Annotated in this window: 51 protein-coding genes and 4 pseudogenes (1 of these 55 running past the window's edge); 22 read left to right on the top strand and 33 right to left on the bottom strand. The window is 69.3% G+C overall.

The features are described from left to right. A protein-coding gene (locus B277_RS03515) for an MFS transporter (protein WP_007925245.1) crosses the window boundary here: on the bottom strand, nt 1-632 show its 5' end (the start). It extends 715 nt beyond the left edge of the window; the window shows 632 of its 1,347 coding nt (coding positions 1-632); its start codon is at nt 630-632; its stop codon lies beyond the left edge, outside the window. 151 nt (nt 633-783) lie between these two features. Between B277_RS03515 and B277_RS03510 the strand changes: the two genes are divergently transcribed. After that, entirely contained in the window at nt 784-1,419 is a 636-nt protein-coding gene (locus B277_RS03510; RefSeq protein ID WP_128276865.1) for a DUF6318 family protein, read from the top strand. A gap of 290 nt (nt 1,420-1,709) precedes the next feature. Continuing rightward, nucleotides 1,710-2,345: a hypothetical protein gene (locus B277_RS03505; protein WP_128276866.1), complete on the top strand. Its 636-nt coding sequence runs from the start codon at nt 1,710-1,712 to the stop codon at nt 2,343-2,345. Between the two features lie 93 nt (nt 2,346-2,438). On the opposite strand, the gene fahA is transcribed toward B277_RS03505, so the two are convergent. From fahA to B277_RS03475, 6 genes are all read right to left on the bottom strand, one after another. Next, the gene (gene fahA / locus B277_RS03500) at nt 2,439-3,617 is read right to left on the bottom strand and encodes a fumarylacetoacetase (RefSeq protein WP_007925236.1); all 1,179 of its coding nucleotides are present in this window, start codon (nt 3,615-3,617) and stop codon (nt 2,439-2,441) included. 16 nt (nt 3,618-3,633) lie between these two features. Continuing rightward, complete coding sequence (locus B277_RS03495) at nt 3,634-4,470, bottom strand: hypothetical protein (RefSeq protein ID WP_128276868.1); 837 nt, start codon at nt 4,468-4,470, stop codon at nt 3,634-3,636. After that, nucleotides 4,467-5,678, bottom strand: a complete 1,212-nt coding sequence (locus tag B277_RS03490; RefSeq protein WP_007925233.1) for a homogentisate 1,2-dioxygenase — start codon at nt 5,676-5,678, stop codon at nt 4,467-4,469. Before B277_RS03490 ends, B277_RS03495 begins: the two co-directional genes overlap by 4 nt. Nucleotides 5,679-5,780: 102 nt before the next feature. Next, the gene (locus tag B277_RS03485) at nt 5,781-6,452 is read right to left on the bottom strand and encodes an IclR family transcriptional regulator (protein WP_007925232.1); all 672 of its coding nucleotides are present in this window, start codon (nt 6,450-6,452) and stop codon (nt 5,781-5,783) included. 40 nt (nt 6,453-6,492) lie between these two features. Continuing rightward, nucleotides 6,493-7,434, bottom strand: a complete 942-nt coding sequence (locus B277_RS03480; protein WP_007925231.1) for a MerR family transcriptional regulator — start codon at nt 7,432-7,434, stop codon at nt 6,493-6,495. A gap of 22 nt (nt 7,435-7,456) precedes the next feature. Beyond that, the gene (locus tag B277_RS03475) at nt 7,457-7,894 is read right to left on the bottom strand and encodes an SRPBCC family protein (protein WP_007925230.1); all 438 of its coding nucleotides are present in this window, start codon (nt 7,892-7,894) and stop codon (nt 7,457-7,459) included. A gap of 29 nt (nt 7,895-7,923) precedes the next feature. Between B277_RS03475 and B277_RS18750 the strand changes: the two are divergent. The 8 genes and pseudogenes from B277_RS18750 to B277_RS03440 form a co-directional block, all read left to right on the top strand. Then, nucleotides 7,924-8,259 (top strand): annotated as a pseudogene (locus B277_RS18750) (FAD-dependent oxidoreductase); the annotation flags it as partial. A gap of 163 nt (nt 8,260-8,422) precedes the next feature. Further along, the gene (locus B277_RS18745; RefSeq protein ID WP_238539363.1) at nt 8,423-9,325 is read left to right on the top strand and encodes an NAD(P)/FAD-dependent oxidoreductase; all 903 of its coding nucleotides are present in this window, start codon (nt 8,423-8,425) and stop codon (nt 9,323-9,325) included. Continuing rightward, a complete protein-coding gene (locus B277_RS03465; protein WP_238148040.1) occupies nt 9,322-10,086 on the top strand; it encodes a DUF1365 domain-containing protein in 765 nt (254 codons plus the stop codon). Before B277_RS18745 ends, B277_RS03465 begins: the two co-directional genes overlap by 4 nt. Next, complete coding sequence (locus tag B277_RS03460; RefSeq protein WP_007925227.1) at nt 10,083-11,342, top strand: SAM-dependent methyltransferase; 1,260 nt, start codon at nt 10,083-10,085, stop codon at nt 11,340-11,342. Before B277_RS03465 ends, B277_RS03460 begins: the two co-directional genes overlap by 4 nt. Then, complete coding sequence (locus B277_RS03455; RefSeq protein ID WP_007925226.1) at nt 11,339-12,091, top strand: SDR family NAD(P)-dependent oxidoreductase; 753 nt, start codon at nt 11,339-11,341, stop codon at nt 12,089-12,091. Before B277_RS03460 ends, B277_RS03455 begins: the two co-directional genes overlap by 4 nt. Continuing rightward, nucleotides 12,088-13,467, top strand: coding sequence for a cryptochrome/photolyase family protein (locus B277_RS03450; RefSeq protein WP_007925217.1), 1,380 nt, complete (start codon nt 12,088-12,090; stop codon nt 13,465-13,467). The genes B277_RS03455 and B277_RS03450 overlap by 4 nt, the downstream gene beginning before the upstream one ends. Next, complete coding sequence (locus B277_RS03445; RefSeq protein WP_007925215.1) at nt 13,464-14,186, top strand: CPBP family intramembrane glutamic endopeptidase; 723 nt, start codon at nt 13,464-13,466, stop codon at nt 14,184-14,186. The genes B277_RS03450 and B277_RS03445 overlap by 4 nt, the downstream gene beginning before the upstream one ends. 7 nt (nt 14,187-14,193) lie before the next feature. Beyond that, nucleotides 14,194-15,135, top strand: a complete 942-nt coding sequence (locus tag B277_RS03440) for an NAD(P)H-binding protein (RefSeq protein WP_007925213.1) — start codon at nt 14,194-14,196, stop codon at nt 15,133-15,135. 28 nt (nt 15,136-15,163) lie between these two features. Here B277_RS03440 and B277_RS03435 read toward each other — a convergent pair whose 3' ends face one another. The 3 genes from B277_RS03435 to B277_RS03425 form a co-directional block, all read right to left on the bottom strand. After that, nucleotides 15,164-15,658 (bottom strand): hypothetical protein, encoded by a 495-nt coding sequence (locus tag B277_RS03435; protein ID WP_156811724.1) that lies wholly within the window; start codon nt 15,656-15,658, stop codon nt 15,164-15,166. A gap of 463 nt (nt 15,659-16,121) precedes the next feature. Beyond that, on the bottom strand, nt 16,122-16,751 hold the full coding sequence (locus B277_RS18110; protein ID WP_007925210.1) for a DUF6318 family protein: 630 nt from the start codon (nt 16,749-16,751) through the stop codon (nt 16,122-16,124). 57 nt (nt 16,752-16,808) lie between these two features. Continuing rightward, a complete protein-coding gene (locus B277_RS03425) occupies nt 16,809-17,261 on the bottom strand; it encodes a hypothetical protein (protein WP_007925208.1) in 453 nt (150 codons plus the stop codon). A gap of 9 nt (nt 17,262-17,270) precedes the next feature. On the opposite strand from B277_RS03425, the gene B277_RS03420 reads away from it, so the two are divergent. Further along, on the top strand, nt 17,271-17,732 hold the full coding sequence (locus B277_RS03420) for a hypothetical protein (protein WP_007925205.1): 462 nt from the start codon (nt 17,271-17,273) through the stop codon (nt 17,730-17,732). Between the two features lie 4 nt (nt 17,733-17,736). Here the strand turns inward: B277_RS03420 and B277_RS03415 are convergent, their stop codons facing one another. Both B277_RS03415 and B277_RS19440 read right to left on the bottom strand, forming a co-directional pair. After that, nucleotides 17,737-18,306, bottom strand: a complete 570-nt coding sequence (locus B277_RS03415) for a DUF6318 family protein (RefSeq protein WP_128276871.1) — start codon at nt 18,304-18,306, stop codon at nt 17,737-17,739. Nucleotides 18,307-18,494: 188 nt separating this feature from the next. Next, on the bottom strand, nt 18,495-18,623 hold the full coding sequence (locus B277_RS19440; RefSeq protein ID WP_272948427.1) for a hypothetical protein: 129 nt from the start codon (nt 18,621-18,623) through the stop codon (nt 18,495-18,497). 115 nt (nt 18,624-18,738) lie between these two features. Here B277_RS19440 and B277_RS03410 point away from each other — a divergent pair, with 115 nt between their 5' ends. Then, nucleotides 18,739-19,332 (top strand): hypothetical protein, encoded by a 594-nt coding sequence (locus tag B277_RS03410; protein WP_128276872.1) that lies wholly within the window; start codon nt 18,739-18,741, stop codon nt 19,330-19,332. A 150-nt stretch (nt 19,333-19,482) separates the two neighbouring features. Here B277_RS03410 and B277_RS03405 read toward each other — a convergent pair whose 3' ends face one another. Then, on the bottom strand, nt 19,483-20,172 hold the full coding sequence (locus tag B277_RS03405) for an NUDIX hydrolase (protein ID WP_007925201.1): 690 nt from the start codon (nt 20,170-20,172) through the stop codon (nt 19,483-19,485). A gap of 79 nt (nt 20,173-20,251) precedes the next feature. Between B277_RS03405 and B277_RS03400 the strand changes: the two genes are divergently transcribed. Genes B277_RS03400 through B277_RS17285 form a run of 3 tightly spaced genes read left to right on the top strand, consistent with a single transcriptional unit; the run spans nt 20,252 to nt 22,615 of the window. Then, nucleotides 20,252-21,037 carry a T3SS (YopN, CesT) and YbjN peptide-binding chaperone 1 gene (locus tag B277_RS03400; protein WP_040880700.1) on the top strand — a complete coding sequence of 262 codons (786 nt, stop codon included), beginning with the start codon at nt 20,252-20,254 and terminating at the stop codon, nt 21,035-21,037. After that, complete coding sequence (locus tag B277_RS17290; protein WP_128276873.1) at nt 21,037-22,350, top strand: ADP-ribosylglycohydrolase family protein; 1,314 nt, start codon at nt 21,037-21,039, stop codon at nt 22,348-22,350. Before B277_RS03400 ends, B277_RS17290 begins: the two co-directional genes overlap by 1 nt. 46 nt (nt 22,351-22,396) lie before the next feature. Then, nucleotides 22,397-22,615, top strand: coding sequence for a protein-tyrosine phosphatase family protein (locus B277_RS17285; RefSeq protein ID WP_051987832.1), 219 nt, complete (start codon nt 22,397-22,399; stop codon nt 22,613-22,615). On the opposite strand, the gene B277_RS03390 is transcribed toward B277_RS17285, so the two are convergent. Continuing rightward, the gene (locus tag B277_RS03390) at nt 22,599-23,243 is read right to left on the bottom strand and encodes an NAD(P)-dependent oxidoreductase (protein ID WP_007925199.1); all 645 of its coding nucleotides are present in this window, start codon (nt 23,241-23,243) and stop codon (nt 22,599-22,601) included. The two genes, B277_RS17285 and B277_RS03390, sit on opposite strands and share 17 nt — an antisense overlap. 24 nt (nt 23,244-23,267) lie before the next feature. Beyond that, nucleotides 23,268-24,317 carry an LLM class flavin-dependent oxidoreductase gene (locus B277_RS03385; protein ID WP_007925198.1) on the bottom strand — a complete coding sequence of 350 codons (1,050 nt, stop codon included), beginning with the start codon at nt 24,315-24,317 and terminating at the stop codon, nt 23,268-23,270. A gap of 253 nt (nt 24,318-24,570) precedes the next feature. Here B277_RS03385 and B277_RS03380 point away from each other — a divergent pair. Continuing rightward, nucleotides 24,571-25,563, top strand: a pseudogene (locus tag B277_RS03380) (NADH:flavin oxidoreductase); the annotation flags it as partial. 135 nt (nt 25,564-25,698) lie between these two features. Further along, a complete protein-coding gene (locus B277_RS03375) occupies nt 25,699-26,151 on the top strand; it encodes an SRPBCC family protein (protein ID WP_007925195.1) in 453 nt (150 codons plus the stop codon). A 132-nt stretch (nt 26,152-26,283) separates the two neighbouring features. Here the strand turns inward: B277_RS03375 and B277_RS18740 are convergent, their stop codons facing one another. From B277_RS18740 to B277_RS03360, 4 genes and pseudogenes are all read right to left on the bottom strand, one after another. Continuing rightward, nucleotides 26,284-26,835 (bottom strand): molybdopterin cofactor-binding domain-containing protein, encoded by a 552-nt coding sequence (locus B277_RS18740; RefSeq protein WP_238539365.1) that lies wholly within the window; start codon nt 26,833-26,835, stop codon nt 26,284-26,286. Nucleotides 26,836-26,878: 43 nt separating this feature from the next. Next, nucleotides 26,879-28,360: pseudogene (locus B277_RS03370) on the bottom strand (xanthine dehydrogenase family protein molybdopterin-binding subunit); the annotation flags it as partial. Nucleotides 28,361-28,383: 23 nt separating this feature from the next. Next, entirely contained in the window at nt 28,384-29,373 is a 990-nt protein-coding gene (locus B277_RS03365; protein ID WP_007925193.1) for an FAD binding domain-containing protein, read from the bottom strand. Next, nucleotides 29,370-29,870 carry a 2Fe-2S iron-sulfur cluster-binding protein gene (locus tag B277_RS03360; RefSeq protein WP_007925188.1) on the bottom strand — a complete coding sequence of 167 codons (501 nt, stop codon included), beginning with the start codon at nt 29,868-29,870 and terminating at the stop codon, nt 29,370-29,372. Before B277_RS03360 ends, B277_RS03365 begins: the two co-directional genes overlap by 4 nt. A gap of 151 nt (nt 29,871-30,021) precedes the next feature. Here B277_RS03360 and B277_RS03355 point away from each other — a divergent pair, with 151 nt between their 5' ends. Then, the gene (locus B277_RS03355; protein ID WP_157986899.1) at nt 30,022-30,435 is read left to right on the top strand and encodes an RDD family protein; all 414 of its coding nucleotides are present in this window, start codon (nt 30,022-30,024) and stop codon (nt 30,433-30,435) included. A 31-nt stretch (nt 30,436-30,466) separates the two neighbouring features. On the opposite strand, the gene B277_RS03350 is transcribed toward B277_RS03355, so the two are convergent. From B277_RS03350 to B277_RS03340, 3 genes are all read right to left on the bottom strand, one after another. Further along, nucleotides 30,467-31,702: an MFS transporter gene (locus B277_RS03350; protein WP_007925170.1), complete on the bottom strand. Its 1,236-nt coding sequence runs from the start codon at nt 31,700-31,702 to the stop codon at nt 30,467-30,469. Nucleotides 31,703-31,777: 75 nt separating this feature from the next. Beyond that, the gene (locus B277_RS03345) at nt 31,778-32,341 is read right to left on the bottom strand and encodes a hypothetical protein (RefSeq protein ID WP_007925168.1); all 564 of its coding nucleotides are present in this window, start codon (nt 32,339-32,341) and stop codon (nt 31,778-31,780) included. Between the two features lie 25 nt (nt 32,342-32,366). Then, a complete protein-coding gene (locus tag B277_RS03340; RefSeq protein WP_007925166.1) occupies nt 32,367-33,248 on the bottom strand; it encodes a DnaB-like helicase C-terminal domain-containing protein in 882 nt (293 codons plus the stop codon). A gap of 202 nt (nt 33,249-33,450) precedes the next feature. Between B277_RS03340 and B277_RS03335 the strand changes: the two genes are divergently transcribed. Then, nucleotides 33,451-34,299, top strand: coding sequence for a hypothetical protein (locus tag B277_RS03335; protein ID WP_128276877.1), 849 nt, complete (start codon nt 33,451-33,453; stop codon nt 34,297-34,299). A 202-nt stretch (nt 34,300-34,501) separates the two neighbouring features. Here the strand turns inward: B277_RS03335 and B277_RS03330 are convergent, their stop codons facing one another. Next, nucleotides 34,502-36,529: an SIR2 family protein gene (locus tag B277_RS03330; protein WP_007925163.1), complete on the bottom strand. Its 2,028-nt coding sequence runs from the start codon at nt 36,527-36,529 to the stop codon at nt 34,502-34,504. A 127-nt stretch (nt 36,530-36,656) separates the two neighbouring features. Here B277_RS03330 and B277_RS03325 point away from each other — a divergent pair, with 127 nt between their 5' ends. Further along, nucleotides 36,657-39,170 (top strand): DUF4268 domain-containing protein, encoded by a 2,514-nt coding sequence (locus tag B277_RS03325; RefSeq protein ID WP_007925161.1) that lies wholly within the window; start codon nt 36,657-36,659, stop codon nt 39,168-39,170. Nucleotides 39,171-39,277: 107 nt separating this feature from the next. Here the strand turns inward: B277_RS03325 and B277_RS18280 are convergent, their stop codons facing one another. From B277_RS18280 to B277_RS15715, 7 genes are all read right to left on the bottom strand, one after another. Then, nucleotides 39,278-39,517 carry a phospholipase D-like domain-containing protein gene (locus tag B277_RS18280; RefSeq protein WP_051987830.1) on the bottom strand — a complete coding sequence of 80 codons (240 nt, stop codon included), beginning with the start codon at nt 39,515-39,517 and terminating at the stop codon, nt 39,278-39,280. Then, nucleotides 39,499-40,014, bottom strand: a complete 516-nt coding sequence (locus tag B277_RS03320; RefSeq protein ID WP_051987828.1) for a phospholipase D-like domain-containing protein — start codon at nt 40,012-40,014, stop codon at nt 39,499-39,501. Before B277_RS03320 ends, B277_RS18280 begins: the two co-directional genes overlap by 19 nt. Beyond that, nucleotides 40,004-42,061 (bottom strand): DUF1998 domain-containing protein, encoded by a 2,058-nt coding sequence (gene drmB / locus B277_RS03315; protein ID WP_007925159.1) that lies wholly within the window; start codon nt 42,059-42,061, stop codon nt 40,004-40,006. Before drmB ends, B277_RS03320 begins: the two co-directional genes overlap by 11 nt. Then, nucleotides 42,058-45,816 carry a DISARM system helicase DrmA gene (gene drmA, locus B277_RS03310; protein WP_128276878.1) on the bottom strand — a complete coding sequence of 1,253 codons (3,759 nt, stop codon included), beginning with the start codon at nt 45,814-45,816 and terminating at the stop codon, nt 42,058-42,060. Before drmA ends, drmB begins: the two co-directional genes overlap by 4 nt. Next, nucleotides 45,813-49,832, bottom strand: coding sequence for an Eco57I restriction-modification methylase domain-containing protein (locus tag B277_RS03305; RefSeq protein ID WP_040880720.1), 4,020 nt, complete (start codon nt 49,830-49,832; stop codon nt 45,813-45,815). Before B277_RS03305 ends, drmA begins: the two co-directional genes overlap by 4 nt. Next, nucleotides 49,832-53,059, bottom strand: a complete 3,228-nt coding sequence (gene drmD / locus B277_RS03300; protein WP_274517169.1) for a DISARM system SNF2-like helicase DrmD — start codon at nt 53,057-53,059, stop codon at nt 49,832-49,834. The genes B277_RS03305 and drmD overlap by 1 nt, the downstream gene beginning before the upstream one ends. 463 nt (nt 53,060-53,522) lie before the next feature. Further along, nucleotides 53,523-53,774: a hypothetical protein gene (locus B277_RS15715; protein WP_051987826.1), complete on the bottom strand. Its 252-nt coding sequence runs from the start codon at nt 53,772-53,774 to the stop codon at nt 53,523-53,525. Between B277_RS15715 and B277_RS15710 the strand changes: the two genes are divergently transcribed. Together B277_RS15710 and B277_RS03290 are read left to right on the top strand one after the other, a co-directional pair. Next, the gene (locus B277_RS15710) at nt 53,681-54,250 is read left to right on the top strand and encodes an ImmA/IrrE family metallo-endopeptidase (protein ID WP_083853618.1); all 570 of its coding nucleotides are present in this window, start codon (nt 53,681-53,683) and stop codon (nt 54,248-54,250) included. The genes B277_RS15715 and B277_RS15710 overlap by 94 nt on opposite strands. Nucleotides 54,251-54,253: 3 nt before the next feature. After that, complete coding sequence (locus B277_RS03290) at nt 54,254-54,787, top strand: hypothetical protein (RefSeq protein ID WP_040880697.1); 534 nt, start codon at nt 54,254-54,256, stop codon at nt 54,785-54,787. A 21-nt stretch (nt 54,788-54,808) separates the two neighbouring features. Here B277_RS03290 and B277_RS03285 read toward each other — a convergent pair whose 3' ends face one another. The 3 genes and pseudogenes from B277_RS03285 to B277_RS03275 all read right to left on the bottom strand — a co-directional run. Next, entirely contained in the window at nt 54,809-55,927 is a 1,119-nt protein-coding gene (locus B277_RS03285) for a UvrD-helicase domain-containing protein (protein ID WP_007925140.1), read from the bottom strand. A gap of 19 nt (nt 55,928-55,946) precedes the next feature. Next, nucleotides 55,947-56,243 (bottom strand): annotated as a pseudogene (locus tag B277_RS03280) (integrase core domain-containing protein); the annotation flags it as partial. Nucleotide 56,244: 1 nt separating this feature from the next. Next, the coding region (locus tag B277_RS03275) for an IS30 family transposase (protein ID WP_007925136.1) at nt 56,245-57,125 on the bottom strand (881 nt) is incomplete at its 5' end.

Below are 57,125 nucleotides of genomic sequence, written 5' to 3'. Positions count from 1 at the left end.
AGCACCCAGAGCACGGCGCCGGCCCCGAGGATCGCGGCGAGGGTCTGTGCATCGAGGTCTTCGCCGAGGGCGCGGACCGCCAGCCCGAGGGTGATGGCGACGAGCCCGGAGGCGGTGGTGGCGAGGCCGTTGATCTGGCCGCGCTCTCCCTTCGGCACGACCCTGGCCTGCACGTCCTTCGAGGCGATCGACGTCAGGCACCGGCCGAGGGAAAAGACGGTGAGCGCGACGAGGATCGTGAGTCCGGCGGCCAGCCCGCTGCCGAGCGCGGCGGTCGCGGCCATGACGGCGACGGCCGCGGCCTGGACGAGTGCGCCGGCGACGGTGACGAGTTTGCGACTGCGGACCCGCACGACGAAGGGGGTGAGCAGCGCCTGGGGGAGCATCGACCCCGACTCGCGGATGGGGACGAGTGCACCGGTGAGCGCGGCGGGCACGCCGATGGCGTGGAAGAGCCACGGGAGGACCGTCGAGGCGCTGACCGCTTGGTCGCCCGAGGACTGGAGCGCGTTGGCTCCGACGAGACGAAGGGAGTTGCCCGGCACGTCCCGCCGCACGTCGTCGGGGAGCTCGGCCTCCGCGTCGAGGTCACGTGTGATGAGCAGTGCGTGGAGGCGTTGGGTCGTCGTCACCGCGTCAATGTAGACCGAGGTGCCGACGGTGGGGCTGGCGGTGGATGGTGGGTGGCTCCGCCCTGTGGACAACTCGAGGTGCGAACCTCGGCATTTTCTCTAGTGTGGATCGTCGAGAGGGCCCGGGTGACGGGCCCGGGGAAGGATCCACGTGCGCGCTGTCCGACGTCCTGCTGTCCTGCTGAGTGCCCTGGCATTGGCCGTGGGTGGGCTGTCCGGTTGCGGGGATGACGAGCCCGATGGCTCCGACACGATGACCATCGAGCCGCGGGACCCGTCGAGCTCGACGGGTTCGTCGGGGGCGTCGAGTGCGAGCTCGTCGTCGAGCTCTGGGAGCAGTTCGTCGTCGACCAGTGCGAAGGGTGATGCCCCCGAGATCCCGGCGGAGGCGAAGAAGCACACGGATGAGGGTGCGGTCGCGTTTGCCGAGCACTATTGGTCTGAGACTGGACGTGCGCTGGAGGCCTCCGACACCACTCATTTGAAGGAGCTGTCCTCCGATTGCCTGCCTTGCGACGAGTATGTCGGCACGGTCGAAGCGGAGAAGAGGAAGGGGCAACGCGCCGATCGCAATCCGATTTCGATCAGGTCCAGCACGTCGACGGACGAGACCGATGGGAAGTCGGAGAAGGCTGTCACCCTCGAGGTAGATGACGCGGCCTACGAGATGCTGGACAAGTCCGGCAAGGCTGTTTCGAGCGTTGACCCCGTTAGTTACGACCTCATTGTGTACCTCGACAAGCGGGGTGCAACCTGGACTGTGGTCGATCTGTTGGCTCTCACATGAGGTACCGGGCACTGCGACTCTTGCTGGTGCTCGGTCTTGCGATTGGCGGTGGTTTGGGTCCGACCGAGGCTTGGGCCGAGCCGACTGAGCCGATGCCCAAGACGAACAACCACCGGATCAGGACACTTGCCACCGTAGAGCGGCAGGTCGCTTCTCAGGAACGCCATCAGCAACGTCACTCTGGTCAGTCAAGGGGCAGGAGTCCGCTGGGTGTGGACGCAAAGGCCGTTAGATGGGAGTCCAGATCGAAGACCTGCACTGGCGGAGGGCTCGACCCAATGTGCAGCGGCGTGATCATCGACTGCCGGATGCGAGGTGGCGGCACACCGCGTCTGGTGTGGCAGCGGCCGGTCGGTACCGACGAGTGGTTCGGTCCTCAGCAGACCTGCCTGCCGGGGACACCCCCTCCACCCGACATCAACGACCCGACCATCCCGCGCACTCCACCCCCTCCGCCCACGCCGACGATCACGCAGATCCGTGAGGCCTTCCTCGAGCTGCCCTTCGCCAAGCCGAAGACCTCGATGCAGCCCGTCGGCAACAAGACCCTCGTCGGGCTGCCGACCTACTACCGCGCCACCTGGCCGAGCGCGGGCGGCCTCAAACCCGGCGACGTGAGCAAGCCGGTCAAGCTCCTCTCGTGGTCGATCGAGTTCAAGATCGCGTCCAAGGACTACCGCTACGACTACGGCGACGGCAGCACGTCCTCGTGGACGAGCAGCGCGGGCGGGCGGTACCCCGACGGCGACATCAAGCACACCTACGACAGCACCGGGACGCGCGAGGTCAAGGTGGACGCCCGCCTCGTCGGGCAGTACCGCGTCAACGGCGGCGCCTGGCAGGACCTGGGCGCGGTCGCGGACCTCCAGGACGAACCCGTCACCGAGTTGGAGGTCGTCGGGACCCGGACCCGTCTCGTCAGCTGAAGCCGACGCTGATCCCGCACCATCGAAGGGAGCGACGCTCACCTAGCCGGCAGGATCGTCCCCACGCACTCACCGAAGTCGATGACCGACCCGTCAGCGCCCGGCGCGCGCCCCCCGCAGCACGACCGTCTGACCGTCCTCGAGGAAGCGCTGCTCGCGCCCGTCGGCGAGCACGAGCGGCTCCTTGCCACCCCACGACAGCTCCATGAAGGAGCCGCGCTGGTCCCTCCCTTCGCCTGAGACCGTGCCGGAGCCGAAGAAGTCACCGGGCCGCAGGGAGGCGCCGCCCACGCTCATGTGCGCGACCATCTGCGGCGCGGTCCAGTACATCGTCCGGTAGGGCGGGTGCGAGACGACTTCGCCGTCGAGCTCGACCTCCAGCGTGATGTCGAGGGCCCAAGACTCGCCCCCTTCGTCGAGGTAGTCGGCGAGGGCGTGCTCTCGCTCGGGCGGCGCCACCCGCGCAGCGGCCAACGCCTCCCACGGCACGACCCACAGCGAGATCGACGAGGCGAAGGACTTGCCGAGGTAGGGCCCGAGCGGCACGTACTCGAAGGCTTGGATGTCGCGGGCCGACCAGTCGTTGAAGAGCACCGCACCGAAGAGGTGCTCCGCAGCGGCCTGCGCCACCGAGACCTCACCCTCGGGAGCTGACCCACCCACGACGAAGCCCATCTCGGCCTCGATGTCGAGGCGGCGCGACGGGCCGAAGCTCGGGGTCCCGCCCTCCTCCGGCCGCAGCCCCTTGGGCCGCGGCACGTCGGTCCCCGACGGCACGACGGTCCCGGCGCGGCCGTGGTAGCCGACGGGCAGGTGCTTCCAGTTGGGCAGCAGCGGCGCCTGGTCCGGACGAAACATGCGCCCGATATTGGTCGCGTGCTGCTCCGATGCGTAGTAGTCGACGTAGTCGGCGACGGTGAAAGGCATGTGCATCGTCACCTCGGCGACGGGCGTCGCCGCAGCCGCGACGACGCCGTCGAGTCCGTCGGTCGTCACGACCTCCTGCAGCCACGTCCGCAGTGGCTGCCACACGGTGTGACCGGCCGCGAGCAGGGCGTCGAGATTGCTCCCGGACGCCGCGTCACCCACCTCGACGGGCAGTGCGGGACCGCCGGCAGTGGCCACGGCCGGCACGAGGTCGCGCAGCGAGATCGCCGCGTCGCCGAGGCGCACGCCCAGTCGCGGGTCACCACCGGCGGGGGAGAAGGAGCCGTAGGGCAGGTTGTCGGGCCCGAAGCCCTCGGTCGACAGTCGTTGTGCCGCAGTCGTCATGGAGTCGTGCCTCTCGTCAGGTCGCGGGGAAGAGATCACGTCGGTGCAGGCTGTCGGCAGGTTCGCCGACGCTGCAGGTGCCGAAGCTGGTGAAGGAGGCGCGCCACGCCCCGTCCGAGGCGGCCGCGGCCGCGCCGAGCCGCGCCGGGTCGGTCTCGGCGAGCCAGCCGGCGATGACCTCCCGGCCCTCGCCGGCGCGCGCAGCCTGCGTGGCGAGCGCGATGTTGAGGAAGCCGTGGTGGGTGAAGCCCGTCTCGGCGTTGGTGTGGCGCACCGCTTCGTGCAGCCCGGCCGTGAGCTTGAAGGGCAGCCCGGCGGCCACCGCAGCGACGAGGACGTCGCCGAGCTCCTGCGGGGTGGGGAAGAGGTGCGCCTCGATGCCACCCGTCCGGTACTTCAGCCGAAGGGGGGTCCCCGCCAGCAGGTCGAGGGCGCCCTGCGTGACCTGGGCTGTCGTCAGCTCCACGTAGACCGGCAGGGCGGTCACCGCCGCGGCCTCGCGGATCTGGGCCTCCCACACCGACCGGTCGTCGGGGGCCGTCTTGAGCTCCACGGCCACGACCCGCAGCTCGGGTGCCACCCCCTTCGCCATCCTGAGGGCCTCGCCGAGCCGCCCCGCCGGCGTGACCACGGAGACCTCGACCGGACCACCGGAGAGGTCGCAGCTGGCGGCGACCCGCTGGGCCTGCGGCAGGTCCGCCAGCGACAGCACGGCCGGGCCGACGGCGTCGTCGAGCAGCGTCGAGCGGCGCGCGACGTGATCGGTCACGGCCTGCGACACGGGCGCCAGCCCGGGCGGGAAGGTCGCGGCGTCGTCGAAGAACGCGACGAACTGCTCGGGCACGGTGCTCATGCGTCGCCCACCCATCGCCCGCCGGTCCACGACCGCGCGTAGATCCCGTCGTCGACGGCCAGGCCCCCTTCGCCGAGGTCGAGCGGACGGAAGGTGTCGACCATGACGGCCGTCTCGTCGAAGTACTCCACGCCGAGCGAGGCCTCGACGGCACCCGGTTGCGGGCCGTGCGCGTGGCCGCCGGGGTGCACCGAGACCGACCCCTTGCCGATGCCCGAGCCCTTGCGCGCCTCGTAGTCGCCGTCGACGTAGAACATGATCTCGTCGCTGTCGACGTTGGAGTGGTAGTACGGCACCGGCACGGCGAGCTCGTGGTAGTCGACCTTGCGCGGCACGAAGTTGCAGACGACGAAGTTGTGGCCCTCGAAGACCTGGTGGACCGGCGGCGGCTGGTGCACCTTGCCCGTGATCGGCATGTAGTCGCGGATGTTGAAGACGTAGGGGTAGAGGCAGCCGTCCCAGCCCACGACGTCGAAGGGGTGCTCGGTCACCGTGTGGATCGTGCCGGTGATGCCGCTCGGGCCCCGCCCGCGGTGCTTGATGTGCACGTCGACGTCCTGCTCGTCGACGAGCAGTGGCTGTGTCGGCCCGCGCAGGTCGCGCTCGCAGTAGGGCGCGTGCTCGAGCAGCTGGCCGTAGCGGGAGAGGTAGCGCTTCGGCGGGGCGATGTGGCTGCTCGCCTCGATCGCGTAGAGACGCGCGGCCTCGCCCTCGCGCAGCACCCACCGGTGGATCGTCGCGCGGGGGATGATCGCGTAGTCGCCCTCGGCGACCTCGAGCGCGCCGAACTGCGTCTCGAGCAGCGCAGATCCGCGCTCGACGTAGACGCACTCGTCACCGATGGCGTTCTTGTACAGCGGGGACGTGAGCCCGACGTGGGCGTAGGAGATGCGCACGTCACCGTTGCCGAGGACGAGCCGACGACCGGTCACCGCGTCCGTCCCGGCAGCCTGCTCGTCGGTGAAGAGGTCGTGGAGCCTGAGGTGCCGGGGGAGCAACGGCTCGTTGGGCGTGAGCGTCTGGTCGGGCAGCTCCCACGGTCGCGCCCCGACGATGCTCGACGGGATGTGCCGGTGGTAGAGCAGCGAGCTGTCGGAGCTGAAGCCCTCTTCGCCCATGAGCTCCTCGGAGAAGATGCGCCCGTCGTCGTCCTTGAAGAGGGTGTGCCGCTTGCCCGGCACGGGTCCGACCTGGCGGTAGTGGGCCATGGGCTGTCCTTCACGTCGTTGTGCGGAGAGCGGATCAGAGTGTGCGCTCAGCGCACATCCTAGCGCGCGTAGGTACCGCGTGACCATGGCCCGATCGGGGCCTCAGAGGTGGGTGACGGCCTCGCGGGCGTGCTGGACGAAGGGGAGCAGGGTCGCCACGTCGAGGTCGCCGGGACGGCCCAGGCGGATGACGCCGATGGCGCCCTCCACGTCGTCGGCGATGCTGCCGGTGCCGATGGCCAGGCCGAGCGCGCCGGGCTGGATCTGTCCGTCCGACAGGGCGTGCCCGTCGGCGCGAGCGGTCTGCACGGCCTCGGGGTCGTCGGGTTGCGGCGGTCGCTGGGCCAGGATCGCGATGCCGTCCGCACCCGAGCTCAAGGGGTGGCGGGTCCCGATCTGGTAGCTGATGCCGATGGCCCCGCGGACGCTCGGCTCGGCCACGGCGATGGCGACCGACTCGTCGCCGTCGGCGATGGAGACGAAGGCGGTGCACCCGCTCTGGTCGGCGAGCTCCTGCACGATCGGCTGGGCCGCGAGTCGGTACTGACTCATGAACCGGCCCGCGTAGGCGAGGGCGCCGCTGCCGAGGCGGTAGCGGCCGTCGGCCCCCTTCGTCACGAGGTGACGCTGCTCGAGGGTCGCGAGGATGCGGTAGGCGCCGGCGCGGTGCACCCCGAGCTCGTCGGCGAGCACGGCCGGGGAGATGCCGTCCGTGCGCCGGGCGACGACGTCCATCGCCTCGAGGCCGCGGTCGAGCGTCTGCAGGGTGCTCATGATGTCGGGCAGTGTACGCAGCGGCTGCCGACGCGCGCCCTCAGAGCAGACCGGCCACCTGCGCCGCGGCGGGCCCCACCGCGTGACCGAGCCGGGTGGCCCCCTCGACGTCGTCCTGATGGCTGCCGCCCACGCAGACGGTCACCCCGTGATGGTCGGCCAGGGCCTTGGCGAGCGTGCTGGCCGTGCGAGCGTCCGGGCGCCGCGGCACGCCGATGACCACGCACCGCGCGGTGTGGGCCGTCACAGCCGCGGTCCAAGCGTCGGTCGGCAGGTCGGCTCCCAGATAGACGACGTCGACGCCCAGCCGACGCAGGGCCACGGCGAAGGCGAAGACGCCCAGCTCGTGGTACGCCCCGGCGGGCAGGCCGACAATCACCCGTGGCCCGCCGACCCTGCTGGCGGCGGCGTCGAAGGCGGCAGCGAGCCGCCGCAGTACCGCGTGCGCGACGAGGTGCTCCCCGGCGACCGTGACCCGGCTGTCGGCCCACGCCTCCCCGAGCTCGACGAGCGCGGGCATCAGCCAGTCGTCGACGACCGCCTCGAAGGAGCCGGTCGCGAAGCGCTCGTCGAGGACCGCGGCGACCCCGGCCGGGTCCATCGCGGCGGCCGCGTCGATGAGTCGTCGGGTCGCGTCGGCGCCGGACGAAGGCGGTGTGCTGAGGTGCGACGGAGGAGCCTCGAAGTGGGCCTCACCCGCCGGTGTGGTCGCGGCGGCCGGTGGGGGTGTCGGGTCAGGCCGACCTGGTGCTGACCCTATACCGCTGTGGCGTCGGCCCGCCTCTGCCGCAGCATGGCTCGCCGTCCAGCCGTCGGCGACGAGCTCGGCCATCGTGCGCAGCCGCGCCAGGGCCTCGTCGTCGTAGAGGCGGTAACCGGCGTCGGTGCGCTGCGGCTCGACCACGTCGTAGCGGCGCTCCCAGGCCCGCAGCGTGGCGGCGGAGACGCCGGTCAGCTCGGCGGCGCGTTTGATCGTGTACATCGACAGCGGTCCTCTGGCTCCTTCACAGCCGCGGCAGCACCCGGGCGAGGGCCTGCTCGGCGTCGTCACCCAAGCGGGTCAGCGGGCGCCGGAGCAGCGGCGTGGCCAGCCGGGCGAGTCCCTTGAAGCGGAAGTCGGCCTCGTAGACGAGCGCGCTACCCCTCCCGCCGACACCCGGCCGGATCGACATCCGGTCGTGCACGACGACGCTCGAGTTCTCCCCGCGCATGACGACGAGCCGGTCCGGCTGCAGGTCGACGGTGACGTAGGTCAGCTCTGTCTCGCGTCCGCGGAAGACCGACCGGTTGCGGTAGCGGCTGCCGACGCCTCCGTCGCCCTCCACGAGGGTCGTCTCGAGCGTGCCGGGATCCCACTCCTCGCTCGTGGTGAAGTCGCTGAGGTAGGCGAAGACGGCACTCGGGGGAGTGTCGGGGGCAGTGATCGTGCGGGTGATCTTCACGGCGAACCATCCTTGGACAAAGGTTTGACATGTGGGCTGCCGCCAGCCTACCTTTTGGACAAAGGTTGAACAATCCTTGTGGTCCCTCGGCGACGAACCCGAGAGGTCCCCCCCCTTCGTCCCCGGTTGGAGCGCACGACGTGACAGAGCCCCGAGACCGAGCCTCTCGACCCACCGCAGCCATCATCGGCGGCGGGGTCTCCGGCCTGACCGCCGCCCACGTCCTCTCCCGGTCCTACGACGTCACCCTCTTCGAGGCCGACGAGCGCCTCGGCGGACACGCCCACACGCACACCGTGGACACCGCCGCCGGCCAGGTCCGGGTCGACTCGGGCTTCATCGTCCACAACGAGCGCACCTACCCCCACCTCCTGCGGCTCTTCCGTGAGCTCGACATCGCGACGCGGCCGACCGAGATGAGCATGTCGATCACCTGCGACGGGTGCGGCCTGTCGTGGGCCGGGGGACGCGGCCCAGCAGCGGTGCTCGCCCAGCCACGACGGGCGGCCGACCCCCCGCTTCGTGCGGATGCTCTGGGAGATCCCGCGCTTCCACCGGGCCGCACGAGCCCTCCTGCACGGACCGGCGGAAGGGAGGTCCCCGCACGACCCGACGTGGGGCGAGTTCCTCGAGGAGGGCGGCTTCTCGTCGTACTTCGTGGCGCACTTCGCGCTCCCGCTCGTCTCCTGCGTCTGGTCGTCCGGGGACGATGACTCGCTCGGCTACCCCGCCCGGCACCTCTTCGCCTTCCTCGAGCACCACGGCATGCTCAGCGTCTCCGGCTCGCCCACGTGGCGCACCGTCGTCGGCGGATCCGCCACCTATGTCGACGCTCTCGCCGCGCGACTGGGCGAGGTGCGCACCAGTGCTCCGGTCACCTCCGTGACGCGACACGACGACGGCGTCGACGTGCGCACCGCCGCCGGGGTCACGTCCTTTGACCGGGCGGTCGTCGCGACCCACGCGGACCAGGCGCTCGCGCTGCTCGCCGATGCGACACCGCAGGAAGAGGAGGACCTCGCCGCCATCCGGTACTCCCGCAACGCGACCGTGCTGCACCGCGATGCCAGCCTGCTCCCGACGGCACCGAGGGCCCGGGCCTCGTGGAACTACCGCAGCGCCACGTGCGGCGGCGCCGACCGCCCCCGGGTCACCTACTGGATGAACCGGCTGCAGGGCTTCGACGAGACCGGTGACCAGCTGCTCGTGTCGCTCAACTCCGCTGACGACTTCGCCGAAGGGAGTGTCGTCGCTCGGATGGACTACGCGCACCCGGTCTTCACCCGCGAGGCGGTCGCTGCTGCCGCCCGCCTGCGCACCGCCGGCGGCGACCGGCTCGCCTTCGCCGGGGCGCACCTGGGGTGGGGCTTCCACGAGGACGGGTGCCGGTCGGGGGTCGAGGCCGCGCAGCGTCTGGGGGTGTCGTGGTGACGACCGCGCCCACGCTCATCTCGCTGCCGACCCTGCCGAGCCTCGTCGTCGGGACGGTGAGCCACCGACGACGGACCCCGATGGAGCACGCCTTCACCCACCGGCACTACCAGTGGCTCGTCGATGTCGACGACCTGCCGCGGCACCGGTGGCCGCTGTCGCTCCTCACCCGCATCACCGCCGATGGCCACCTCGACGACGGCCGGCTCGGCGGGGGGATCCGCGGCGACCTCGAGCGGTTCCTCGCCCGCCGCGGCACGACCCTCGCGGCGGACGACCGGATCGTCATGCTCACCCACGCCCGTGTCCTCGGGCACGTCTTCGACCCGCTCACCGTCTACTGGTTCCTCGCGCCCGACGGAGGGCTGCGCGCCACGGTCCTCGAGGTGCACAACACCTACGGCGAGCGGCACGCCTACCTGCTCGAGCTCGACGACCGAGGGCGTACGCGCACCGACAAGCAGTTCTACGTCTCGCCCTTCAACGACACCCGCGGCACCTACGATGTGCGCATGCACCTCGACGCCGACCGGGTCGCGGTCACCGTCGCGCTCGACCGCGACGGCGAGCGGGTGCTCACGGCGACGACCACCGGGGCGATCCGGCAGGCGTCTCGAGCTGCGGTGGTGCGCACCGCCCTTCGCCACCTGCCCATGACCTGGCGGGTCACCGCCCTGATCCGACTGCACGGCGTCTGGCTGTGGGCCAGGCGCCTGCCCATCCAGCCCCGCAGCCCCCACCACCAGGAGGACCTGAGATGACTGCCCCCGCCCTCGACCGACCGCTGTGCCTGCGGCGGCCCTCCCTCCGACCGTGGTGTGTGCGCGCGCACCTGGCCCGCCCGATCCTCACCACCGTGCTCGGCCGGGTCCCGGTGCGGGTCACCCTGCCGGACGGAAGCGCTCTCGGCGGTGCGGCGGACGACCCGACCGCGCCGACCCTGCGGATGCTGCGCGCCACCGCGCTCTACGAGCGGATGGCGCACCACCCCAAGATCGGTCTGGGCGAGGGCTACATGGCCGGCGACTGGGACGCCGCGCCGGGCACCGACCTCGCCGACGCGCTCGTGCCCTTCGCCGAGCGGCTGCCGACCCTGGTGCCGCCGGTGCTGGCTCGGATGCGCCGGGTCGTCGACCGGCGCATCCCGGCCGCCACCCGCAACACGCTGACGGGGTCGCGCGCCAACATCGAGGCGCACTACGACCTGAGCAACGAGCTCTTCGCCGCCTTCCTCGACGAGACGCTCAGCTACAGCTCGGCCATCTTCGACGAACGCCGACCGGTGGCCGAGCAGACCCTGGCCGACGCGCAGCGCGCCAAGATCGAGGCGGTGCTCGACGCCGCAGACGTGCGGGCCGGCGCCCGGGTCCTCGAGATCGGGACCGGGTGGGGGTCACTCGCGATCGCTGCCGCCCGGCGGGGGGCCCACGTCACGACGATCACGCTGTCGGGCGAGCAGGCCGAGCTTGCCCGACAGCGCATCGCGGCTGCCGGGCTCGCCGACTGGGTCGAGGTCCGGCTGCAGGACTACCGCGAGGTGACCGGGCAGTTCGACGCGATCGTCAGCGTCGAGATGATCGAGGCGGTCGGCGAGGAGTACTGGCCGACCTACTTCCGCGCGATCGACGACCTGCTCGCCCCCGGAGGGGTGGCCGCGATCCAGTCGATCCTCATGCCGCACGAGCGCTACCTCGCGACCCGGCGGTCCTTCGGCTGGATCCAGAAGCACATCTTCCCCGGCGGTCTGATCCCCTCGACCCGGGCGATCGAGGAGACGACCGAGCGGCACGCCTCGCTGCGGGTGACGAGCGCGCGCCACTTCGGTCAGGACTACGCGGTGACGCTGCGCCGGTGGCGCGAGCGCTTCCTGGAGCAGTGGCCGACGATCTCCGCGGCGGGCTTCGACGAGACCTTCCGGCGCACGTGGGAGTTCTACCTCGCCTACTGCGAGGCCGGCTTCGCCGCCGGCTACCTCGACGTGGCACAGATCCGCCTCGAGCGCGAGGTGCTGTTGTGAGCAGCCTGGTGGGGCAGCGGGTCTGGCTCGTCGGGGCGTCGAGCGGCATCGGCGCGGCTCTCGCCGAGGAGCTGCACGAGCGCGGCGCGATCGTCGCCGTGAGCGCGCGCCGGGCGGATCGGCTCGACGAGCTGTCCCGCGGGCGCTTCGCCACGGTGCCGGTGGACGTGACCGACCACGCCGCGGTGCTCGAGGGGGCACGGCAGGTGGGCGAGACCATCGGGCCCATCGACACCGTCGTGTGGTGTGCCGGCTACTGGCACACCTTCGACGCGACCGACTGGCAGGCCGAGGAGTTCGCCCGGCACGTCGAGGTCAACCTCCTCGGGCTCGGGCACGTCGTCGACGCGACCGTGCCAGAGATGGTCGCCCGCGGCCGTGGTCACCTCGTGGGCGTCGCCTCGGTCGCCGGATACCGCGGCCTCTCCGGGGCCGAGGCCTATGCCGCGACGAAGTCGGCCCAGATCACCCTCCTGGAGTCGATGCGAGCGTCCTTGTCCGCGAAGGGAGTTCGCGTCACGACCGTCTGCCCCGGCTTCGTCCGGACGGAGATGACGGAGAGCAACTCCTTCCCCATGCCCTTCATCATCGACGCCGACGAGGCGGCGCGCGAGATCGCCGACGGCCTCGAGTCGGGCCGACCCGAGATCGTCTTCCCGTGGCCCATGGCGGTGACGATGAAGCTCGCCCGCCTCCTGCCCGTCCGGGCTTGGACGGTGCTGTCGTCGCGCCTGGCGGGCCGAGCATGACGAGCGTGCTGTGGTTTCGCCGGGACCTGCGCCTCACCGACCACCCGGCGCTCCTCGCCGCCCACGACGAAGGGGAGGTCCTGCCCCTCGTCGTGCTCGAGCCGGGCCAGGTGGCCGACGAGCGCCCGCCGGCGCGGCGGCTGCGGCGCTCGCTCGCCGCACTGCACGGGGCGACCGGGGGTGCGCTCGTGGTCCGGGTCGGCGACCCCGTCCACCTCGTGCCACGAGTCGCCGAGGCGGTGGGTGCGGAGCGGGTCCACATCACCCGGGACACGACCCCGCAGGGGCGCGAACGTGACGCCGCAGCCGCCGACGAGCTCAGCGCTTCGGATCGCGAGCTGGTGACGACCGGCAGCCCCTACGCCATCGGGCCGGGCCTGGTCCGCACGAGTGAGGACACGCCCTACAAGGTCTTCACCCCCTTCGCCCGGGCCTGGCGGGACCACGGCTGGCCTGAGCCCGCGGGGCGGCCCGACGTCGAGTGGAGGCGCGAGGCCGACCTGCTCGAGGGTCTCGGCGACGACGCACTCCCGGCGGTGCTGGCCGCGGCCGACGAGGAGGCGGTCGACGGACGGGCCGGGGAGGAGGCCGCCCTGGAGCGGTGGCGTACCTTCCTCGACGACGACCTCGCCGACTACGGCACCGCACGGGACCGACCCGACCTCGACGCGACGAGCCGGATGTCGGTGCACCTCGCCCACGGCGAGATCCACCCGCGCACGATGCTCGCTGACCTCGCCGCCCACCCGGACGGCGGCTCCGAAGGCCTGCAGCGCTTCGTCACCGAGCTCGCCTGGCGCGAGTTCTACGCCGACGTCCTCTGGCACCGACCGGACTCGGCCTGGCGCGACCTGCGGGGTGCGCTCGCCGACCTGCCCTACGACGAGGGCCCGGAGACCGACCGGCTCGTCACGGCCTGGCGCGAAGGGCGCACCGGGTACCCCTTCGTCGACGCGGGGATGCGTCAGCTCGCCGCCGAGGGGTTCATGCACAACCGGGTGCGGATGGTCGCCGCGAGCTTCCTCACCAAGGACCTGCACGTGTGGTGGCCGGTCGGGGCACGCCACTTCCTCGACCACCTGCTCGACGGCGACCTCGCCTCCAACAGCCACGGCTGGCAGTGGGTCGCCGGCACCGGGACGGACGCGGCGCCGTACTTCCGCGTCTTCAACCCCGTGCGGCAGGGCGAGCGATTCGACCCCGACGGTGCCTACGTGCGCCGCTGGGTGCCGGAGCTCGCGCACCTGCCCGGCGCGACGGCGCACTCCCCGTGGGACCACGACGAGGGCCATGCGCACGGCTACCCGCAGCGGGTCGTCGACCACGCGGAGGAGCGACGTGAGGCGCTGGACCGGTACGAGCGGACTCGGGCATGATCCACCCCGTGGTGGAGCTGCGGGCATTCATCTCAGCAGCGGTTGTCGCGCCGGTGCCGCGTGATCACCGGGAGCCCGACGCGCTGGTGCGCCGACGCCGGGTGGTCAGCGCGCTGACCCTCATCGTCGGGGCGGTCGTCCTCGCGGTCACCCTGCGCATCCCGCCGGGTGACGAGTCCTTCTACGTCGGCGGGCTGGCGCTCGCCGCGGTGTGGGCGGTCGGGGGCCTGGCGGCCGGGAGGTTGCACCTCGGGTGGGCGCACACGCGCGATTCCGGACTGGCACGACCGGTGGTGCAGCCCGTGGCACTGGCGCTGCTCTCCGTCGGGGTCTTCGTCGCCGGCGCCGTCGTCGTCGGCGCGGTGCCGTGGCTGGCCGACCGGGTCGACGCGGTGCTCGACCACGCCCGCTACGGCTCGCTGCCGATTGTCTGGCTCATCACCGTCGTGACGGGGGTCGGCGAGGAGCTCTTCTTCCGCGGGGCCCTCTTCGCCGCGGTCGGTGGTCGGCACGCGCTCGCCGTGACGACCCTCGTCTACACACTCGTCACCGCCGCCACCGGTAACGTCATGCTCACCTTCGCCGCCCTGCTGCTGGGGTTGCTCACCGGGGCCCAGCGTCGGGTCACCGGGGGAGTGCTCGCCCCGATCATCACCCACGTCATCTGGTCCAGCTCGATGCTCGTGCTCCTTCCACCCGCCCTCGACCTCCTGAGGTAAGCCACCCATGACCGAAAACTCCACGCCCTCCGCCGCGGCGGAAGAGCCCGGCACCGCACTCGTCACCGGCGCAACCGGCTACATCGGAGGGCTGCTCGTGCCTCGGCTGCTCGACGACGGCTGGACGGTGCGGGTCCTCACGCGATCGAGCGAGCGGCTGCGCGGCCGCGACTGGATCGACCGCGTCGAGGTCGTCGAAGGCGACGCGACATCAGGCGATGACCTGCGCCGGGCCCTCGCGGGCACCGACGTCGCCTACTACCTGCTGCACTCGATGGACGGGCACGGTGACCTCGCCCGGCGGGACCGCCAGCTCGCGGAGGGCTTCGTCGCGGCGGCGAGCGAGGCCGGGGTGGGGCGCATCGTCTACCTCGGCGGGCTCCATCCCGAGGGCGCGGACCTGTCGGTGCACCTCGCCTCGCGCGTCGAGGTCGGTCAGGTGTTGCTCGACGGGCCCGTGCCTGCCGCGGTGCTCCAGGCGGCGGTCGTCCTCGGTGACGGCTCGGTGTCCTTCGACATGCTGCGGTACCTCACCGAGCGGCTGCCCGTCATGGTGGCACCGCGATGGTTGCGCAATCGCATCCAGCCGATCGCGGTCGACGACGCGCTGCACTACCTCGTGGGTGCGGCGAGTCTGCCGGCCGAGGTCAACCGGACCTTCGACATCGCCGGACCCGAGGTGCTCACGTACGAGCAGATGATCCAGCGCTTCGCCGCGGTCACCGGACTGCGTCGTCGACTGGTCCTCCGGGTGCCCGTCCTCACACCGTGGCTCGCCAGCCACTGGGTCAGCCTCATCACCCCGGTCGATGCCGGCGTGGCCAAGCCGCTCGTCGGCAGCCTCGTGCACGAGGTGGTCCGCCGCGAGGAGGACCTCGACGACCTCGTGGGGGTGCCCGAAGGGGGTCTGCTCGGCTTCGACGACGCCGTCCGCCGGGCGATGGGCTGAGCGTGACGCGACAGGGGGGCCGCGCGCGTCAGCTCGTCAGTCGGGTGCGGGTGCCGACGACCTCGAGGGTGTCGACGGGCTCGTCCTGGAGGTCGGCGGTGGTCGCGATGTCCTGCCAAGTGCCGCCGTTGACGCGGTACTGGCCGGTGAGGCGGGCGTCGACCTTGACGTCCATGTCACCGGTGTCCGTGTAGGTGTGGGTGACGTCGCCGTCCGGGTAGGTGCCGCCGGCGCTGCTCGTCCACCGGGATGTCGTGTCGTCGCCGAAGTCGTAGCGGTAGTCGCGCGCTGAGATCTTGAACTCGACGGTCCACGACAGCAGCGTGACCGGCTTGCTGACCTCGCCCGGCTCGAGTCCTGCGTCGTCGGGCCACGAGGCCTCGTAGTACGTCGGCAGGTTGATGAGGGTGCGCATGCCCTTGGGCTGGACCGAGACGCTGGGTTGGCTGAAGGGCAGCTCCTTGAAGGCGGTCTGGATCTGGGCGAAGGTTGGTACGGGCGGCGGCTCCACGGCGACGGTCACCGGCGGCTCGCTGGGGGCTCCCGGGATGGTCACGGAGTCGGGGACGCCGCACGAGACGCGCACCGCGTCCCAGGGTCCGTTGTTGACCCGGACGTAGGTGACGGTGGGTGGGTCGAAGTAGTTGGGGTCGCCGGACTGCGTGATGCACCCGGTCCGCGCGCCGTCGCAGTTGGCGGTGCCGGGCGTGCAGGGGCCGTACTTGACCTCGATCTTGTCCTTCTGCGCTGCTCCTCGGACGTGGGGCTTGGCGATGTTGGCTGACAGGGGTGTGCCTTGGGGGCGGATGGGAGTTCCGCCTGCGTCGGCGCCTTGGCCGTACCGGGGGATATCCCGTGAGTTTCAGCCGAGAGTTCAGCCGCCGAGTCCGTCAGCGTGCCTTCCGGGTCGCCCGTGAGCGCGGGTGGCATCGCCACCATCCCGGCGATGATCGCAGTCAAGGCGAAAGATCTATGAACTGACTCGGTCATGTGACGACCCAATCTTGGATGTGCCACCGACCGCTCTTCCACACGACGTGCTCGGTGAGCGTGTACTGCGTCGCCTCGACGGTGCCGTTGGACTTGCCCTTGGAGTCCACGCGATCGTGTTCGTCGACCTTCACCGACATGGAGACCTTGTAGCCCTCGTCTGGGCGCTTGGTGGCCTCGACCTTGCTGACGTGGTATGGGTTCTTGCTCCGGGTCCAGCCCTTGGCCGCATCGTTCTTGATCTTGTCGACGCCATTCGAGCAGATCGTGCAATCGGTTGCGCCGAGCGCTTTTAGCGTGGAGGTGTCGCCCGTGTGGGCGGCCTCCCCGTACGTCATGAAGTAGTACTCCCCGAAAGCTGCCGCGCCCTCCTTCGTCTCCTCCCGAGCTTCCTCGGGCAGGTCAGCAGGCAGGTCATCACTGCTCGTCCCACCGCTCGAGCTCGACCCGCTGCTCGAGGACCCGGACCCCGATGTGCTCGACCCCGACGCCCCGGAGCTCGAGCTCTGCGAGGTCGGCTCCTTCGTCTCGAAGGGCTCGGTCGGCTCCTCGTCACCGCACGCGGCGAGCGCGCTGACCATGACCAGAGCGGCTGCGCAGGCGGCGGTGCCTCGGTGAAAACGCACGGGGACTCCCCTTCGTCGACGGCGAGGCGCGCCGTCGCGGGCCCCCTGAAACTGTCATCAACGGTAGCCATTTGTCGGCCTTTCGCATCTCGAAGATCCACAGGCACACCCCATCGCGGTGCTTGCGTCAACCGGCCACATCCGGTCTGCTGGAGGTGGGCTGCGACAGGGGGTTGCGGCCGAAGGGGGAGCAGTCATGCGACGCAGCATCACCTGGTGGGCCGTCCCGGTGGCCGCCGTGGCCCTGACCGCCTGCGGGTCCGACACGCCGACCCGGACTACCGAGACGAGCACCGCGAGCTCACGGACGACGACGACCTCGTCGACGACCACGACAGCTGAGCCGAGCTCGTCCAGCAGCACCTCGGCGACCGCGACCACGTCGACGACGACATCGCCGACGTCGTCGTCGACGACGAGCCCGCCATCGACCTCCTCGAGCACCGGAGGCGCTGCCACGACGATCTCCACGGTCTGGGTCGACGACTCGTGGACCGTGGAGCAGCTCACGGACGACCTGTGCGCCCAGGGGGCGGCCTCACCGAATCGACCTTTTCGAAGCAGGACGAGATCTTCACCTGCGGCCCGACCGCGGCGAGCGCCAAGGCCTGCACCTTCGCCGACGGGGGCAAGACGACGTGCATCACCGACCCCTTGGGGCGCAAGGCGATCCGCTTCACCTCGCCGACCGTCGACAACTGGGACGGGCAGATGCACCCGCGCGGCCAGGAGGTCATCCCGATGTACGTCGTCCTCGACGACGACACGACGTGCGCGGTCGCAAGCCACGACCACGGTCAGCACTGGCAGGGGAGGTTCAGCTGGTACCCGTGCAGCGACGGCTCCGAGCTGCTGACGGACGAAAAGATCGAGGACACCTTCGACAGCGATGCCGCCGCGTGGACCGTCGATCGCTCCGTCGACCAGGGCAAGCCGACGTCGACGCGGGTCAAGACCGCGGTCTACGCGGGCACGCGCTGACGGGTCAGCTGACGGTCCAGGCCTTCATCTCCCAGCCGTCCGACCACTCGAGCTGAGCCGTCACGGTCTGGCTCTCCGCGTCGACGGACTCCACGGTCTTGCCGGAGGAGTCGACCCGCTCGTGCGCCTTGACCTTCACGTCGAGCGTGACCTCCACGCTCGCCCTCGGGTCGCCCGTGGCCTTGACCTCGGTGATGGTGTAGGGGTTGGTGCTGAGGGTCTGCCCCTTGCTGTGATCGGCATCGATCTGGGCCACGGCGTCGTCGCAGGCCGTGCAGTCGCTCGCGCCCAGGGACTCCAGCGTCGTCGTGTCTCCGGACTCGCCCGCCCGGCCGAGGACGTCGACGTAGTGATATGCGAAGGTCTCGGCGCCCGAGCGCGTCTTGTGCCCGGCGACCGGGGGCAGCATGTTGCCCGTGTCGACCACGATGGCGTCCGACGTGCTCGACCCGCTCGCGGAGGGCGAGCTCGATGTGCTGCCGGACTCGCTGGATACGGCCGTGGACGTCGGGTCCGAGCCGCCTGCGGTGCTCGTGTCCTCGGCGCACGCAGTGAGCGCGACGGCCACGGTCATGGCAGCCGCGCTGGCGGCAGCCCCCCGATGAAAACGCACGTGTCATCCCCTTCGTCGACGGGCAGGGCGTGTCCACCGCCCTGCACAACTGCCGTCCACGGTACTGATCGGTCTGGGTCCTGCCATGTCGGGGGAGGTGACGACCGATCGCCCCGCCGGTCGGCCGGCGGAGTGTGGCGCGCGGCGGGTCAGCGGGGCGGCTGCTCGACGTGGGTCGGGCCCGTCATCAGGGTCCGCTCCACCCAGGCCATCGCAAAGGGGAGCCCCGCGATGGACAGCAGTCCGGTCGCCGAGAGGGCGACCCAAGTGAGATCCATACCTCCACGGTGGCACCACCCGGCCCGCGGGGCGTGCCGAACCGCCAGCCCGCGCCAGTCGAGACCGGATCTTGACCCTCCTGCCCGGGGGCGTGCTCCTTGCGATGATGGCGCCATGTCTGTGCAGCCCGGCCACCATGAGGGCCGTCGAGTCCTGCCCGGAGGGGTGAGCCCGGCCTCCTTCGTCGTCATGACCGGGGTCGGGGTGTTCTTCGCGATCCTGCCCGCCGTCGTCAAGGCTCCGTGGTGGCAGGGGATCCTGGCCGTCCTGCTCGTCGTCGGCCTCTTCACCGTCGTCACGGCCCGGGAGACTCAGCGCACCGTGACGATCACACCCACTGAGGTGCGCGAGCGTGGTCTGGTGGGCACCCGGGTCATCCCGCGCTCGGCCATCGCCGAGGTCGTCGTCGTGCGCGAGCTGCAGCTGAGCGGCGTTGGTGGCCTCGTCGGGCTGCTGGGCGATGATGGCCGCTGCCTGCGCCGGTGGCAGACCAGCCTGTGGCCGCCGGAGACGATCGACGCCCTCGTCATGGCCGGCCGCAGCCACAACGTCGTCGCCGGGCAGAGCGTGGAGGACGTGCGCCGGCGGTGGCCTCGACTGCTGCGGTGGCAGTGGGTGCACCGACCGCTCGCCATCACGCTCGCCGTCGTGGTCGGCGTGGCCGTCATGGCAGCCGTCCTGGTGGTGATCACCCGGCTTACCACCTGAGCCGGACCCGACCGTGGGGCACCGTCAGGTGATCAGCAGGGCAGGGGCGACCGGCGAGCCGCCGGTACGTCGCGGGTCGAGCTGAGCCATCTCCTCCTGCGGGGTGCGTCGCGTCCACCTGCCCCGGGTGTCGCTCGACGCCCGAGGCCGCTAGGCGATGCGGTAGAGCGTCGCCGGGCGGCCTCGCTGGGCGGCCGACCGGACGACCTCGCCGCCTCGGGTCACGGGCGTGAGCTGGGGCTTCATCCGTCGGGCGAAGTTGTCCTTGTGCAGCTCTTCGCCGATGACGGCCTCGTGCACCTTGCGCAGCTGGTGGAGCGTGAAGGGCTGCGGGAGGAAGCCGTCGGGGTCCGGCGGGGGGCTGTCGTTGCGGTAGCGGAACTCGTAGCGCTCGCGCAGCGATTCGACTGCGGCAGAGACGATCTCGTCGTGGTCCCAGAGCATGTCCCGGCCGGTCGCGGCGGCCACCTCGTCGACGGGGAGGAGCTCTCCCTTCGCTCCCGTCAGCTCGAGCTCGGGCATGGAGACGGAGTAGGCGACCGAGATCGCCCACGTGCGGTCGTCGCGGTCGGGTGCGTCGAAGAGGCGCAGCAGGCGCGGGGGCGTGACCTCGGTCGGGCGCACGCCGACCTTGTGCTCGAAGACCTCGCGCACGGTCTCGTCGATGGTGTGCCGCTCGCGGAGGAATCGGCCGGGCAGCACCCGGCCGTCCGGGTCGGTGCGCTCCTGGACCAGGACCCGCAGGGCCGCGTCGTCGGTGCCCGGGTCGGTGACCGTGAGGACCGCGAGGTCCACGGTGACGCCGGGGCGGGGGTAGCTGTCGAGGGTGCGGCGAGCCATGTCGTGCACTTTAGCGCGGTTGAGGTGTTATAGTTAGCTCATTCAAGGGGTTAAATGAATGGGAGGGGATGTGATGACCATGACCGAGCAGGAGATGGCGGCGGGCGTCGAGGAGATCCACGCCGCGTGGAAGGCCTTCGAGCGCAAGCTGCTGACGCTCGTCGAGGCGATGGCGCACCCGCAGGACCGGCTGGTCCTCGAGGTGGGGGAGCAGGTGGAGGTCCCGATGGTGGCCTTCCGCATGCAGAGCGGCGCGCTCTGCGCGACCGTCGGTGACGACGAGTACACCGAAAACCACGCGATCGGGCGGGAGCCGCTCGTCCACCGGGCGATCATGGTGCTGCGCAACATCGTCGGCGTGCCGCACCCGCAGCTGCTGACGCACAGGGCGGATGGTCCGGTCGCGCAGATGTCGCCGGTCCTCGGTCTGGCCTGGACGGGGGGCCTGCGCACCGCTCCCGACGTGTACGCCGAGACCGACCGGGAGGCGCTGGTCGACATCGTCGAGGACGCTCTCAATGGCGTCTACGACGTCGGCCGCGACGAGGACGACGACCTCTATCTCGAGCACCTCGGCCAGCGGGTCTGGGTGCAGGTGCTGCCGGATGCGCCGGCCACCGTGATCAGCACCCGCGTGGCCCACGGGGCGCGCTCGCGCCGGCAGGCCGCGGTCGAGGTCGGGATCCTCAACCGCTCCAACCCGTGGATCTGGTGGCAGGTCATCGGTCGTGACATCGTCCAGACGGCGACGGTCGAGACCATGCCCTTCGCCCCGCACCACCTGATGACGACCATGGCGGTCTTCCTCGACGCCATGACGACCCGAGACGACCTGGCGCTGCGCGTCGGGGGAGAGGTGGCCTGATGCGACTCACCAGTGCACAGATGGACCGCGCCTGCGGTGCCCCTCTCTGCTCCGCGGTGGGCGATGCCCTTGGCGCCGGCTACGAGTTCGGTTGCGCCGCAGTCGGACCCGACGGTCCCGCCATGATCGGCGGCGGCCTCGGCAACTTCGCCCCGGGCGAGTGGACCGACGACACGGCCATGACCTGGCCGGTCCTCGCAGCCGCGGCGAAGGGGGTGGACCTCGCCTCCCCGGAAGCGCTGGACGAGGTCGCCCAGGGTTTCCTCGACTGGTACGCCTCCAGCCCGGCCGACATCGGCACCCAGACCCGCCAGGTCCTCTCCTCGCTCCGCCACACCTCGCCCCGTCACGCATCGCCCCGTCAGACCTCGCTCCCTGAGGAGCTTGCTCTGCAAGCGTCTCGAAGGGAGTCCCTTCGAGACGGCGCTGGCGCGCCTCCTCAGGGACCGGACGAGCCCCTCGCCACCCGCATGGCCCAGGCCGCCGCGGACCTGCACGCTCGGACTGGCCGCACCGGCGGCAACGGCTCGCTGATGCGCACTTCACCGGTCGCGCTGGCGCACCTCGACGACCCGCAGCGCCTCACGGCGGCCGCTGAGGCGGTCTCGGCGCTGACCCACACGGACGAGCGCGCGGGGCAGGCGTGCGCGCTGTGGTCGCACGCGATCCGGCACGCGGTGCTCGAGGGGGAGCTCGACGTACAGGTCGGGCTGCCGTACCTGTCCGACGAAGCGCAGGGCTTCTGGACCGCCCGCATCACCGAGGCCGAGGCACAGGAGCCGGCGACCTTCACGCCCAACGGTTATGTCGTCACCGCGTTCCAGGCTGCGTGGTCGGCGATCCGCCACACGCCGGTGCCCGACGAGATGCCCTGCCGGCACCTCCAGCACACGCTCGACACCGCGATCCGCATCGGCAACGACACCGACACGGTCGCGGCGATCGCCGGCGGCCTGCTCGCCGCTCGGTGGGGTGCGTCCGCGGTCCCGGCCGAGTGGCGTCGGATCGTGCACGGCTACCCGGGGCGCACTGCGGAGGACCTCGCCGAGGCGGCCACCCTGGCCGTGCGGGGTGGCCGCCCCAATGCCTACGGCTGGCCCGGGGTGGAGCGCATCGACTACCACCAGGCCCGCCGCTCGGTCCTCGTGCGGCACCCCTTCGACGACGGCGTCTGGCTCGGCAACGTGCTGGCCCTCGACGAGCTGCCCGAGGAGATCACCGCGGTGGTCAGTCTCTGCCTCACCGGCTCACGGCAGGTGCCGGCGGGCATGGTGCACGTGCCCTTCCGCCTCATCGACGAGCCAGGGGCCTGAGGCCAACCCCAACCTCGACGCCGTCCTCACCGACGCGGCCCGCACGGTGGCCTCCCTTCGGGCCGAAGGCCACCGGGTGCTCATCCACTGCGTCGCGGCCCAGTCCCGCACGCCCACCGTGGGCATCGCCCACGCGCTGGAACTCGGGGTCGACCTCGAGACGGCGACGCGGGAGGTCGTCGCCGCGCTGCCGGAGGCGTCGCCCAACCGGGGATTCCGGGCGGCGCTGGAGAGCTACGCGCAGGGGGTCAGTGGGCGACGGTGAACCGCTGCCGGCGGTGCTTGCCCTGCTCGATCTCGTCGACGAAGGCCAGGGCGAAGTCCGTGCCGGAGATCTCCGAGTTGCCCTCGGCGTCGGTGACGAGCTCGTCGCCGCCGAGCCGGTAGCTGCCAGTCGTCTCGCCGGGGGCGAAGGAGCCGAAGAGCGCGGCCGGGGAGACGTAGAACCAGTCGAGCTCCTGCGGGCCGGCGCGCAGGGCGTCGAGCACCTTGGCGTGGGAGAGGGCCTCGGGCTTCCAGTCGTCGTGGAAGTCCGGGGTGTCGACGAGGCGGGGACCGCCCTTCGTCACGTGGAGTGAGCCGGCACCGCCGACGAAGGAGAGGCGGGCACCGTGCTCGATGGCGGCAGCGGTGAGCCGGGCGACGTGGTCGACGAGCGGGGAGCCGCCGACGTCGGCGCCGTGCGTGGCGACGACGAGGTCGTCGGCGTCGGTGGCGGCCTGCGCGAGGACGACGTCGTCGGTCAGGGAGCCGGTGCGGTACTCGACGCCTTCGGCCTGCTCGGCCGGGGCGGTGCGGCTGTAGGAGATGACCTGGTGGCCGCGGGAGGCGGCTTCGCGGGCGATGTTGCCGCCGGCGTAGCCGGTGCCGCCGAAGATGACGATGGTGCTCATGGTGTTCCTATCGGTTGGGGTTGGTCAGGCGGGGAGGGGCTCGACGGGGCCGTCGCTGTTGCGGCGCCACCCGAGCTCGGGGGCGACGTGCTGGGCGAAGGAGTCGAGGATGTGCAGGTTGTAGTCGACGCCGAGCTGGCTCGGGATGGTGAGCATGACGGTGTCGGCGGCAGCGATGGCCGCGTCGGCCTTGAGCTGCTCGACGAGCTGGTCGGGCTCGGCGGCGTAGGTCTTGCCGAAGGTCGAGCGGAAGCCGTCGATCATGCCGACCTGGTCGCTGCTGCCCTGGCCCTGCAGGCCGAAGAAGTGCCGGTCGAGGTCGCTGACGATCGGGAAGATGCTGCGGGAGACCGACACCCGCGGCGCCCAGTCGTGGCCGGCCTCGCGCCATGCGGCCTGGTAGAGCGCGATCTGCTCGGCCTGCAGATCGGCGAAGGAGGCTCCGGTCGCCTCGGTGAGCAGCGTCGAGCTCATGAGGTTGACCCCCTGGCGGGCGGCCCACTCGGCGGTCTCGCGGCTGCCGGCCCCCCACCAGATGCGGCGGTCGAGGCCGGGGGAGTGCGGCTCGACCCGCAGCCGGCCGGCGGGGCCCTGCGTCGGGTCGGCGTCGACGACCTGGTCGCCGCGGATCGCGGACATGAAGGTCTCGAAGTGCTCGCGTGCGCGGTCGGCGCCGCGCGGATCGCGAGCACCGGTGTGGCCGAAGGCTTCCCACCCGCGCAGGGCGGGCTCCGGTGACCCCCGACTCACGCCGAGCGCGACCCGGCCTCCGGAGATCAGGTCGAGGGCGGCGGCCTCCTCGGCCAGCTGCAGCGGGGTCTCGTAGCGCATGTCGATGACGCCGGTGCCGACCTCGATGCGCCGGGTGCGAGCGGCGATGGCCGAGAGGACCGGCATGGGCGCCGCGCCCTGCCGCGCGAAGTGGTGGACACGGAAGTAGGCGCCGTTGACGCCGATCTCGTCGGCACCGACTCCGATCTCGACGGCGTCGCGCAGTGCCTGACCGGCGTCGGGGTCACCCGGCCCGCTGCCGTGCCCGTAGTGCCCGAAGCTCAAGAATCCGAAGGCATGCATGACCGGTGTAACTAGTTGTCTCGGCAACTAATTCCCGGGGTGGCCGGGGAGTATCCGCGGAGGCGAGTGGCGTGGACTCGGCACCCCGCAGGCACCCCGCGTGGCTCGGGTCCGGAGGCCGCCACCAGATCTCGACCTTCGTGGAGAGGTGCGACGGCGGCTTGCGAGGATGGCGCCATGACCCTCCACGACCGCCTCGACCTGGCCCACGGCCCCGCCTGGGCCAACCGGCTCGCCCTCGCCCCCTCTCACCAACACCCAGAGCCATGCGGACGGCACGCTGTCGCAGGACGAGTACCGCTGGCTCGTCGCCCGGGCCGAAGGAGGATTCGGCCTGACGATGACCTGCGCGACCTACGTGGCCCCCGCGGGGCAGGCCTGGGCGGGTCAGCTCGGGATCAGCGACGAGAGGCACCTGGAGGGCCTGACCCGCCTGGCCGACGGCATCCGGGCCGCCGGCAGCGTCTCCTCGGTGCAGCTGCACCACGGCGGTCGACGCTCCGACCCGGCCGTCACCGGTGTGCCGAACGTCGCTCCGTGGGACGACTTGGACAAGGACATCCGTGCCCTGTCGACCGGGGAGGTGCAGCAGGCGGTCGAGGACTTCGTCCTCGGGGCGCAGCGAGCCGAGCGCGCCGGCTTCGACGGCGTCGAGGTCCATGGTGCCCACGGCTACCTCATCTGCCAGTTCCTCGACGGACGCCACAACCATCGCACCGACGGCTACGGCGGGTCGCTCGAGGACCGCTCGCGGATGCTCTTCGAGGTCCTCCGCGGGATCCGCGAGCGCACGCGCCCCGACTTCCAGGTCGGGCTGCGGCTCACCCCACAGGGCAACGGCATCGTCCTCGACGAAGGTGTCGCCGTCGCCCAGCAGGTCCTCGACTCCGGGCTCGTCGACTACCTCGACATGTCGCTGTGGGACGCCTTCCTGACCGTCGACGACGAGGGTGACCTGCTCATCGACGCCTTCACCGGCCTCGAGCGCGGCGAGACCCGGCTCGGCGTGGCGGGCAAGATCCGCTCCGCGCAGCAGGCGCGCTGGTGCCTGTCGAAGGGGGCCGACTTCGTCGACATCGGCCGGGCGGCGATCGTGCACCACGACTTCCCGAAGCGCTCCGCCGACGACGACGCCTTCACCATGGCGGCGCTGCCGGTGACCCGCGAGCACCTGCACCGCGAGCGGGTCAGCGAGACCTTCGTGGAGTACCTCGATGCGGGGTGGCCGGACTTCGTGGCCGGCTGAGCGGCGACCGCCCCATGGTGGCGGCGTACGGGCGGCACCATGGTGCGCGAGAGGGCCGACGTCGACAGGTTGCACCACACCGCACCCGCGACGAGACTCGGGGTCGACACCCCCGCCAACCCGTAGGAGCTGGGTATGAGTGAGAACACCACGGTCATCAACGCCTCGATCGACGACGTCTGGTCGGTGCTGAGTGACGGCTGGCTCTACCCGCTGTGGGTCGTCGGCGCCTCGCGCATGCGCGACGTCGACCCGGACTGGCCCGCTGTCGGCAGCCGCATCCACCACTCGGTGGGCGCGTGGCCCGCATTGATCCACGACCACACACGCGTGCTGGCCCAGCAGCCGCACGAGTCCATCACCCTGCGTGCTCGCGCCTGGCCGATGGGTGAGGCCAAGGTGCACATCACAGTGACCCCGGTCGACGACCGGACCGAGGTGACGATGGTCGAGGACGTGGTCTCCGGGCCGGGTCTCCTCGTGCCCGGGATCGCGCGACAGCCCGGCCTGAAGTGGCGCAACTCCGAGACCCTTCGCCGGCTGCGCCTGCTCGTGGAGGGGCGCGCCGGCAGGACGCAGACGCGCTGACGAGGAGTTCTCGCGCGCGGTCTGCCCGTCGAGGGGAGCCGAGCGGCCTTCGTGTCGCGCCGGCCTCTGGGGCTCAGCCGGCGTCGACGGGCTCGACGGGCCCTCGCGGAGAGCGCCTGAGCGGCGGTGCGCCTACCGCGCCACGCTCTGCGGGTCGCCCCTGAGGAAGAGGTCGGGCGTCAGCGGAAGTTCACGCACCCGTATACCGGTGGCGTGATAGGTCGCGTTGGCCACCGCTGCCGAGGCACCCACGATGCCGATCTCGCCGACGCCGCGCGAGCCCATCGGGTTGATGTGCTCGTCGGTCTCGTCCAGCCACACCGCCTCGATGTCGGCGACGTCCGCGTGCGCGGCGACGTGATAGCCGGCGAGGTCGTGGTTGACGACGTGAGCCCAGCGTTCGTCGAGCACGCTGTGCTCGTGCAGGGCCATCGACAGGCCCATGACCATCGCGCCGGTCAGCTGGGAGCGCGCGGTGCGCGGGTTGATGACCCGCCCGACGGAAAAGACGCCGAGCATGCGCGGCACCCGCACCTCGCCGGTGTCGGCGTGCACCCGCACCTCGGCGAACTGCGCCCCGAAGGAGTGCGGCGCGAAGCGCTCGGTGAGATCGCTCTCCGGCTGCTCCGCCTGCGTCGTCGCCCCCCGCGGCGGGCGTGCGCCCGTGCTCCGCGCGGAAGGCACGCGCCGCGGTGACGACGGTCGTGCCCCAGGAGGAGATACCTGTCGAGCCACCCGCGAGGCTGCCCGTCGGCAGGTCGCTGTCGCCGATCCGCAGATCAACGTCTTCGACCGGGCACTCGAGCGCGTCGGCGGCGATCTGCGCGAGGGCGGTCCACGTCCCGGTGCCGATGTCCGTCGCCCCGATCTCCACGCGGTATCGATCGCCGTCGTACGTCACGCGGGCCACGTTGCCCGTCATCATCAGTGCCGGGTAGGTCGACGCGGCGACGCCGGTCCCGACGAACCAGTCGCCCTCCCGTCGTCCCGGTCGCGGGTCGCGGTCGGCCCAGCCGAACCGCCGCGCTCCCTCGCGCAGGCACCCGACGAGGTCGCGGTGGGTGAAGGGCAGGCCGGTGTCCGGGTCGATCGCGGTGTCGTTGCGCACGCGCAGCTCGATCGGGTCGAGCTCGCAGGCGATCGCCAGCTCATCCATCGCGACCTCCAGGGCGTGCATGCCCGGGCACTCACCGGGCGCGCGCATCCAGAAGGGGACCGGCACGTCGAGCGTCGCGAGCCGGTGGGTCGTGCGGCGGTGCGGCGCTGCATACATCGTGCGCGTAGGTGCGGCCGTCTGCTCCGCGAACTCGTACAGTCGCGCGCTCTGCTCGACGACGTCGTGGGAGATCGCCGACAGCCGACCCTGCCGGTCGCTGCCGAGGCGCACCCGGGAGATCGTCGGGGTCCGATAGCCCGTGAGGGTGAACATCTGCTGGCGGGTCACGCAGAAGGAGACCGACAGGCCGGGCAGCCGCATGGCGGCCATCGCGGCGAGCACCTCGTGGGAGTGCGGCTTGCCCTTGGAGCCGAAGCCACCACCGACGAAGGGGGCGAGCACCCGCAGCTGCTCCGGCTCGAGTCCGAGCAGGGGGGCGAGGGCGGATTGCGCGGTGTGGGCGCCCTGGATGGAGTCCCACAGCGTGAGGTGCTCCTCCTGCCACAGGGCCACCGTCGTGTGCGGCTCCATGGGGTTGTTGTGCTCCATCGGCGTCGTGTACGTCTGCTCGAGCCGTACCTCGGCCGCCTCGAACGTGGCGTCCACGTCACCGCTCGCGGTGTCCGTCTCGTGGCCGGCGTTGACCTCGTCGGGCGCGTAGAGGTCGTCGCGCTCGGCCGACAGGGTGGCGTCGACGGGTTGCTCCTCGTAGGTGACCTTCACGAGGGAGGCGGCCTCGCGGGCCGTCTCGCTGGTGCGCGCCACGACGGCACCGATGAGCTGACCGCGGAAGGCGACCTCGTCACTCTGCAGGATGAGCATCTCGGTGTCGTCGGAGCTCGCGAGCCGCGGGGCGTTGAGGTGCGTCAGGGTGAGGATCACCCCGTCCAACGCCTCGGCGGCGCTGGTGTCGATGTCGGCGATGCGGCCGCGGGCGATGGTGGCCTGCACCGGGTGCAGGTGCACCCGCTCAGACTGCTCGTGGTCGGCGGCGTAGGGCGCGGTGCCGGTGACCTTGGCGACGGCGTCGTGGCGGGCCCGGTCGGTGCCCATCGCGCGGGGCGTGATCATGTCGGTCATCGGACCTCCTCGGTGAGGTCGCGCAGGACCGAGACCATGGTCCGGCGCAGCATCGGGATCTTGAACCCGTTGTCGGGCAGCGGGCTCGCGTCGGTGAGCTCCGCCTCGGCTGCCTCGGCGAAGGCCGCCGCGTCCGGAGCGCGGCCGCGCAGCGCGTCCTCAGCGGCGCGGGCTCGCCAGGGCTTGTGGGCGATGCCGCCGCAGGCGATGCGCAGGTCGGCGATCCTCCCTTCGTCCACGTGGACGGCCGCGGCGACCGAGACGAGGGCGAAGGCGTAGGAGGCCCTGTCGCGCACCTTGCGGTACTCGGAGCGACGGGCGAAGGGGGTGGCCGGCACGTCGACGTCGGTGATGAGCTCACCGGCGGCGAGGACGGTGTCCCGCTCGGGGTGTTCGCCGGGCAGGCGGTGGAAGTCGTCGAGGGGGATCTCGCGAGGCCCGTCCGGTCCTTCGACGCGCACGATGGCGTCGAGCGCGAGCATTGCGACGGCCATGTCGGAGGGGTGGACGGCGACGCAGGCGTCGGAGGCGCCGACGACGGCGTGGTCACGGGTGTAGCCACCGATCGCGGAGCAGCCGGTGCCCGGCTCACGCTTGTTGCACGGCGTCGTCACGTCCTGGAAGTACGGGCAGCGGGTGCGCTGGAGCAGGTTGCCGCCCGTGGTGGCGAGGTTGCGCAGCTGTCCCGAGGCCCCGGCGAGCAGGGCACGAGAGAGGACGGGGTACCGCTCACGGACGCGGGGGTCGGCCGCGAGGTCGCTGTTGCGCACCGTGGCGCCGATGCGCAGGCCACCGTCGGGGAGGTCCTCGATGCCGTCGAGCGGCAGCCGGCTGACGTCGACGAGCAGCTGCGGTGACTCCAGGCCCAGACGCATGTGGTCGACCAGGTTGGTCCCGCCGGCGAGATAGCGCGCCTGCGGGCCGGACGTCGCGAGGGCGATCGCGCCCGCGACGTCCTCTGAGCGGCGGTAGTCGAAGGGCTTCACGACGAGACCTCCCGGATGGCGGAGCGGATGCCGCCATAGGCCCCGCAGCGGCAGAGGTTGCCGCTCATGCGCTCGCGGATCTCGTCGTCGTCCGCGGAGGCGGTGCTCGTGAGGTCCTCGGTGACATAGCTGGGGCTGCCCTGCTCGAGCTCCTCGAGCATCCCGACCGCGGAGCACACCTGGCCGGGTGTGCAGAAGCCGCACTGGAAGGCGTCGTTGTCGACGAAGGCCTGCTGCACCGGGTGGAGCCCGTCCCGGGCAAGACCGGCGGCAGTGACCACCTCTGCGCCGTCCTGGGCGACGGCGAAGGTCAGGCAGCTCGTCGCCCGGCGACCGTCGAGCAAGACGGTGCAGGCGCCGCACTGGCCGTGGTCGCAGCCCTTCTTGGGCGAGGTGACGCCGAGATGCTCACGCAGCGCGTCGAGCAGGCTCGTGCGGGTGTCGAGCGTGAGCGAGCGACGTTCGCCGTCGACCACGAGGGTGATGTCGGTCTCCATGGCAGTCCTTGGCGTCGGGGTTGGGGCGATACCTCATCGTACGGCTGGAGGGCACATCCTGCGTCCTGGAAAGGGCGGTAGCACCGCCGCCGTCGTCACCCTGCGGCGTAGCCGAAGAGCCCTACGGCGGCCGCGCGCATATCCTCTCGTCGTGTCCTCAGCTCCGTTGCCCAGGCCGTCGAGGTGGCGACGGCTGCTCGCCTGGTCCATCGACCAGCTCCTGCTCGTCGTCGGGTACGTCGGTCTCGTCGGGGCGGTCGCGGCCAGCGTCGAGGTGAGCGATGGGCAGGCCGTCTTCGTGCTGCTCGGGTCGGCCTTCGCCGTCCCGCTCCTCTACGGCGCGGTGTGCCGAAGGGGGCGCACCCTTGGCTGTCTCGTGGCGGGCACCGCCTTCGTGCACGTCGGTAGCCAGCGGCGGGCCACGTGGGGTGGGACGGTGCGCACGGTGCTCCTGCGGTGGTGGTTGCCGCTGCTCGGGATCTTCGTCGTGCTGTCGCTCTTGTCGCTGGACTCGGGGGGCGGCGACGTCTGGGAGTCGGCCCACGAGTCGCGCCGCGTGCGTTGACCCCACGTTCGCCTGAGGGGCGGCGTGGTCGTCAGGCGGACCTGTCGGTCGACGCCGTTGCTGCCTGCCCGCTCCGCACGACGTCCACCAGACGAGCGACCGCGGTCAGCAGGGCCAGGGCAGCGAGCACGACGAGCGGGGCGGACGGGCCGATGGGGTCCTCATAGGTGTTGAGCACGAAGGGCAGGGCGAAGCCGGAGTAGGAGACGACGTAGAAGAGCCCCGTCACCAGACCGCGGGCGTCGCGCGGCGCGAGCCGCTCGACGTCCTGCAGTCCCTGCCCGAGGCACAGCCCGTAGGCGCAGCCGAGGATGACTGCCGTGAGCGCGAAGGTCACCGGGCTCATCCGGCCGCCCGCGGCGGCGCCGATGGCGAACCCGAGCGCTGCGAGCCCTGCGCCGATGACGCCCAGCGCACGCCAGTGCCCCCAGCGACGCGTGCCGATCTGGGTCAGCAGTCCGGTGCCGAGCGCCAGGATGCACGCCACCGCGATGAGCAGCGGGCCGCTGAAGCGGTCACCGATCCGCCCGGTGAAGACCATGACGGCGGAGATGACGCATGCAAAGACCCACAGCCCCATCGGCAGCGCCGCGATGAGGGCTGGGCCGATGCGTCGTCCATCGACGAAGGGAGTGCCCCGCACCTCGTCGTCGTGCACCGCGACGTCCTCGGTCTCGGTGACCGTCCGCAGCACGATGAGCGCGAAGCAGCCGGCGGTGAGCAGGACGGGGATCGCGTAGGCCGCGACGAGCCCGGCGCGACCCGGTAGTGCGGTGGTCAGGAGTGCGGTGACCACGGGACCGATCGCGAATCCACCGGTGAGGACGACGCCGGCGCGGGCGGCCCCCTTCGCCGCGTCCTGGTCGGCAGCCCACGCGGTGCCGGCACTCGCGACCATGCCCACGCCGAGGCCGACGACGAGCCGGCCGATGACGACCCCGACGAGCGTCGGCCAGATGAGCATGACGAGGTTGCCGGCGCACGCGAGGGCCAGCCCGGCCAGCACGACCGGGCGGCGACCGACGCGGTCGGAGACGCCACCACCGAGCAGCAGGCTGGGCAGCAGACCGAGGGCGTAGAGGCCGAAGGCCGCGTCGAGACCGGGCCGGGAGATGTGCGCGAAGTCCTCGAGGACGGGCACCAGTGCAGCGAAGTGGTTGGTCGCCCACCCCGCCGACAGCAGGGCGGCGAGGGTGATGAGACCGGTGCGACGGTGCGCGGAGGTGGTGAGGTCTGCCGGCGGGTCCGCGGGGCGGGTGTCGGTCATCGGGTCCTCCTGGAGGGGCGCTTCGGCGACGCCCGCGGGGAGCCTAGCCCGCCCCTCCCGGCGAGGGTCCGCCGGCTACCGCGGCCGACAGCCGACGTCGAGCCGGGGCCCGCCGGCGAATGTGCGCGCCAGCTCGTTCGGCACGAGCAGCCGCGCGCCGTGAGTGCCAGATGAGCCGGCGGTCACGACCTCGGCGAAGGGCGTCCACTGCCCGTCCACGCCTCCGCGACAGGTCCACGCGGTGCGGGGAGCGTTGCGGATGAAGGGTACGAGCACCGTGGTCAGCACGTCCTGCAATGTCGCGTCGCCGGCGAGCTCGGCCTGCCGGTGCAGGTCGAGCAGATCGCCCGGGTGGGCGTCGACTCGCTGGGCGTCGACGAGCAGACCAGCGGGGTCGCGGGGCTCGAGCAGGGGGCCGACGATGGTCCAGCGGTCCGCGTCAGGCGCGCGGCGCGCGGCCTCCTGGCGAGAGATGACAGCTGGCCGGGTCGCCGGCTGCATGTCCCACCAGGCGTCGCACCGGCTGCAGTGACGGATCTGCACCCCGGCGGCGGTCGCGACCTGACGCACGCTCGTGTGCCGTGCGCCGCGGGTGCACGCGTCGACGCAGACTTCGCACGCGCCCTCGTACCAGGACATCCGTCCCCTCTTTCCTCGCACGTCGCTAGCCCGTCATCTCCCACACGGAGGACATCTGCCAAGCGGGGTCGGCCTCCTCGACCCCCGGCGGGTTGACGAAGCCCGCGGTGCTCTCGTCGAAGGTGACGTCGACGCTGCCCAGCGCGCCGTAGCGGTGCTTCGCGACGTGGACGGTCGCGTCGAGCGGGTCGAACTCCAGCTCGGGCCGCTCGATGAGCAGGACGTTGTCGACGACGTCGATGACCTCGTCGTAGTCCCGCAGGTCGCTCAGCTGCGGGGTCCTGCGCTGCTCCCCGGCGCGCGGGTTGTGCAGGCTCGAGACGAGGACGAGGGCGAAGTGCTCGCGACGTGCCCAGTCGGCCATGTAGGTCACGTCGTGGCGCACGGTGTCACCGAGCAGGGCGATGCCGTCGGCGACCACGAGCTCCACGTCGTCCTCGTGGCTGACCATGCCCACGGAGTCGGGGAGCGTGCCTGCCGGTGGGCAGTCGGCGTAGATCGACAGCGGCGCGTCGGCGAGACGCTGCTGGCACTCGCTCAGGCGCTCGCGGTGCCGGTCGGACAGGTCGCCGGAGCGTAGGTGGCGCAGTGGGATACGCGTCTCTGCGGCGATGATGCGCAGCGAGACCTCGATCTCGGGGGCGTCGGGGGCGAGGATCACGGTCTGCTTGCCGTGGTGCAGCGCCGCTGAGCGGGCCAGCCCGGTGGCGAAGCGAGAGGCCCCCTCACCTGAGCGTGACGCGACGATCGTCGTCTGCCCGGGGTGCAGGCCTCCGGCGAGGAGCTGGTCGAGCTTGACGAGGCTCGTGGGGACCTTACGGCTGCCGAGCGGCCAAGCCGACCCGATCAGGCGGGCGATCGTCAGGTCGAGGGTGTCATCGCCGAGGGCGTCCGCTCGTGTGTCCATCCCACAGAGGCTATGGCAGGTGGCTGACGGGCAGGTGGCAGCGGCCATGATGTACACCGTTTTTTGAGAATTTGCAGACGCTCAGAATGCCTTGACAGGCAGGGGTTTTCGAGTTGGTGAATACCTCCCATGGGCACTAAAATAGGAGACGAAGCAGCGGGGGAAATACGCAGCTTCATCCCATGTAACCGAAAGGCTCATCATGAGTTCTGTCTGGCTTGTCATGTCCGATTTCGGCCCGGCTGAGGGTGAAGGATTCCACGTCACCGAGGAGGCCGCTCGCGCTCGTGCCGAGGAGAAGTCGCGGGAGGACCGGGCCGCGTACGACGCGGTCAAGCAGTGGCTCGAGATCCCGGTCGACGAGTTCCGGGCGATCCGTGGGATGCCGAGTGCCTACGACGTCCTCGAGGTCCCGGACACGGTGTACGAGATCCACCGGGGCGGGAGCGTGCCCGACGTGGCGTGGGTGCTCATCGTGGACGGGGCAGTCGCCGTCGCCTGCGGCTACCGCGTGACCCGCAAGGGTGCCGAGGACCTGTTGCTGAACCGTGAGATCGCCGAGTGGGAGGCCTGGGTGAACGCGGCGGAGGAGGGAGAGACCGACGAGTCCTTCCCTCGCTGGTGGCGCGACGGGGCGGATGCCGAGCTCATCCGTCTCGAGCGGCACGCAGGCCTTGGAGCCGGCGAGCGGCCGACTGCCCGGGCGCTCGAGGTCAAGGAGAAGGTCTTCGAAGGGTCGGGCGCCCCCGAGCCGCAGATGAGCGTGCGGGAGGGGACGACCACCTTCACCTGGGAGACGCCGGACGACGGTCTCCTCGAGGTGCGGGTCGCCGACACCGGCAAGGCGGTGACGACGATCCACCGTGACATGGCGCGGCCCTGCGTCACGGTGATCCAGGAGGACGTCGTGATGCGTGCGCGGCAGGCTCTCGGGATCCACCCGATCTGGCCGAAGGTGATCCGGGAGGGCAGGCAGGCTGCCATCGCCGCCCACGACGTCGTCGGAGTCGGCGTCGGTGGCGGTGGCGACCTCGATGACCTGGACATCTGACGTGACCTGCACATGAGGCGCGATGGTGCGGGGCGAACATTCTTCGTCACGCACCATTCGCTGTATTCGGGATATTCCTGAAAGGCTCTCACCGGCATTGTGTGTGAGGATATTGTTCGGGGTGAACACGTCACATGGAGCGAAAATGAATGTGCAGGAATTGGTGGGCGTCGAAAAGGTTCTTCTGTCCTACGTCGTAGGGTCATTGCCCTCGGCCAGTCGCGCCTCCGTGGCCGTACCGACGGGGCTCACCACGGCGCGACGGGCAGTCGCCCACATGTGCAGCAGCGCCACACTTGCCGCGGGGCGACTCCGCCTGCTTTATCCCGAGCTCGTCGAGGACTCGTCGCAGCGGTGCCCATGTCTCGCCGCTTGGCGTGTCCACGGCGATCTGTCGGAGACGCTCGGCGAACTCTCTGTCCGAGGGCTCGAGGAGGCTCCCGAAGCGCTCGTCGAGCACCCAGGACGAGTCGCGCGAGGCGAAGACCCCGACGAGGTCGAGCAGGATCTCGAGCGTCCTCGGCCCACTGCCGATGCCCTGACGTGTCAGGTCGACCCAGTCGAGCTGGCCCTCCCACAGCCGAGTCTGTCCGGGACTCGTCGGACCCGCGTCCAGCACTGTCCCGTAGTCCCCGTCACGAGCCTGTCCGTGCTCATCTCGATAGGCATCCACCTCGTGGATGAGGCGCAAGACGTTGGGGTCGGTCATCGACGCACCGACCACCATCAGATGCTTCGTGAGCAGGAGTGACTGCAGTAGGGCAGCGCTCGGGCGGTTCGCCGCGTCGTACCGGACCATGTGACGTCGGGTGAGGACGATGGTGGCCGGGTGGTCCACGTCGCCGTGCATCTTGAGCACCCATCGCCGCTGACCGATGGCCGACGTGTGGGGCAGGACGACGTCGGCGGCGTGACCAGCGGCGCGCATGGCTGACTCGAAGAGGGCGTCGTAGTTGGTCGTCACGACATTGGCGACGTCGAGACCTGCGAGCAGCGTGTGGACGAGCGAAGGGCGCGTGACCTCACTCGTGATGTCGGCGACGCTCTGCTGGAAGCCATGCGGCTTCAACTGCTGGATGAGCTGGGCCCGGTCGGTGATGTCGAGACCGTCGAGGACTTCTCGGTCACCGGGGTCCAGGCTCTTGCCGAGCTGGACGATCAGCTCGTGCCAGGTCGGCAGCCCCGCGGGGATGCTCACCCCGGCGCCGAGGAATAGGGCCAGCTCTCCGGCCCGTGCCTTGCTCGCCAGGTCCTTCGCCTTGCCTGCGAGGGGGTGGTCTGACGCAGCGCGAACACGGGCATGCTGCGCGGCCGCGTACACGGCCGGGTCCGGCGTGACCAGAGCGATGTCGAAGGGAAGGTTCTTCAGTGTTTCTGTGAGGCCGCGGATGAGGTGCTCGATCACCTCGCCCTGCTGATCGCCGCGACCGCCCTGTCCGATGCCGAGGACGGGCATGGCGATGAGGGGGAGCGGACGACGCCCCTGGGGTGTGCCCTGTGCCTCCAACGAGCCGGGCGTGAGCACTCGCCAGGGGTGCGTCTGGGCGATGTCGTACAACGCGGCACGCACCCGGCGCAGGACTGCGTCGACGTCACCAGAGGCGACGTCGACGAACCAGCAGCTCGACTCGCCCCAGCGCGCCCACCCTTCGTTGAGACGAGCCGGCTTTGCATCCGCCTCGGGCGACGCCGCATCCCAGTGAGGCTCAACGGTGACGTCGACGTCGGTGGGGATGATCGCGACGTCGTGCGTGAGGTGCTCGATCCTGCCGTGCACGACGAAGAGGTGGCTCGGATGATGCCCGAGCTGCCGGCGTGCCCGCTCGTACTTCTCGAGGAGCTGCTTCGCCTTGGCCGGGTCCTTCTTCGCCAGCGCCGGGTTGGACTCCGTGTTGACCTCGATGTCTGCGAGTTTGATCTGGCGTCCGAGTTCGTCGACGGAGGCTCTCGTGATGAGGTCCTCGTAGAACTCACCCGGTCGTTTGGTCACGGAGTCGACGGCGCGGACGACCTCTGGAGGGAAGTTCCGATCGAGCAGTTCGGCCAGCGTGGTCTTGGTGTCCGTGACGATGATGTCGTGGAGCCACCCACCCATGATCGCGTGGTCGCCCTTGTCCTTGAGCTTGTCGACGACCGGGCGCAGGTGCCGCGTGACGTAGTCGCGGCCGAGCTTGTCCCTCTGCCCTGCGTGCATGTCCCGGGCGAGGCGCTCGGGCCTATCGGGTGTCATCACGGGTACTCCTCGGGGTCGAGCGCAACAGGGGCTTATTTAGAGTGACACTCCCACCTCGCGATGCTGTGAGGACGTCCGAGCCGAGTTCCGGTTCTGACGCCGTGATTCCGGCAGGATGCGAAGCGTGGAGACTTACAAGCGCACGCCACTCGACCTGTTCGACATGCCACAGCACTTCGTCATCCCGCTCTTCCAGCGCCCATACGTCTGGCGGGAGGAAGAACAGTGGGTGCCACTGTGGCAGGACATCCAGAGAGTGGCCGACGTTCGTCTGGCACAGCCACACCTGCGTCCCCAGCATTTCCTCGGTGCCGTGGTCATGCAGAGCCAGCAGCTGCAGGGCAACCGACTGCCGTCGTGGAATGTCGTCGATGGTCAGCAGCGCATCACGACTCTGCAGTTGCTCATGGATGCCACACAGGCAGTTCTGGCCGGCAGTGACCACGCCGATCGGCTAGAGTCGTTGACCCACAACCCGCAGCGGTTCGCTGGCGACAGCCCACTCAAGTTGCGCCACCTCAACATCGACCGGCAGGCCTTCGACGAGGTCATGACCGCCGAGACACCCATCGACCACGCGTCACTCGACAACTCGGAGAGTCTCGTCGTCCAAGCCCACCACTACTTCGTCGGTGCGGTCGAGCAGTGGCTGGGGGACCCGGACTCGGACGCGTTCGGCCCGCGGGCCAAGGAAATCACCGACGTCCTCGTGGAAGGACTCACTCTCGTGTCGATCGAGCTCGAGTCCTCCGAGAAATCTCAGGAAATCTTCGAGATCCTCAACGCGCGTGGCACCCCACTGACCGCAGCAGACCTCGTGCGCAACTTCGTCTTCCAACGCGTTGAGGCCGAAGGGGGAGATGCCGAGCGGATCTACCGCCAGGAGTGGCCCTTCGAGAAGAAGTTCTGGACGAAGGAGGTCAGTGTCGGGCGGTACTTGGTCAGCCGCAGCTCGCTCTTCCTCAACCAGTGGCTCATGTCCCGGACGGGTGAGGAGGTGAGCCCGCAGTCGACGTTCACCCGGTTCAAGGCCTACGTCGAGCATCACCCCGAGCGGACCATGGCGGAACTGTTGCCGGTCATCAAGCAGCAGGCCGACCAGTACCAGCGTGGACCGAGGCCGCGGCCCGCCCGGGGGGGCGAGCTGGACGTCGTCGAGATGGCCATGTACCGCATGCAGGCGAGTGGGTTAGAGCTGCTCAAGCCTCTCTTGCTCTGGCTGCACGCGCCCGGACGTGACGTCCCGGGAGATGTCATCAACCGTGTTGTGACTGCGGCAGAGAGCTGGGTCGTGCGGCGGCAGTTCCTGCGAATGACCACCTCTGCCCTGGGTCGCGTGGTCGCGGACATCATCGCGGCTCACGATTCGGCGCCAGCAGACGAGTTGGCGGACCGGGTCGTGGGCCACCTTTCGCGCCTGGATGTGACGAGCACCTACTGGCCGGGTGACGATGAGGTCCGTCAGGCGCTCTCCCGAGAGGCGGTGTACCGGCGGTACCCACGAGCCCGCATGAGGATGTACCTCGAGGCCATCGAAGACGCCTACCGCGCCGAGACACGTCAGCCGCAGGTGGAGCGGATCGGTCTGCCGATCGAGCACATCTTGCCGCAGAAGTGGCAGGACTGGTGGCCCGTCGAGACAGCGGAGGAAGAACTCGAGCGGCAGGAGAGGGTTCACCGTCTCGGCAATCTCACCCTGTTGACGTCTTCCCTGAACTCGAAGGTGTCCAACGGCCCGTGGGCGGACAAGCAGACGGCGTTGTTGCGGCACAACACGATCACGATGACCGGGCGACTCGTCGACAGCGCTCAGCAGGTCTCGTGGGACGAGGGACGGATCGATGATCGGACCGGCGAGCTGATCGACGTCCTGCTCCGCGTCTGGCCGGTCCCGGAGGGCCACGAGGGCCGGGTGGCCGACCCGCAGACAAAGGCGGGAGACTGGGTCGAGCTCAAGCATCTCGTCGAAGGTGGCCTGATCCAGGTGGGCGACACCCTGACCTCGACGCACCGGGACTTCGCCGGCCGCGAGGCGACCATTGGTGATGACATGCTTCTCCACCTTGACGGCAAGGCCTTTGAATCCCCGTCGGGTGCGGCTCGGCATCTGCGTCAGAGCGCCACGAACGGGTGGTACTTCTGGTCGATCGCCGATGGTCGACGGTTGCGGGACGTGCGGCAGGAGTTTCTCGGTGAGCCACAGACATCGGGCAGACCTGCCGTCTACCGGGAGTTCTGGTCGTTGGCACTGGAGCGCATGCGCGATGATCATCCGACCTGGACGCGCGGCACCACGTCGACCGGACCATGGATCGATGCCTCGGTCGGCAGCTCGGGAGTCACCGTATCCACCGTGTGGAGGAGGACCGGCCTGGAGGTCCAGCTCTACTTCAATTCCGCGGACGCCGCGCTGAATCATCAGAGGTTCGAGGCGCTCTTCGATAAGCGCGCGGAGGTTGAGTCCCACTTGGACCAGTCACCGGAGTGGGACCCCATGGACGGCAGGAAGGCAGCTCGCGTCACCTTGGTCTCCACCTTCACATCCATCGACGACCGCGCGTCGTGGGACGACGCTATCGAGTGGCTGATCAGCGCTCAGTCCCAGTTCCGCGATGCGTGGACAGTCGTCGGGCCGTGACTTTTTCTCACGCTGGGTGGAACGCTCGCTCTCGGACTGAATGCGTCAGGTTCTGCCGCCAGTACCCGAGGTTGCGTCCCTCAGCTGAGGGCGGCCAACACGCTGCACTAGGTCCGACGCACCACTTCGTATATGTACTGCTCCAGATTCTGCATCTGACTCTCGATGGATGCCGTCAGAGCGGGATCGTCGATGCGCAGGCCCAGTTCGACGTTGTGAAACTCGGCGCTCTTCGAGAAGTTCGCGCTGGTGATGACGAGGGTGCGGTGGTCGATCGCGAAGAACTTCGCGTGAGTTCGCACCTGCTTGCCCTTCAGAGGTCGCGACCTCAGCACGGTGGCGCCCACGAGTTCGCCGCGATCTGCTGAGTGGTGGGTTTCCAGGATTCGGGTTTGTGGTCCGCGGCATCGCGATCGACGTATACGCGCACTGACAGGTCGGGCCGAGCCGCCGCGTCACGCAAGGCGTCCCACTGAGCAGACGAGCGTTGGAAGTTGAATGTGGCACACACAATAGATTCGCGCGCGTTCGCTACCAGCTGGTGGAGGGACGAGGTCAGCGAGCCCGTCTGCGCCAATCCCTTCGGAGTGGTCCAGATGGTGCTGATCGGGCTGTACTGGCTCCGGGCTTCGTGCACGACTCGGAGGACTTGGACGAGTCCCTCGCGGTCCTCCTTGAGGCCTGCCTGCGTGAGGAGCTTGCCCACCTCGAGGTGCCGAGAGGGAGAGATCATCTGCAGGGCCTGCGAGGCCGAAGCGCCTGACCCGAGTCGCTCGGCGAGCTTCGCTGCCTCGTCCGCGGTCAGCTGGCGAGCCAGGGACAAGCGTGCGGCGTCACCAGACATCAGGTCGACCGAAGAAGCCGAGGTCGGAATCAGGCAAGGACAGGAGGAATCTCCGGTCGAGGAAGCGGTTGCCCTTTTCGCAGGAGGTCTCCGAGACGAAGGTGCAGCAGTGGCAGGCTGCCCCGTGCAGGAAGTCCTCGGGGTCCTGGGGTGTACGGGATGAGCAGATCGGGTCGGAGGAGCAGCGAGACGTCACCCGAAGGGAGTCGTGCACCAGGGCCGCGAGCCGCGCTTCCTCGCTGAGGCGAACCAAGCCTCCCAGAGTTCCGTCGCTGTCCGAGGCGGTCGTGCAGATGATCATCCCCGCGGCTGGCTCACGCTCGGCGGTTCCCTTCCACGCATAGAGACGCTCACTGATGCTGGCCCCGCCGTAGCCACTCGACATCGCCATCTGCCGGATGAGGGTGTGGCTCAGGCTGTGGACCAGCCAGTACCGCGGTGGCTGCAGTCGGTCGTGATGATCGGCGATGTCGGAGGTCTCCGAGTACCGGTTGCGGAAGTTCCTCTCGTGGGCGGCGACATGGTGGGCCCAGAGCTCGCTCGCTTCGACCCGGGCCTCCCACTCGGAGACCATCTTCTCGTCGAGCTGGATGAAGATCCCCTCGCCGCGATCCTCGGTCGCCACGGTCCAGCGTGGGCGACCGTTGCGGTTGAGCCTGACCAGACGTGACGTCGAATCGTTGATGCGGTCGAGCTCGTCGATCCGCGTGAACCCGAGTACCGCGTTGACCTTGCGGAGGCGATCGACCGCCAGGACCCGCGCGATGCCCGGAGCCATGTCGGCGGCGACCTTCCTCGGAGAGAGCGTCAGACCGCTTGCCTTGTTCTCGTGACGTTCGCCCGGCGGGTCATCCTGAAGATAGCGCCACTCCGGCTCGAGAAGTTCGACGGGATCCCAGCGTTCCTTCCGTGCGAGCCGGTCATCCTCGCTCTCGGCCGGGGAGAGGGCGAGCTGCACGAGCTCGGCCACCTCGTCGTCGGAGAGGGACGACACGTCGATGCTCTCCCGGAGGATGCGTCGCATCATCTTGACGTTGTCGCCGAACTCCTCGAGGTCTTCCGCATGACGGGCAGCCACTGTGAGCGCCAGCTCCTGCAGAGTTTCCTCTGTGGTGGAGTCCGGCATGACGATGATCGAGGTCACGGCGGGGAACCACAGGTTGGAAGCCCCGACAAGCATCACACGTGCTTCCTTGGAGCACCCCTTCGGTTCGAACCCGTCGAGGTGAGGATGGCGACCACGACAGCGAGGCAGCCGCTCACGACCGGCCTCGCCCAGCGCCAAGGTCATGGATCTGCTAGCTCCGCACGAGCGGCATTCGATGATCGCGTTGGCGCCACGCCCCGACGTGAGCTCGCGCATGGCCAGGATGGGCACCTCCACGTCGGGCTTGCCGCATGACCCGCCCTCGTGAACCCACCACTCGTAAGGGAACTCGTCGAGGTGCCCGTTCTCGCACGCCAAGAGGTACCGCGCGGTGACCACCGGCTGGTTCTTCAGCTTGCGCCCCTTCGCCGCCAAGGTGCTCTGGCGCTGTCCCCGTCGGGTTCGGCCGGGACACCCAGCGTGCGTGAACTGTGCCAGATCAGGTCGTCGGGCTCGCTCGTTGGCATACTCCCAGACAGACAGCGGCGCTAATCGGTCGCACCCCGTACAGCGCATCCACTGAGGGAAGACAATGCTCTGCACACCGAGGTCAACGCCCTCCTTCGAGGAGGCGATCTCCTTCGGCGACCAGGGAAAGCCCCGCAGCTCACCGATCTGGTTGCCGAGCATCGTGCGGACCGTCTGGAGGAGTCGCGGGGCGTGGATCGGCCGCGAGCCGTCGCGGCGCGCGTACACCGGCTCCCACTCGTCATAACCACAGGGCATCACAGTGAAGTGGGGGAGGTCGATGATCGATCCGGGACCGTAGGTGTAGAGCAGCGCCGAAGGGCGCTGACTGCCGACCCGGGCGTAGTTCTTCTTGGTCCCGTCCTCCTGCTGTGCCGCGGCATCGCCCAAGGCATCGGGGGCCCGTCCGGCATCGTGGATGAAGTCGGTCATGGGTTCCGGTCCTTCCCTTGGGCTGCCCAGACCGGTGCGCCGGGCGGGGCCACGTAGTAGAGCCGTTCCTTGATCGGGCTGACGAGGAGATTGATCTCGGGCTGGACCTCACGCATCGAGTTGGCGACGACGAAGGGTGCCTCACCGGCCAACGCGTCCCGCGATGTCACGTTCTCCGCACTCCGCAGCAAGGGCGCGTGGGTCGAGGTGTCTCTGACTTTTTCGTAGGTGAGGGAGAGCGACCGATCACGCAGCGTGGTGCGCCGCTGCTCCCAAGTGTCCAGTCGGTTGACCAGACGGCTGCGGGCCCATTGGGCCGAGGTCTCGTCCGATGCTGCGGTGACTCGCTCCGTCATCGAGTCGATGAGGGCCTCCAGAGCTGGACGACGGTCGGCGACTCGGGCCGCACCCGCTTCCGGGGACAGCGACGTCGCATGGGCGCTCCGGCCCGCGTCGAGGACACGGGCGGCGCTGACGAGGACTCCGTCGAGCCCGCGCTCCATCGCCGTGACGGAGAAGGGAGTGACGGAGAGCGCCTCGACCTGGGCGTAGAAGGTCTCGTGGTAGTGCCGGAACTGCTCGAAGTGCGCGAGGTCGCGGGGGCGGGACCAGTTCCCAAGAGTGACGACGAGACCCGGCCGGTCGGCGGCACGTCCCACACGTGAAGAGGCCTGGATGTACTCGGCGGTGTTCTTGGGCTGACCGACGACGAGCATCAGGCCAAGGCGCTGCACGTCGACCCCGACCTGCAACATCGAAGTGGCCAGCACTACGTCGTAGGGATGGATCCGCCGACGCGCCACCTCCTTGCCGGCACGCGAGTCCTCGATCCGAGTGGCGAGTGCCTGGCTGGTGTCGTAGGCAGGGTCGAACTGCAGACCCATCTGGTCGAGGGTGCCGGTGATGTCGGCCCCCGAGACGCGAGCCGTCAGTTCCGCCGTGTGCAGACCGAAGGCGGAGCCGAACCTCCGCGGGAGATCCACTCCCGGGCGGCCCTTGGCCAGCGCGGTCTGCACGTCGTCCTGGATGTACCTCGCAAGTCCCGCCAGCTCGCGTGTGGCGCTGAAGTAACCGACCAGCGTCATGTAAGGATCGGCGGTCTCGGGTTCCGCGTCGAAGAGGAGCTGGCCGGTCGCCAGCAGGGTCTCGACAAGGCGGATCTCGGCGACGGTGAACCGCACGCCGGTCGTCGAGACGCCGAGATACCTGCGACCAGGGGAGTCTTGCGTGGGCTTGATCTCGGTGGAGAAGAAGGTCTCTGACGCGTCGATGACCTGTGGTGGGAAGAAGGTCACGGCTCGCCCGTAAAGGCTACGGACCTGCTCCGGAGCGTTGCGCACTGTCGCCGACGACGCAACGATCAGCGGCTTGATCGCATGGCCGGCGGCGTTGCGCCACGTCGAGAGGGTGTCGATGACAACCTCGAAGAGGCCGACGGTTGTGCCGAGGGCGCCGGTGATGAGGTGCAGCTCGTCCTGGATGATCAGGTCTGGTGGGCGGAGCCGGCCGTGTGGCAGCCGCCGGCCACCGCCCTTGGCTTGCTGGTGCTTGTTGTTGAGCTTGATCGTGCACGACTGCGAGTCGGGGTGGACGAAACCGTGCAGCTCGCACCGCTGGCTGACGTAGCCGAAGAGGGCCGCGGCCTCCCCCTCTCGGGCTAGTCGCGCGAACTTGTCGACCGTGGCGATGACGAAGGCAGGCGCCAGTCGGTAGATCTCCTCGTCGACGGTCAGGACAGGCAGTCCCTCGTCGACGGATCCGCCCTCGGAGAAGGGGCAGCGGCCGAACTTGTCACCGCAGCGGACGAAGACCCGCCCGGCGTCCTCATCCACCTTGACGTTGGCGGGGGCGATCGAGTGACCGCACCACGGGCACCGCTTGAACTGCAGGACGGGCAGGCGCTTCGTCCTGCCGGACTGGGCGTCGGAGACCGTCGCCGCGGCCTCGCTGATGCGCTTGGGCGTGACATCAGTTCCGACCCAGAGGCCGATCCGGAAGGGGGTCTGGCCCCACGTCGCGGTGTCGGCACGGCGTGCGACTTCGGCTGCGCAGACGAGGGTGGTCGCCCGCTGGAACTGCTGCGCGGTGAGCAGCCGGAGGGTGTACCTCATGAGGACCGCGACGCCCTCGGTGCCGTCGAGTGGTCCGTCAGTGGACTCGACGACTCCCTGCCGGCGCCGCACCGCGAAGGTGTAGGCGGCGAGGCCGAGGTAAGCCTCGGTCTTGCCGCCACCGGTGGGGAAGAAGAGGAGCTCCACGCTCGGGATGGGACCGGAGCGTCTCGGTGAGGTGGGCTCGCTGAGGGACCGGAGTTGCATGAGGACGAAGGCGAGCTGGAAGGCGCGCCATGAGTGGGCGCTCTCCTCCCTGGCGTCCACGGCCCGGGTGATGGTGTCCAGGTCGGCGGGCGCGTCGCCGGTCCGTCCCTGCGCGATCTGGCTGCGGACTCGTTGCTCGGCCATGACGGAGTTCATGAAGGAGAAGCAGCGTCGTGCCTCATCGTCCTCGACGAGGAAGTCGATGCCGTCGACGAGTTGGGTGTGCACTGCCCAGGCCTCCTCGATGGCCTCGTCCGCCGTCGACCGCAAATGGTCCGGAAGGGTGCCGGCGAGATCCTGCTGCTCGCCCAGCCACGCGGCATAACCATCAGCAATGGGACGCAGCCCGGCCTCCAGGGCCCCGGGGGTTGCCTCCGCGAGCTGTCGCATGTCGAGGAGTGCGTCGTCGATGCTCTGCGCCGTGACCTGTGGAGTCTCGGCCTGGGGAAGCCATGTCGTCTCCACTCGGACCGCTGCGCGTTGGTCGTCATCGCCCTCGGGAGTCGTCCAGGTCGCCGAGCAGGTCCGGCCGATGGCGAACTCGAGCCGGTCCCGGTACTGCAGCCGAAGTCGTTGCACCTCGGGATCAGGGTCGGGTCGAGTGTCGGTGAGGACATCACGGACTGGGAGGAAAGTCGCGTCACCGTCGGCCTCGACAGCAAGGTGGGTCTGGTAGAGCCAGGCATGGACGGGGATCGTCGGCGGCGTCTCGAGGTCGTTGCAGAGGGCCACCTCGACGATGCGTCGGCCCAGCTCGGTGTCATCGGTGATGTCGACCCGGAGGGTCACTGACTCCTCGATGGTCAGTGTGTGCGTCTGCCCCGAGGTCATGTCCGCCAGGCGAAGGGGGACCGCGTGCTGGTGATGCGTGCGCCGGTAGTGACGGCGTTCCTGCGTCGGCTCGGGAGGCGCGCCGTTCTTGGGGTTCGTCTCGACGGCGACCTTTTCGGCTGAGTAGGTACCCCACGTGGCCGTCACGGTGACGGCCGGGCAGGCAGCGGCGACCTGGAACCGGAGTCCCATGGAGGCGGGGATCGTCAACCCTCGACGGATCGGGGTGTCCTCGGCGCCGGTGTCCTCGTCGGAGTCGATGGCCGAGTCGTCGACATTGGTGACCGGGAGCCCGCGGACGTCACGCGCGTCATGCTCGTCGCCCAGTTCGATGGTGTCGTCATCTTGGGAGTTCTGGTCCGTGGCGCCGTCCGTGCTCGGAGCCGCACCCTGTCCGGCCGTGAGCCGTACGGGGGCGATGCGCCCGACGAGGTAGCGTCCGTCCGGCTTGATCGGGAGGAGCTCGTCAGGACCGCCGGCCGGTCCTACGAGCTCGCGATGGAGGACTCGGGTCAGGGACTCCCGTGCGGTCCACGAGGAGCCGTCCGGGTCCATGGGTGGCGTCGGCGAATCGAGGCGATTGGCAGGGCCGGGCGTCGTGCTCATCGAGTGCCTTCCTCCGCTGCGCGGCGATGGTTTTCTTCGAGCAGGCGGTCGAGGATCGCAACTCGTGCGGCGGGAGAGACCGTCCACCGCGTCATCTGGCGGTACGTGTGGAACCCGTGGTCGAGCGGCACGTCGTCCCAGCCGTACGCCGCCATCACCGCGTGGTCGAGGTCGACGTGGATCTCCCGCACCCGGGCGACATCAGCATCGCTGTCGGAGGCAAGGTCGGGGTCGTTGACGAGGTTGTAGAGCGCGGTGAGCCCGAGCTCTCGACGCAGCATGATCTCGCGTCGGTCCTCGTCAAGGCGACGTCCGACGACTCCCAGCCTGGCGTAGTTAGATGGGCGCGGGAAGGTCTCGAACACGTCGGACGGGGTGTACCTGACCCCAGTTCCGAGTGTCGAGGCATGAGTGACGGCCCAGAGCTGGTTAACGGAGGACGAGAGTACCGCCTGGTCAACGAAACTGTCCGTGGCGAAAACCACCAGTTGTTCGCTGGGCACCCCTGAGATTGGCACCCTGACAGGCATTACGGTCTTGCTGACTCGCGCGATGGCGAGGCATTCGTGCACGTCTGCGAGGGCCTTCCGCATGGCGGGCCTCGGATTCCAGAATTTCCACCACTCGTGGACCATGCGGGGGTACTTGTTGCCGTCTTTGGCAATCCGTTCGGGCTTCACGGCGGCGTCTAGGTGCTGCCAAGGGATGGCATAGCGTTCAGCTTCCTCTTGGCTTCGTTCTCCCATGTCGATGACCCACCTGGAAGGTGAGCCGTCGGGGCGGGAGTTCAGGTCTTCGCCGTTGAGGTATGGGAAGAGCACATCGGCATTAGCCGGGTCTGCGTCGATCCAAGCAAGCGCAACCTCGGGCTGGAGGACGAATCCCTTTCCCAAGGCGTAGCAGCCGATAAACGCAGTGTCCTCGTTCTCCTTCAACCGCGAGGGATGACCGGAGACTCGCCCCTCGGGCTCAAGCAGGGTGGAGACCGCTCGCACAGGCTCGTCATCGCAGACGCGCGTGATGGCGTTAGCGACCGTGGCCGTGGTACCCCAAACAGCGGCATATTCGAGATTGGCGCTCTTTGCCGGCCAAGACCGCGACCGGACTGCGCGGATGATGGTGAAGCCATCGGAGACCAAGCGGTCGAGACCAACTTCCCGGGTGTCACCTTGAGCAAGCGTGTTGGTCGCGATGAGTCCGATAACCCCGTTGGGGCTGAGTAGCGTAACAGCCCGCAGGAAGAAGTACGCGACGAGGTCTGCGTTGCCCTTCTGCCCCTGTGCCAAGATATTCACCAGCCACTCGCGAAGGTTGGAACCCAACGCGGGGGAGAGTTTTTTCCCTCCGAGGAAGGGCGGGTTGCCGATGATGGCGTCGAAGCCGCCGCGCTCCATGACGTCGGGGACTTCGAGCGGCCAGTGGAGCGGCTGCCACCGCTCGTAGTCGGTCTGCACGGCTGGCGTGAGACCGGCTTCCACCCGACGCGCGAGGAGGCTGTTGTCGCTGCCGTCGTCGGAGCGGACGACGGCCCGGAGGTCGGCGTACGCCTCGTCCAGCGCCCGGCCGCGCTTGCCGCCGAGGCGCAGGCCCGTGGCGATCACAGCGTCGGCGACGCGCTTGAGAGGCGCCACCTCGCCGCGGAAACGGGCGAGCTGGCGGCGCTTCGCCCGACCATCGCGCTGGGCGTCGCCCTCCGCGATGACCCCGCGCAAGGCAGAGCGGAGGCGGAGTGCCTGAGAGAGGTGCTCGTCGATGTCGAGGCTGAGGTCGAGCTCGTTGTCGTCGGTCAGGCTCCACCGCCCGGCATCCTGCCGTGAGTGCGGCTCGATGTGCAGCTCCTCCAGCTGGCGCAGGTTCGTCAGGCCGAGCAGGGAGTTTCCGACGATGATCTTGTCGTCGACGAAGGAGAAGGGCTCGTGGCGGTCCAGAGAGACGAGCCACAGGGAGAGCTTGCACATCTCGACGGCCATCGCATTGATGTCGGCTCCGTAGAGGCAGTTCGCCACGACGAGGCGGACCGCCTGGATGCGCACGTCTTCAGCCGATCCGTGGACGGACTGCTCGTGGCGTTGCCACGACTCGACGAGTCGTGCACCGAGGTACCGGGCAGCTGCCACGAGGAAGGCTCCAGAGCCGCAGGCGATGTCGGCGATGCGCAGGTCGAGCAGGTCCTCGGGTGGGAGGATCTGCCACTGGTCCCGGTCATTGGTCTGGTGTGGCCCGGGGCGGTAGCACAGCGGATCGAGAGCGTGCTGGACCACCGATTCGGCGAGATCGCGAGGCGTGTAGTGAGCGCCGGCATTGCTGCGCGAGGGGGTCTCGACGACGAGGAGGTCGCCGGGATGCGCCACGACGGGGCGACCCCGCAGATCACGTCGGATCGCGCCGATCCACGGGCGCAATGCCTCGCGGACCTGCTCGTCATGAGGAGCCACCGCGCGCAGTGCCTGCTCGACTCCTTCCATGGAGTCAGACGACGCGAGCGCCTTCTTCAGGGCTGCCTTCGACTGCAGGGTGCTGGCAGGCTGATGTGTCTTGGCCCAGGCGATGATCGCCGCGGCGAGCTCTCCGTCGGGGTCGCTGGATGCGCCGTGCCGCTCAGCGAGATCGTCCAGGACGGAGACTGGCACCTCGGGCTCGGAACCTTCCTTGCCGATCAGGCCGACGGTCAGAGAGGTGGCGCGCGTGCAGGTGTAGCCGAGCAGGCCTTCGTAGATGTAGCCGATCTGCTCGACATCGATGTCGCGGAAGGAGATCCGGCGTGCGTCCTGACCGGACAAGCGAGCGACCTGGACGGCGTCGAGGACAGCTCGCATGACGCGATCACTGACCATCACCGAGAGGCCGCCACTCGAGGTGGTCGTCGTCAGGAAGGTGAAACGTTCCGGGTCAAACAGCGAACCTCCGTACGCGGGCAGGCGCATGTCCTCGAAGGTCGAGCCCCTGTGCAACGCAGTCGAGGTCGCGAGCAAACGGTGCCACGTCTGGTGGGTCCCGTCGAGGGCCTCCTCACCTTCGTGGCGCGCTCGGTCATCGAGATGATCCAACTGCGTGGCCAGCCCGTAGCCGGCGGAGTAGAGGGATCCCTCTGGCAGGAGCCCACGCTCCTCGGCGAAGAGCAGGAAGACGACTCGCATCATGACCGTGACGGCGGCCTCGTAGATCTCGGCCCCGTCGTCGGGCAGGGGATCTGGGTCGCCGAGGGCGCGGGCGGTCGCCCCAGCCCTCGAGAAGTCCGAGATCACGAGCTCGACGGCACGCCTGACCTGCACACCGAGTGAGGTGGTGATCTCCTCTGCTGCGGCGACGGACTCGACGAAGAGTGCTGGCAGACGGTCAGCCTCGGCGCCGCCGATCAGACGGAGCGGGTCGACGAGGTGGAGGAAGGCATCACGGACGGTGGTTTCCTCGATCCACGTTAAGGCATCGACGATGCCTGAGGCGGCAAGACCCCCTTCGGCAGCGCTGACGAGCGCCCACCACCGGCCATCGGAGACGATCCCGATCGGCACTCGGCTCGCGCGGAGCATGATCTCCATGCGGTCGATCGGTGAGGTGGCCCACCCGTCGTCCAGGTGATCGCGGAGCGAGAGCACCGGGTCGACGACCCACACGAGTGCCTCCGCATCTCCCAACGTCGTCGTGGGGGAGACGGTCACCGACTGGTCGGGGGACGACACGGTCGCCGCGGCCGGTGTCGATCCTGAGTCCACCTGATCCCAGCCGACGACCTCATTGAGCACGGTGTGGACCCAGCGGTCCCGGACCTCGCGGTAGCGCCCGAGATCGCCGTCTGGGTCGATGCGCCAGGCATCCCACGCTGCGTCCAGCGCCGGCTTGGTGTCGGTGAGGGTGGCCCGCTGGTGCTCCGTCAGCGTCGGCATCCCCTGGGGCCACAGGCGGGTGAGAGCAGGGACCGAAAGGAAGGGACCTTCGGCGTCGACGAGACTCAGCCACGCGCGATGCTGTTCCGAGGCCTTGGGCGCACGCCGTCTGGATGAGACGCGACCAGCCATCACGCTGCACCTCCTCGGGCAACCGCGTCCTCCGGGGTGAGGGCGAAGACGACTCCGGCGGTGCTGACGAACTGCCGGACGTCCTCGTACCTCTCGCGGATCGCAGCGAGCTCGCGCCGCTCTTCGTCGTCAAGTTCCGCAGCCCTGGCCTGCATCTTGACGAGGTCCCTTTGGCGCTGGCGCTGCTGGTCATCGGCGAAGAGCATCGTCGACTGCGCCTCGATCTGCTCGGAGAGCTCAGCCACAGACTCCTCGAGCACGCCTCGGAAAGCTGCATAGATGCCCCGCGCACGCTCCTCGTCTGCTTCGGCGCGTGCGGCGAGATCGCCCGTGACGGCTGATTGCTTCTGCGTGGCCCGCTGACGCACGGCTTCCTCCAGTCGTGTGCGCATCCTCGACGTGGTGCTGGTGCTGCCATTCCACTCGTCGGCCAGTCCGGCCCGGACGTCGTGGCTGGCGAGCTGGAGGCCGGGGCTGTCGAGGGCGGTGTCGAGCAGCTCCTCGACCTTGGCCTCCGCCATCGTATGGCCACGAAGCCGGATGCCGGTCAGGAACACCTCTTCGTGGAGCCTCAAGCCTCCACGTCCCACGAGGACGAGCCGGGAGACCGTGGCGACGCACGACGTGGGCAGCCCGTCAACGACGACGGCGGTGACCCGGTGCAGGTCGCTCGAGCCGCCGGTGAGGGCGCTGCGCAGGATGCGTGAGGCCTTTTGCATGAGGGCATGACCGAGATGGACGTGGACGAGGTCGTCGCGGCGTCGCCCACCTCCGTCCAGGTCATCGGGGGCGGTCATGGCTGAGTCGTCGAAGGTGATCGGGCGAAGGACTCCGGGTTCGCGTCGGGTGTCGAGTCCTTCCAGGGCCTGCTGCCAGTTGGACCCCAGAGTCGGCACCGCGAACACCTGGGCGTCGGTGAGGTCGTCATCGATGACCTTGAGCGGAGGTTGATTCGCCACAGTCAGGGCGGTGTCGACCACTCGTCGGGAGGCAAAAGGGGTGAGGTGCATGCGTACCTTGTTTGCCTCGTAGTTCCGCGACAGTGCGGTCAGTTCCTTGTTCAGGTTGAGGTTGCTCGAGAGGGCGCGGTTCACGCCGTCGCTGCTGTCATCGCTCGTCGACGGAGCCGTCCTGGAGCGGTTGGGGTGGAAACGCTCCTGAATCTGCGAGTCGATCACCTGGTTGACACGGCCCAGGTCGGACGCGATGGTGTCGACCTTGCTCGCGATGCGCTGGAGGAAGTCGAGGTCCGCTCCGTAGGTGCTCGCTGTGGCCACGGGGGCGAAGGTGAAGACCTCAGGACTCTGGGTCTGGCCGTAGCGGTCGATCCTGCCGATGCGTTGCTCCAGTCGCGAGGGGTTGAAGGGGACGTCGAGGTTGACCATCCGGTGGCAAAAGTCCTGCAGGTCGATCCCCTCGCCGGCGGCGTCCGTGGCCACGAGGACGCGAATGTCCTCCTTGGTCGGCTCGGTGGTGAACCGCTCGCGGATGATCTCGCGCGTATCCGTGTCCGTCGACCCCTCGATGGCGGCCACGCGGTCGCCGTATCCGCGCTGCTCGAGCACTCCCATGACCCACCTGAGCGTGGCGGAGTACTCGGTGAAGATGACGACGCGCTCGTTTGACCAGTGCTTGCCATCCGGTCTGCAGATGCTGTCGAGCCATTCGACGAGCGCGCTGAGCTTGGCGTCCGGCTGGTGCTGGTAGCTCTCGCCCCAGGCCAAGAGCTCGTCGATTTCGTCGTCCGTGGCTGACACCAGCGGGTCGGTGCCCTTGCTCTGGCGCAGAGCGGTCAGCTCAGGCTGCTCGACGTGACCCTCCTCCTCGTCGCTCTGGCCGGTGCCGAGCACCTCGTCGTAGTACGCCTCATCGATGTCGTCGGGCCAGCCCGCCCCGGCGTCCGCGGCGAGGTAGTGCTGCAGGGTGAGGGCGAACGCCCACGGGCTGGAGAGAAAGCGCTTCTTCAGGAGGAGGGCGACGATGTCGCCGGCCCGGCGGCGACCGTTTGCCTGTGCGCTGGACTCCAGCACCCGGGTGAGCAGAGCGAAGGCGTCCTCTTCCCCCTTCGCCGGGGTGAAGGGGATTTGCTTGACCTGACGCTTCTTGAAGCCCATCTCTGGTAGGTCGGACTTCAACCGTCGGACCTTGATCTCCTCAAGGGCACGCTGGTCGACCTTCGCGCCGCGGGCAAAGCGCCGGTTATCGATCATCTCGAGGAGGGCGGTGAAGGACTCGGTGTGGCCGTTGTGCGGAGTCGCGCTGAGGAAGAGGCGGTGCTCGCAGACGCCAGCGAGCTCGCGCACGGCTATGGTCCGCTTGCTGTCGACGGCGTAACCGCGACCTCCGCCGACACCACTCGGGCTGGCCGGAGCGACGTGGTGGGCTTCGTCGACGACGAGCATGTCGAAGGCATAGCGCTTGGCGGTGCTGGCGCCGGTCACGCCCGCGTAGACGTCCCTGAGCATGCGCTGCGCTCGGGGTGTGGGCAGCCACGCCATGCTGACGATGATGCGGGGGTACAGGCGGAAGGGGTTGGCCGCCAAGCCATGTGTCCGGCGGGTCTGGGCCAAGGTGGCCGAGTTGACGATCGTGAAGTCCAGCCCGAACTTCTCCTGCATCTCGTCCTGCCACTTCACGGCAAGGCTCGGTGGGCACACGATGATGACCGAACGCGCTCGGTGGCGTAGGAGCAACTCCTGGATGACGAGTCCGGCTTCGATGGTCTTGCCGAGCCCGACGTCGTCGGCGAGGAGCAGGTTGGTCCGGGGCGCAGCCAAGGCTCGCCGCAGCGGCTCGAGCTGATACGGCTCGACGTTGGCGCCTGAGCGGTACGGCGCTTGGTAGGCGTGCTCGTCCGCCGAAGTCACCGCGCCCCAGCGCACGGCGTCGACGAAGGCTCCGAGCGTGTTGGGGTCGTCGAAGGTCTCGGCGCTCAGAGTCTCGGGAAGTCCCCGGTCGGGGATGATCGACTGTCCGACCTCAAGCTCCCACACGACGGTTGCCTCTTCGCCCAGCCGGTCCTCGTCCAGGGACTGGAGCGAGACAAGGTGCTGCAACTCGGATGCCGTCTCGTCGGCCGGGCTGCGCAGGAGGCCCTGCGTGGTCACCTCGGTCACCGCCCACGTGGACCCGCGGACGGAGACCACATGGCCAGCCTGTGGAAGCTCAGGCCGCGGCTGTCGGCTCGCGGTGGCACTGTTGGTGCTGGTGGCAGCTGAGACAGTCACCGGTGACCTCGAATTCACGGGAAGGAGGACGCTGGCCGAGCCAACGCCACTTGGGCTTTCTGGTGTGGACTCTGACACACAGTTGCGAAAATCGCAACACACCCCTAGTGTGGGTCGCATGGAAACCCCCGTGGAACGCGTGCGCCTTGTCATGGAACGCACCGGATTGAGCCAGGGGGAGTTCGCCCAGCAGGTGGGATTGGACGCCTCGAAGATGTCGAAGTCCCTTGCGGGAGCTCGTCGGTTCAGCTCTCTGGACTTGGCCAGGATCGCCGAGTTTGGCCATGTCTCCGTCGACTGGCTCCTCACGGGGGAGGAGGACGCGGTCGCGATGGCGGCGCGCGCCGAGGGTGGTACCAACATCGGAGGTGCCGCAGCTATGGCTGCTCGCATCACGGAGCTCCGTAGCAGTGCTGTTGCACTGGGGCGCGGGCGAGTGACCACGAAGGTCGAGATGCCTCGCTCAGGTCAGTGGGCGGCGGACGGAGAGGCTCTGGCGCTCTCGGCGCGCGAAGCCATCGGCGGCGAGGTGCATCTGGCCGACGACCTGGCCTCCGAGATCGACCGTCTCTTCGGGGTGGATGTCGGGATCATGGACCTTGGTGATGCCGTGGACGGCCTCTGTGCTCGGACAGACGAGGCCGTGGCGATCTTGGCAGCGCCGACCCCCATCTTCGCAAGGCAACGTTTCACCCTGGCCCACGAGCTGGGTCACGTACTGGCGGAGGACGACCAGGGATCCACGTCGACGAAGACGTCTTCGCCGCCGGTCATCGGGAGAGCGAGCAGCGCGCCAACGCCTTTGCGGCAGCGCTCCTTATGCCGGAGGCCTATCTCCGCGAGGTCGTGGTCGACTCGTTGGATGACGTCGCCTTCGCCAATCTGGTGCTGGATCTCAAGGTGTCGCCGAGTGCGCTGGCGATCCGGCTCAAGAGACTGAGGCTGGTGGACGGCATGACGCAGACGGCGCTGCAGTCCATGACCATGCGTGAGGCTCAGGCGTTGGCTGACCGCGGGGCCGAGGCCTCCGCGGCGAGCCAACTCGCGATGCAGGATCGACCGCCACCGACGCTCGGTCGCGACCTGTATGAGGCATATCTGGACGGTGACACCACTCTGCGCCCCTACGCCTCGTTGCTGGGCACAGACACTGAGTCGCTGCGCGCGTCGCTCGAGAGCGCAGGCTCCTGAGAGATGGCGGCTGCGGTCTTCCCGGACAACACGGTGCTGTGCAACTTCGCGTGCGTGGGGCGAGTCGACCTCCTAGGTGATCACCTGCGGGGACGTGGCCGCTGGGTAGAAGCGGTTGCCGCAGAAGCGGAGGCCTCCGCTGGCCATCTGCCCGACCTTCGGAGGCTCATCGAGCGAGGGTGGCTCGGGGAGCCGATCGAGATCGTCGAGCCTGCCGATGTGCGTGCAGTCGAGCATTTGCGCGTCACCGTCTTTGGCGGCACGCGCGTCCGACCACTGCAGCACCTCGGCGAGGCGCAGTCATGCTTCTTGCTGACCAGCGATGACCAGTGGAGTGATTCGGTGTGGGTAACCGATGACCGGGATGCCTTCGAGTTCGCCCAGAGCCGGGGGATCCTCACCAGAGGCACCGTCGAACTGTTTCGCGCACTAGTGGCGGATGGCGACCTGACCCCGGACGGCGCGTTTGCGGTGCTTCAGGACATCTACGCCGAACGCGGGCTGCGGATACCGAGTTCTCCTCGAGAGCTGCTTTAAGAGTGTCGACGAAGTGGTGAGTCAGCCGCGGCGGCCGTGCCTGCGGAGTTCGTCGGGGAGTGGCCTGGAGTGCACGACCGACAGCTCTCGGTTGGCGCGGGTGAGGCTGGTGTACAACTGCCCGACACGACCGACGTTGCGCGGGAAGTCTCCCGGTTCGACGACCACGACGGCGTCGAACTCCAGGCCTCGAGCAGTCGTTGGGGTCATCACCTTGATGGACTTGCTTGCCTTGACCCACGTGTGGTGAGGCTTGCGCTTCCAGCCGGCTTTCAGCAGGTGAGTGTGGAACTCGTCCAACTCGTTGCGAAGAACGATGACCGCGACCTGACCTGTCGAGTGAGCGGACCGAAGACGCAGCGCCTCCTCCTCGACCAGGCCATTTCTGGCTCTGTGAGTGGGCGCTCGCCGTACCGCCGGTGCCGTGCCGCCGCTCTGCAGAGACTTGGTGCCGCGTTGAGAAGCAGGGAGCAATGGTCTAGCGAAGTCCAGGATGGCCTGAGTCGACCGGTAGCCGCGGGTGAGGGTGACTGGTTCACAGTCCCCACCCGCAGGACCCGTCAGCCCTAGTGTGTCGATGACCCGCTGCCACGACCCGTACCCGACGTCGTTCCTACGCTGGTTCATGTCTCCGACGATCGTGAAGTTACCCGTGGTGCGGGCACGAAGGATCTCCCAGGTCAGCGGCGAGATGTCCTGCGCTTCGTCCACGAGCACGTGATCGAAAGTGCGCGAAGGGCCCTGAACCGCGACGGAGATCGCTGCCAGAAGAGGTTGGAGAGAGCGCCTGCCGCGTGCTGCTCCGAAGGATGGCAGATCTCTGGTGAAACCTCGGAGCGCCTCCGGCACCCCGATCGGCACGTTGGAAATCGTCGTCCCGTAGCGAATCGCCGTATACACGGACGCCAGATTCGCCTCATGGGATCCCTTGCCCCGGGCCCATCCTTCACTACTGCCGATGATCTTCGTGGCCGACTGCGCCAACGACATCAATGACGCGTCGACCTCATCCACCCCGTAGTCGATGGATCCCTCGAGCTTGTGGGAGGCTCCGATCGTGTTCTCGAAGAACATGGCCAGGCTCTGGATGCTGACGTCGCGTTCGGCCAGCCCACGCAGCGCAGAATGGGACTGCTGCACGGATAGGTGACAGTGGTAGTCACGCAGCCTGGTCGGCTGGTGTGGTCATGGTTGTCTCGTATTCGGTGGGCGTCAATCGGCCGAGGCGGTCTTGTCGTCGTCGGCGGTGGTAGGTGCGTTCGATCCAGGTGACGATCGCGATCCGCAACTCGTCGCGGGTGTCCCAGCGGCGTTGGTTGAGGACGTTCTTTTGCAGGAGGGCGAAGAAGGATTCCATCGCGGCATTGTCACCGCAGGCACCGACTCGGCCCATGGACCCGACGAGCTGGTGGCGGCCCAGGCGGTGGACGTATCGGCGGCTTCGAAATTGACCAGATTCAATCGATCGTCGCACCACCGGCTGTTTGCATCGACTGTAGATGCTCCTCGAAGGCCTCGGCGGGAGTCTTCCAGCCAAGGCTCTTGCGGGGTCGTCCGTTGAGCGCCATGGCGACGGCCTGAATCTCGTCGTTGCTCCACCGCGACAGGTCGGTGCCCTTCGGGAAGTACTGGCGAAGGAGCCCGTTGGTGTTCTCGTTGGTTCCGCGCTGCCACGGGCTGTGCGGGTCAGCGAAGAACACCGGGATGCCTGTCTCGACCTTGAATGCGGCGTGCGCCGACAGTTCCTTGCCGCGGTCCCAGGTCAGTGATCGCCGCATCTGCTCAGGCAACGTCGTCATGGTCGCGGCGAGTGCGTTCTTCATCGTGATCGCGCCGTAGCCGGCCAACGCCGGCCCGTTCTTCACGGTCTGCTTGTGGCGGTACTCCTCCTCCCGCGGCAGGTGGACGAGCATCGTGAAGCGCGTGGTCCGGTCGACCAGCGTGCCGATCGCTGAACGCTCCAGGCCGATGATCAAGTCGCCCTCCCAGTGGCCTGGAACCGCGCGGTCCTCCGCTTCTGCGGGGCGCTGGCTGATCAGCACTTCCTCGGTCACGTGCCCCCAAGCCTTCTGACGGTTTCGGGCTCGAGGAACGCGCAGCGCACGTCCACTGCGCAGGCAACTGACCAGCTCCCGCTTCAACGCACCGCGGCCCTCGACGTAGAGCGCTTGGTAGATCGCCTCGTGGCTGATGCGCATGGATTCATCATCCGGGAAGTCGATCGGCAACCGACGCGCGATCTGCTCCGGGCTCCACGCCTGCGTCCAACGACGATCCTTGCGATGGGGCTTGTTACGGCCCTTCCACTCCGGCCCGTCCGGCCCCACTACCTCGCCGT

It is taken from the genome of Janibacter hoylei PVAS-1 (genome assembly GCF_000297495.1).
In the GTDB taxonomy this organism is placed as follows: Bacteria; Actinomycetota; Actinomycetes; order Actinomycetales; family Dermatophilaceae; genus Janibacter; species Janibacter hoylei.
This window is presented reverse-complemented; position numbering and strand designations above follow the sequence as displayed.

What these genes read in the sequence shown, in the direction of transcription:
- fahA (WP_007925236.1), bottom strand. Translation starts at nt 3,617, where the DNA reads ATGACGACTGCGGCACAACGACTGTCGACCGAGGGCTTCGGGCCCGAC.
- B277_RS03495 (WP_128276868.1), bottom strand. Translation starts at nt 4,470, where the DNA reads ATGAGCACCGTGCCCGAGCAGTTCGTCGCGTTCTTCGACGACGCCGCG.
- B277_RS03490 (WP_007925233.1), bottom strand. Translation starts at nt 5,678, where the DNA reads ATGGCCCACTACCGCCAGGTCGGACCCGTGCCGGGCAAGCGGCACACC.
- B277_RS03485 (WP_007925232.1), bottom strand. Translation starts at nt 6,452, where the DNA reads ATGAGCACCCTGCAGACGCTCGACCGCGGCCTCGAGGCGATGGACGTC.
- B277_RS03480 (WP_007925231.1), bottom strand. Translation starts at nt 7,434, where the DNA reads ATGTACACGATCAAACGCGCCGCCGAGCTGACCGGCGTCTCCGCCGCC.
- B277_RS18745 (WP_238539363.1), top strand. Translation starts at nt 8,423, where the DNA reads ATGCTCTGGGAGATCCCGCGCTTCCACCGGGCCGCACGAGCCCTCCTG.
- B277_RS03460 (WP_007925227.1), top strand. Translation starts at nt 10,083, where the DNA reads ATGACTGCCCCCGCCCTCGACCGACCGCTGTGCCTGCGGCGGCCCTCC.
- B277_RS03450 (WP_007925217.1), top strand. Translation starts at nt 12,088, where the DNA reads ATGACGAGCGTGCTGTGGTTTCGCCGGGACCTGCGCCTCACCGACCAC.
- B277_RS03445 (WP_007925215.1), top strand. Translation starts at nt 13,464, where the DNA reads ATGATCCACCCCGTGGTGGAGCTGCGGGCATTCATCTCAGCAGCGGTT.
- B277_RS03440 (WP_007925213.1), top strand. Translation starts at nt 14,194, where the DNA reads ATGACCGAAAACTCCACGCCCTCCGCCGCGGCGGAAGAGCCCGGCACC.
- B277_RS03415 (WP_128276871.1), bottom strand. Translation starts at nt 18,306, where the DNA reads ATGACCGTGGCCGTCGCGCTCACTGCGTGCGCCGAGGACACGAGCACC.
- B277_RS19440 (WP_272948427.1), bottom strand. Translation starts at nt 18,623, where the DNA reads ATGGATCTCACTTGGGTCGCCCTCTCGGCGACCGGACTGCTGTCCATC.
- B277_RS03410 (WP_128276872.1), top strand. Translation starts at nt 18,739, where the DNA reads ATGTCTGTGCAGCCCGGCCACCATGAGGGCCGTCGAGTCCTGCCCGGA.
- B277_RS03405 (WP_007925201.1), bottom strand. Translation starts at nt 20,172, where the DNA reads ATGGCTCGCCGCACCCTCGACAGCTACCCCCGCCCCGGCGTCACCGTG.
- B277_RS03400 (WP_040880700.1), top strand. Translation starts at nt 20,252, where the DNA reads ATGACCGAGCAGGAGATGGCGGCGGGCGTCGAGGAGATCCACGCCGCG.
- B277_RS17290 (WP_128276873.1), top strand. Translation starts at nt 21,037, where the DNA reads ATGCGACTCACCAGTGCACAGATGGACCGCGCCTGCGGTGCCCCTCTC.
- B277_RS03390 (WP_007925199.1), bottom strand. Translation starts at nt 23,243, where the DNA reads ATGAGCACCATCGTCATCTTCGGCGGCACCGGCTACGCCGGCGGCAAC.
- B277_RS03385 (WP_007925198.1), bottom strand. Translation starts at nt 24,317, where the DNA reads ATGCATGCCTTCGGATTCTTGAGCTTCGGGCACTACGGGCACGGCAGC.
- B277_RS03375 (WP_007925195.1), top strand. Translation starts at nt 25,699, where the DNA reads ATGAGTGAGAACACCACGGTCATCAACGCCTCGATCGACGACGTCTGG.
- B277_RS03360 (WP_007925188.1), bottom strand. Translation starts at nt 29,870, where the DNA reads ATGGAGACCGACATCACCCTCGTGGTCGACGGCGAACGTCGCTCGCTC.
- B277_RS03350 (WP_007925170.1), bottom strand. Translation starts at nt 31,702, where the DNA reads ATGACCGACACCCGCCCCGCGGACCCGCCGGCAGACCTCACCACCTCC.
- B277_RS03345 (WP_007925168.1), bottom strand. Translation starts at nt 32,341, where the DNA reads ATGTCCTGGTACGAGGGCGCGTGCGAAGTCTGCGTCGACGCGTGCACC.
- B277_RS03340 (WP_007925166.1), bottom strand. Translation starts at nt 33,248, where the DNA reads ATGGACACACGAGCGGACGCCCTCGGCGATGACACCCTCGACCTGACG.
- B277_RS03335 (WP_128276877.1), top strand. Translation starts at nt 33,451, where the DNA reads ATGAGTTCTGTCTGGCTTGTCATGTCCGATTTCGGCCCGGCTGAGGGT.
- B277_RS03330 (WP_007925163.1), bottom strand. Translation starts at nt 36,529, where the DNA reads ATGACACCCGATAGGCCCGAGCGCCTCGCCCGGGACATGCACGCAGGG.
- B277_RS03320 (WP_051987828.1), bottom strand. Translation starts at nt 40,014, where the DNA reads ATGTCTGGTGACGCCGCACGCTTGTCCCTGGCTCGCCAGCTGACCGCG.
- drmB (WP_007925159.1), bottom strand. Translation starts at nt 42,061, where the DNA reads ATGACCGACTTCATCCACGATGCCGGACGGGCCCCCGATGCCTTGGGC.
- drmA (WP_128276878.1), bottom strand. Translation starts at nt 45,816, where the DNA reads ATGAGCACGACGCCCGGCCCTGCCAATCGCCTCGATTCGCCGACGCCA.
- B277_RS03305 (WP_040880720.1), bottom strand. Translation starts at nt 49,832, where the DNA reads ATGGCTGGTCGCGTCTCATCCAGACGGCGTGCGCCCAAGGCCTCGGAA.
- B277_RS03290 (WP_040880697.1), top strand. Translation starts at nt 54,254, where the DNA reads ATGGCGGCTGCGGTCTTCCCGGACAACACGGTGCTGTGCAACTTCGCG.